Here is a 57,671-nt window from a genome sequence, read left to right as displayed (position 1 = left end):
CTACTCGTTGACTTAGAGGGTTCATCGGAAGAAGAACATTTTTTGGGATTTAGTGATTTTTCTCTTTCTTTGAATGGCAAAACTTATACACTCGCTTCGAATACAGGCAGCCTTATTGATGAAGAGAAAAATATTCATTCTGTCCTGTACACAATTCCTTTAGATGATTCCTCCTTGTCTGAAGAAATAACCATGGATTTGCAAATAAACGATTTGGTTTTATATTACTTTGATTCGGTTCAGGGTAATCCTCCTATAGAAGGAACAGCATCGTTTTCATGGAACACTACCCTTTCTGAAATGACTAAGTATTTAGAAAAATATGAAATGGAGCATTCTGTAAAAACAGATGACATGGAGTATCAAATTCATTCCTTGTGGACACATCCCATGATCAGCATGATCAATACCACCTTCTTAAACGAAAGCGGCGACTACCAACTGATTGAATTACGTGGTATGGATGATCGAGGCCGAACCATTACTTTTAACACTGGTAATCACCAAGTCACAGACGATCAATGGAGTATGAATTTTTACTTTCAAGAAAAATATTCAGACATTACTGCAAAAGAATTAAGCGAAGCAGATTCTATCACCCTGCAATTTTATTCCGCAGGTCATCCAGAGGGAACAGGCGCAACTTATTTACCCTATGGCGATCCTTTTACTGTCCACTTACGTTAAAGCAAAAAGCACGAACTACCTCACAAGTAATTCGTGCTTTCATCTTACAACACCGTAACATTTCCACCCTGACGTTGGGCATTCATGAGTTTTTCTCTGGTTCCTTCTGTCAGCTCGCTGATTGTTTGATTTGGTTCAAATGTGGAAACAGCTGCACTAATGGTTACTTTCCTTGGGATCGTAAAGAATGTGTCTGCTACTTCTTTCCGAATCGCTTCCGCTACTTCGAACGCTTCTTTCGCGCTCTTATCGTTCAGAATAACCATGAACACTGTTTCACGAGAACGGCCTGCAAGGTACTGCTCTCCTACTACTTTCTTAATGACGTGACCAATTTCTTTCAAAATCTCCTCACTAACAATCGTCCCGAATTCCGCTTCATAAGTTGTTTGGTTGTCTACTCGAAGCAAAATGACGGACAATGCTTGTTCGAAGTTCTTCGCTTTATTTACACTCTTCCCTAATTCAAATAGCATGACCGAACGAGTATATAAAGAAGTGAGGGAATCAATTTTCATTTTGCTCTTTAAGGTAAGATTATTTTCCTTTAATAGTTCACGTTCTCGCTCTTCTTCGGTTACGTCAAAAACAATGCCTTTCAAAAAGAGCGGCTTTCCCTCTTCACTTCGCTCGGTTACTTTCCCTCGGTCCTGATAGACCTTCCAAGAACCATCTTTGGCTTTAATGCGATATTTCACTTCCCACACAGGCAGTTCTCCGTACAAGTGCGCACGCATATGATCCATGACGCGATCGTAGTCATCCGGATGAACCTTATCTGTGAAGAATTCAAAGGGGACTCGTTCCGGCAACTCCTCTTCGGTGTAGCCCAACGCTCCTGCCTTCATCGGGTTGAAAATCACTTCATTCCTTCTAAAATCCCAAAACCACTGCCCGAGATTTCCGGACCAACTAAATTCTAACCGTTCCGTTTCATGAAATGTATCCAATAATTCCTTATTCAAGCGTTTTAAAGATTCAATTTCTTGAAGTAGTTCTTCCGTTGTTTGTCCGTCGCTTGTCATTCTGTTAAAAGTCCTTTCTCATAAAATGTTATTTCTTTTAGTTTAGCGGATTTAGCCCCCTGGGACAAGCGGTTAAAATCTGGGTACTTCTCATTGATTTGTTATAATCCAGATATGAAGCGCGTTCATTTAAGATAAGGGGGAGAAGATGATGAAAAAGAAATTTCGTTCATTTCTTTATGGTGCAGCAAGTGTTGCATTACTTACCGCTTGCTCTGGAGGAGATACAGCAGAATCAGGTTCGTCACAGACGGCTGAAGGTACAGATGACCAAACCCTGACTGTTTGGGCTTGGGATACGAACTTCAATATCCCCATTATGGAAAAAGCTGGTGAGTATTACATTAATGACGGTAATGAAGATGTGAAAGTGAACGTCATTGAAATGTCGAATGAAGATACCAAGCAAAAAATGGTTGCTGCTTTCACTTCAAACGTGTCGGAAGGCTTACCGGACATTGTACTGATGGACGATTATGACTTGCAGAACTATCTGAACAACTATGAAGGCAAATTTGCAGAATTATCCGAAACGATTGATTTCAGCAATTTCGCCGACTATAAAGTCGATAACGCAACGGTGAATGATGGCGTGTATGCTCTCCCCTTCGACTCTGGCGCAGCTGGGCTGTATTACCGGATTGATTACTTAAGTGAAGCTGGTTATTCAGAAGAAGACATGCAAGACTTGACGTGGTCCGAATTTGTGGACATTGGAAAAGACGTAAAAGAAAAAACAGGAAAATGGTTTTTAACTTTCATTCCAAGCAGAGGAACTCATTATATTCAAATGGCGATGCAGTCTGCTGGTCTTTGGTATTTCGATGAGAACGGTGATGTTTTCTTGAAAGACAATCCAGCTGTGCATGAAATGGTTGATATCTTAAAGGAAATTGACGAATACGACTTAGCGAATCCAGTAGATTACTATTCTCCAGAAGCAGTTGGTGCGATTACGAGCGGCGAGGTTGCCGCAGTGAACTCTGCTATTTGGTACTCCGCAACGATTCGTTCCGCAGAAGATCAAGCCGGAAAGTGGGCGTATACCAATATTCCGAAACTAGAAACGGTAGAGAACGCCACACACTACTCCAACTTAGGCGGCGCGAGCTGGGTAGTCCTAAATGACTCGCCAAACAAAGAGCTTGCAATTGATTTCTTGAACAGTGTCTACGCAGGCAATGAAGAGTTCTATCAAGATATTTTAGTGGAGAATGGAGCGGTTGGTACGTACTTGCCTTCTCAAACCGGGGAAGCGTATCAATATGAAGACCCATTCTTCAATGATGCTCAAATTTATAAAGATTTCTCCGGGTGGATTCCAGAAATTCCTGCTGTTGATTATGGAAATAATACGCAAGCAGTAGTCGATGCCTTACGTGCGAATATTCAAAGCTACTTTGACGGCAGCCTTACTCTCGATGAGATGCTGGAAGAAGCAGAGAATCAATACAAAACGCAGGTGGGTGAATAGTAAAGGAGGAGCCGAATGAGCAAAACGTACCGTACACCAGAAAAGTTGCGGAATCAGAAAGATGTCTGGCCATTTATAATTTTTTCCGTGGTACTCAGCACAGTCTTTCTGCTTTATCCCATTTTTTATTCCTTGTATTTGTCTCTCCACAGTATGCAAGGACTGAGTTCCGTTTTTGTCGGATTGGACAATTATGTTCGGATGTTCCAGGACGATGTATTCCGGAAAGCGTTACTGAATAACTTTACTTTTTTAGTCTTCCAAGTACCGATTATGGTGCTCTTGGGATTGCTCTTAGCTTTTCTAATCAACTCACCAAATTTGAAGGGCCGGACTTTTTTCAAGCTGGCCCTTTTTCTTCCTAGTGTCACTTCTTTGGTATCTTATGCGGTGTTATTCAAGATGATGTTCCAGATTGGCGGAATCGTCAATCAAGCTTTAATGGGGATCGGACTTATTCATGATCCGATTAATTGGTTGAACAACCCGTTCTGGGCAAAGGTGACAATCATCATCGCTCTGTGTTGGCGGTGGACGGGATACAATATGATTTTCTATCTGGCCGGACTTCAGAATATCTCTGAAGATACGCTTGAGGCCGCAGCTATTGATGGCGCGAATAGCATCCAGAAACTATTTAAGATTGTCATTCCACAACTGAAACCAGTGATCGTCTTTACGACCATCACTTCTACCATTGGAACCATTCAATTGTTTGACGAAGTAGTGAACTTAACTGCTGGCGGACCGGCGAACGAAACACTGACCGCTGCCCAGCTGATTTACAACCACTCCTTCCTCTATACGAGCAACTTTGGCTACTCGGCCACTCTATCATGGGCTCTCGTGATCATTATTGCCGTCCTATCCGTGATTCAGCTGAAGGTCTCAAACCGAGATTAAAGATAGAAAGGAGAACAAATGAAAAAGAAATTCTTATCTTTCCTTAAGTATACGTTTCTAATTTTTTGCTCTTTCATTTCCGTTTTTCCTTTCTATTGGATGATCGCAGGTGCTACAAATACATCCAATCAGATTGCAGAAGGAAAATTGACGTTCGGAAATCAACTCCTGATTAACTTACAAGCTTTGTTTGGTGCCTATGACATTCCTTTAATCATGTGGAATTCCTTGAAAATTGCGCTCATTACCGTGGTTTCGAGCTTACTGATTACTTCTCTGGCAGCGTTTGGCTTTGAGAAGTTTCGGACACGAACAAGTGAGAGTATCTATTCTCTGTTCCTCCTCTTCATGATGATTCCACTGGCTGCTTTAGTGATTCCCCTCTTCAAGATGATGGCGGGCTTGCAATTAGTGAACCAGCATTTGGCAGTCATCTTGCCAACGGTGAATAACTTGTTTTTGATTTTCTTTTTCCGTCAAAGCTTCAAATCATTCCCTAACGAGATACTCGATTCTTCTCGAATAGAGGGAGCGAATAACTACACCATTTTCTTCCGGATTGTATTTCCGATGATGCGGTCGACCTATGCAGCTGCCGCAATATATTCCTTCATGAACGCATGGAATAGTTACTTGATTCCTTTGATTTTCTTGCAGACAGAGGATAAATATACAATGACTCTGCTAATTTCTGGCCTTACTTCTGCCTCCTATGTAGCGAATTACGGAATGCAGATGATTGCCATTGTCATTGCGACAATCCCGACTTTAATTTTATTCCTGTTCATGCAAAAAGGATTTGTTAAAGGAATGACAGGTTCATTGAAAATATAAGTAAAATAGCCTCTGATATGACTACTGGTCGTATCAGAGGCTATTATTTCGTTCATCAGTCGCCATCCAGTTCAATCGAATTAGAAATATAATACTCCCATCCACGTTCTTCGGCGTATTCTTTTATTTTTCTAGACAGACGCTGATTCGTCGTGTATTCCAGCAAAAAAACGTCTTTCCCTTGTTCAGCCATTTCAGTAACATATTCTAAATAATACAGCCGCTCTTCTCGCTTCTGTTTACCAAACGTTTCCTCTTCAAAGTTGATGGAAGAAAAAATTGTTTCTTGATTCACACCTGTTAGAATCTCATCAACTTGTTGATTCTCTTCCAGATACATTTGAACGAATTCATTCCCGCCATTGATGATCACTGCTTTTTTATGCGTCATTAATTCTTTCAGTATGGTCTCCACGCCGGCATAGATTTCTGGATTGGGGAATTGTCCGTAAACATCTACATTGTCTACCCAGAATCCATCCATTCCCTTTTCTACTATTTCATTCGCTAAGGTGATTCCAATGAATTCCTGCCAGTTGCGGTTTTTCACGTCAATCCAATATTCTTCTTCCCAATTGCGGTAAGGTCCCAAGATGAGTTCTTCGTAGTCTTCATAATACGGACGGAAGGTCTCCAATGAGCCCAGATTCAAATACGCATATACTTCTGTACCTCTTTCTTTGATGGAAGCAACTTCTTCCTTTGACACATATTGTGGATCCAACACTACTTTCTTCTTGCCTTCTGTAGCTCTGACAGCATCGCTTCCTATCAAGCTCAAATAAGCGCCGTACCCAGAACTTGTTCTTACCTCTTCTTTATTCTCACACCCGCTCCATATCAACAAGGTGAAGAATAAACTGACGAACTTCCACAGACGCTTCATAGCAGAAACCACCGCTTCCTATTGGGGATCATTGATACCTTATTATAGCTGAAAAAAGACACTTCCTTACTAGAAGAAAGTGTCTTTTTTATTAAAATTATTCGGCTACACACTTTGCCAATGTTTCGCGAATGGATTCCACTACATCATATTCTTTGATTCCCAGTTCATCCATTGTGTCAGAAGGGTCGACATATAAATCTTCTGCTTGTAGTTGGCCAGTTAAGGCATAATGGATTCCATGTTCCAAACCTTGTTCTTCAGCATGACGGTCTACTTGTTCATAGTTTTCTCTTACTTGCTCAAACTCTAAGACGGGAATTTGAGTCGTTTCTGTTTGGCCTAATGCTTCTACCATCATTTTGTAAAATTCTTCGAACTTCATGTTTAATGCAGAAATCGCATAAGTCTTGCGGTGTGCTCCGTTTTCCATTGCACCAACTGCTGCTTCCGCAACTTGTTCTACCGTTACCATTGCTGTTCCACCTTTTAAGGAAGGGAAAACAGGACGTCCTTTAATCTGATCAGTAAACATTTTCCATAAAGGCATTCTTCCAGGCATCGTGCCAAAAATATAAGGTAAGCGCAAGCTCATGACATCCATAGAACCTTCGCCTTCCGCAAATGCCACTTGTTCTTGCAACAAGCGAGTATTTGGATAACCTTGTTTCTTCAAGTCATACTTGCCATCGAAGCGCTCTGCAAACTCAGAGAAATAAGATCCAAACACAACAAATTTCTTCACGCCAGCTTGTCTTGCTAAGCGAGCCAATCTTTGAGTAGGCAATACGTTTGCTTCATAGAAGAACTTCAATGCAGGTTTAGCAGGAATAATGCGTTCATCAGCTCCAGCTGCGTACATAAATCCAGTACAGTCCGAAAGCAATTCAATGATTTCTTCATCTGACAATTGATTAATATCACCAAATTGAATTTCTACGTTGCTTGGGAATAGTCCTTCAGCTGGCATCGGCGGCAAGGCCATAGTTTTCACGTCATAGCCACGATTCAATAATTCTTTTGTTGTGTAATACCCTAAAAACCCTGTTCCACCTAAGATAAATACTTTTGACATATCGATTCTCTCCTTTGTGCTTTTCACATATTCGTTTTTCTTGTTATCTTATTCACATATATAGTATAATGCATCTACATACTGAAAAATCATCATAATTCCGCTAAACTTTCACTTTTTACCAGATAAGGAGTTCGAATTTCATGTCAAAAAATTATCCCTATGTGGGCGGCCATTATTTTTCTGAGAACTTTCGCCCTCAAGATTTATGCTTAACTTATGAGTCACTCGTGAAGTCGGAGTCACGCTTGTTTCGAAATGAAGTTGAATTTATTTTTGTCGTTTCTGGAACTGGGAAAATAGAAATTAATGGGAGCCTGTTTCCTGTGAAAGCAGGCAATCTCATTCACCTTCTACCATACCATATCCACCGCTTTGTGATTGAAAAAGGACAGGCGTTGACTTTCTATCGCATGCGTTTTTCACTTGGTCTATTACTGCTTTCCTCGGTCAATGAGAAAAACTATTTATCACATTTTAAGGACCTAGATCAAGTTGTTTCCATTATGTCTCTTCCGAAACGGAAGATTCACCTCTTAACTGCTCTTTGCGAAGAAGTATTATATGAGAAGCAGCACGCCCACACATCCTTTGAAAATTTACACTTATCCTTGGTTTCATTTATTGCTTATTTTATGCAGACTATTTCTGGAACCAGCCAATCGGATCCCCCTTCAACGAAAAGTTGGCGCTGTCTAGAATATATTCACTTGCATCATCAAGATTCTCTAACGCTTGATACAGTAGCAAAGGCCCTCTCCCTACCAAAAGAAACGGTACAGGCTGAATTAAAAGAAGCGACGAACTTTTCCTTCAGTCAGTTGCTTAACCAAGTTCGGATTCGCAACGCGACCGCTCTCCTGCAGTTTCCCGACCTGACGATTCAGCAAATCGGGTCCATTTGCGGCTATCAGTCCAACGCAAACTTCTATAAACAGTTCAAAGAAATTCACAAACAAACTCCCCAAGCTTACCGCGACCAGTTGAATAGCGGGAATCAACTAATCGCCTATAGCGATGCTTGGGACGTTGCCATATTTATTCTCGAGAATTGCCTTTCGCCTTTAACTTTGGAGACCTTAGTTGCGCAAACCCGTTTCTCCGCCGACAAGATCAATGAACTGTTAAAAGAAAAATTCAAGATGACTTTCAAAGAATTATTGAACCTTTATCGAATTCAGATTGGCCGGATCCTGCTTCTGAATTTGCCTCTTAATGTAACCGAGGTCGCGCTAAAAGTTGGATTCTTAGATGCCAATACGTTTATTCGCAATTACAAAAAAGTCTTTCAAGTCACTCCTCATCAAGAAAAGATGCTGTCTCGTGAATAGACGGATGGTTCTCATGTGTATTATTTTGCTCAATCCGATATAATCAAAATAAAGGAGTTGAGCGTATGAAAAAGAAGAAACAAGAATATGAATTACTTGCGACTGAAATAATCGATTTGGTTGGCGGGGAAGAAAATATTAACCGCGTCATTCATTGTGTCACACGTCTACGCTTTTATTTGAAAGACGATACCGTACCTGACAAAGAAAAAATAGAACAAGTAGATGGCGTGATGGGTGTTGCTGTAGCTGGTGGACAATTCCAAGTTGTCGTTGGACAGGCAGTGGATGATATTTATGCCGAAGTGATGGCGCAATTGTCTCCTGCAACTGAGGAAGAACCAGAGTCCGCCAATGAAAATCTCTCCCTGCTTGGAAAAGTTAAACGAGCAATGAATCAGTTAATTGGTATTATTACAGGCGCGATGATGCCGATCATTAGTATCCTCGCAGCTTCTGGTATAATTAAAAGTTTACTCGCAGTTCTAACGACTACAGGTCTTGTCGCAGCAGAAGGCAGCATTTATTTAATGATTAATGCGATGGCAGATGCAGTCTTTTATTTCTTGCCTGTTCTGATTGGGTTCAATGCAGCGAAACGAATCGATGGGAATCCCATATTGACCGCTGTTATTGGTGGTGTCATTATTCACCCTACTGTCATTGAAGCAGCAAATAACGGATTGAATATTTTAAGTCTCGGTTCATTTGATTTTCCTTTTGTATCTTATACCTATTCGATTTTCCCGATGATTTTAGCAGCCTGGCTCGTTAAAAAGCTGGAACGTTGGCTTAAAACGTGGGTCTCCATGTATATTCAAGCCATTTTTATTCCAATTGTCGTAATTGGCGTTGTTTCTGCGGTTACGTTTATGCTGACGGGTCCTGTTATTACTTGGTTTTCCCAAGGGCTGGCGGCTGGTCTTCAAACGCTCTTGAGTTGGAATGCGCCCATCTTTGGTGCCATTATCGATGGCTTCTACCAAATTCTCGTTATTTTCGGGCTCCACTGGGGAATCATTCCCATTTATGTCAACGACTTTGCTACACTTGGGTATAGTTATCTCTCTGCAATTGTCAGCATGCCGATTGTGGCACAAGGCGGTGCAGCTCTCGCTGTAGCGGTTAAATCACGGAAGCCCAAAGTGAAAGAGCTCGGTTATGCCGGCGCGATTTCTGCTTTTTGCGGCATTACGGAACCTGCCATTTACGGGATTAACTTGCGCTTCCGCAAACCATTTATTTGTGCCAGCATTGCCAGCGCAATTGGTGGATTCCTGACAGGTGTTTTCCGGATTAATATGTGGAGCATCATCGGTTCAATTATCGGATTGCCTTCCTACATTGATCCAGTAAATGGAATCACATCCAATTTCTGGTATGCGGTACTCGTAACCGTTGTAACGCTAGCTCTCTCCTTTGGCCTCACCTATGTCTGGGGTTATAACGATGCCATGGAAATGCAGGAAAAACGTGAAAAACCGAAGAATCCTGCAAAAGCCCATCTTCTTTCAAAATAAAAGAAGGTTCTCACGATCCTCTCGTTAGGATAGTGAGAACCTTTTTTCCTTTTGGAGCTAATCGTTGCGATAAAATGACGTTTGGCTCGGCTATCGCAACGATAACGGCTTTATCGTTGTGATAGATTGAAGTTTGGGCTTACTATCGCAACGATAACCGTTTTATCGTTGTGATATCGTAACGGTTTGGCTTGCTATCGCAACGATAAACTTTTAAGCCTTAAAATTATAGAGCGGTTTTAAGATTTGAACGTCTTCCATTGTTTCTTTCGTGCGTTCCAGAATCTCTTCCAATGGTTTATAGGCAAAAGGTGCTTCATCAAGGGTTGCCTTTCGTACAGAAGTAGAATAGATTCCTTTCATTGCTTGTTGAAATTCATTCAACTTCAACTGCTTCCTTGCTTGCGTTCTAGATAGTAATCGCCCGGCTCCATGCGGTGCAGAATCGTTCCAATCTGGATTCCCTTTGCCCCGAGCCAAGATGCTGCCATCCCGCATATTGATTGGAATGAGAATTTCTTCTCCTTTTTGCGCGGAAATGGCACCCTTTCGAATGATGCGTTGCTTCAAATCCAAATAATTGTGCACAACGTCAAAGGTCCGAACAGGCTGCCAACCCATTGCCTGCGTAATTTCCATCATCATCGCCTTCCGGTTAAGATGAGCATATCGCTGGGTAAGAGCCATATCAAACAAGTACTGCTTCATGTCATCCCCCTCTAAATAAGCAAACTCAGGATCAATTGGATGACCCTCCACTGTTTTATTTCCCTTACTTTGCCAGTAACGAATTGCTTTTTGTTGGTGGAACTTTGCAACTTGCTGTCCTAAGGAACGTGAGCCCGAATGGATAATGAGGAACAAGTTGCCTGATTCATCTTCGTTTAGTTCGATAAAATGATTCCCGCCGCCCAGAGATCCGAGAGAACGTCTGATACGATCCAGATTTTCTAAAGGAACATAAAGGGAATCTAAATCAATCGAGCGAATAAACCCATGTGGCTGATTACGAATGCCTGTCCCACTCGGTACATGTTTCTTTATTGCCGCATCCAGTCTCTCCAGTTCTCGGCGCTCCACCCGCAAATTCCCTAATTCAGCCACAAACATTCCACAACCAATATCAACCCCGACTACATCGGGGACAATTTTATCGGTAAAGGTCATCGTTGTTCCTACTACCGCTCCTTTACCAATATGCGTGTCCGGCATAATGCGAATCGTACTCCCGTTAGCATATGGATGGTCAACGAGGCGTCTCACTTGGTTCAGCGTTTCTTCGTCGATATTCGTCGTGAAAATTTTTGCTTCCGCATACTTTCCTTTCAAAATTTGTTCGTCACTTTTCATAGGTGTCCCTCCCTCTCATTCCTATCATAGCGGATTGTGTCCTCCCTCATCAAACTTCTGTTACAATGAGCTTAACAAAAGGAGGTAGGAGTCATATGATTGATGTAAAAGATAGAAGTTACTTGGAACGTTGTTTGGAGCTTGCTCAAACCGCTCTGGACAAAGGAGACGAGCCATTTGGTTCAGTGTTAGTTTCTGCTTCTGGTGAAATTCTATTCGAAGATCACAATCACGTCTCAGGTGGAGACCACACCCAGCACCCAGAATTTGCGATTGCTCGTTGGGCGGCCAACCACATGTCGCCTGAAGAACGAAAAGAAGCAACCGTCTATACATCCGGAGAGCATTGCCCGATGTGTGCTGCCGCTCATGGATGGGTAGGCTTAGGTCGAATCGTCTATGCGAGTTCATCGAGTCAATTGAACGAGTGGCAAAAAGAAATGGGACGCCCACCTTCACCTGTAAAAAGCTTGCCTATTGAAGCAATTATTCAGGATGCAAATGTGGATGGACCTGTTCCTGAATTAGCAGAATTAATACGTGAAATGCATATGAAGTTGCATCAAAGTTAATTAACACATGTGTTTGATACGTATTTTAAAATTAACTTAAAGGCAGCACCTGCAAGTTTCCGACTATAATTCGGAAATTTTGCAGGTGCTGTTTTTTTATTTACTATAGTTCCATCCATGTTCTTCATGATAGATCATTTGTTTCGACATTCCGCCGTCCACTAAAAATTCTTGTCCAGTGATAAAACCAGATTTCTTCTCGTCTAAGAGAAAGGCTACCATCTCGACAATATCCGTTGGGTGCCCAACTCGACCAACCAAATGTTGGGAGTGGTCACTTCCAGACAGTTCGACAGCTTGCCTTGGCGTTTGAAAGTCACTCGTTTCAATCCATCCAGGACTAATTGTATTCACCCGAGCCTTTGTACGCAAACTGTTCGCCATGGCATGAGTGAGGGAAAGTAACGCCCCTTTTGAACTGCTATAACTTTCATTGTCCTCCATACTTTGTCGATTTCTAGTAGAAGACATCAATATAATGCTGCAAGGATCGGAAAAGTAAGGTTCCAATTGTTGGGTTAAATAATAAGCTGTTCCAACATTCACCTGTAACACTTCCATAAATTCTTCGTAGGTTGCCTTTGATACTAACCCGCCATGATTAATGGCTGCGTTGTGAATCAAGCCGTCAATTTGACTGGTGTGTTCCGTTATAAAGTTTACGAAAGCTTCTAGCGTGGCTTTGTCTGCCAAATTGCCGTAAAAGAAATGAAGATGAGGAGAAGAAAGGCGTTTTTCCAACGCTTCCCCTGCTTCTTGATCTCGGTCGATGACGTAAAGTTCTACTTTGTCTACAAAGCTTTCTACCAGTGCGCGACCAATTCCGTTTGCTCCACCGGTTAAGATGATTTTCTTCATTTTATGTTCTCCTTCTACTAGGAATAATCTGCAGCAAATCTTCAATTGGTTTGTATTCCTTTGTATTCTCTAACTCCTCTTTGATAACTTCACCGTCTTCTTGAAACAATTTATATGCTTTCGCTTGTGGTTGAGATTTGTGGATCAGATAGGAAGGACCCTTCACTTCAATCGCACAATTATTTTCGATAGCAATTCCTACTTCACCATAATCCAGTATTTTTTGGTTAAAGTCTTCTTCTCGATTATCTTCGTTGTAATGAGGACAGTGCATGGCATCGATCAACTCAAGTGCTTCTATTCTGACATAATTCCATGTTCCTTCTGCATCAAAACTTTCCGTATCACTATGCCCGCTCTTGAACCAACAAATAGATCCGGCGCTTAAGCCACTCAGGGTCTTTCCTTTTTCGTACGCTTCCTTCAATGACTGGTCTACTCCATATTGCTCCCAAATTTGAAGCATTTTTCTAGTATTTCCTCCGCCAACATAGACGAGATCGGCGGCCATAATTTGCTCCCTTGCTTCTGCGGGGCTTGTTTTCCCCTCTACTAATAAAAGGACATCTGTCTCACATCCGAGAAGCTCCCCGTAAACATGCTTGAACGAATCAATATATCCTTGTGGTTCACCACTCGCAGTGGGTATGAACAGAGCTTTCGGGTTTTCCTTTCCAACTGACTTCACTATTTTTTTATCAATATCCAATGTCTCTAATTGACTGATTTCTCCTCCGCCAATCGCAAAAATACTCCCCATGCTCTAACCGACCTCTCTATTCTTTATTTGTCCGAAATAAAGTTCTCAAACACAAGTTCTTTTACAAGTACCGCACTCATACCAGCCGGACCACTACCAATAATTACACAATCGTATCGCATATCCATTCTTCTTCCTAGTTGCTGTATCATTATTTTATGGCAACTGAAATATTTTCGCCACTATATGCATGGATAGACAAAAAAACACCTCCCATTTATTGGAAAGTGTCTGGTCCTTCAATTTATTTATTATAAATCTTTGGGCCTTTACGCATGTTCTTCAAATCGTTCTTTGGTGTGTCGACTTGCTTTGACTTGCCGCCACCTTGTTTGTTCTTAATAAGCTTTAACATTTTTTCTTTTGGATTCACTGTTTACACCGCCTTGGATGAGGCTTGAAGATGGAACGATTCGATCCCTGCCCACATGATAATCAGTAAATCATACAGGAAAACGCCTCAGTTAACAAATACTTTTTCAAATTAGAAAAAAATACTTCTAAAGGCTGATTAAATTTAACAAATAGTGTATTATCTTATTAGTACACTAATAAGAAAGAAGGTTTTCCCATGCAAACAACTATTTCAGGTCTTATTTTGTTACCTATTTTCGCTCTTACTCTATTTTATGTTATGCGGTATAAAGTCAGTAAAAGTCTTTCTCCTGTTCAAAAAATAACGGTTGTTTCATTTGTTGTTTATTGCTTTGCCGTACTGTATTTAACCTTTTTTCCTTTCCAAATCCAAACAGGAATTTATGCCAACCAAACACCTTGGAAGAGCCGAATTAACTTTGATCCTGTTTTAGATCTCTCTGCCCTGCCGAATCTTCTGATGCTTGCTCCATTGTCGGTGTATTACTACTTGATGAGAAAAAATTCGTCTTTGTTAAAAGCCATCAGACTTGGCTTCTTAGTTAGCTTCAGCATTGAATTTTTACAATTTTTAACGAATTACTTCTTGGGCGGCTGGCGTGGAGCCGACGTTGCTGACCTTGTTATCAATACCTTAGGAGCAGCATTTGGATATTTAATTGTCAGTGGTACCTTTCACACTGCTAAGGAAACTTCTTGGATGCATCAGTTTAAGTTATATTAATTAGCAACCAAGCAGCATTGCGGTAGCAGTGTTGTTTTTTCTAAAAGAACCTTCAAAAAAGCTCCGCTTCTTGATGAAATCAATCTTCTTAATTTAACAACCAGCTGAATTCTACTGGTTGAATTAAGAAGTACATCTCATCAAGAAACGGGGCTGTATTTTTGCTTTTTTGTTAGCACATGTCCTTGTACTCTAGCTATACATCTTCGTATGTCATTGTTCTAAAATCGTTCCTATCGTTTCTCTTAATTTCAGACAACGATTTTTGTACAATAACCTAAAATAATATCCTCTCAAAAAATGGATGACATTCGATTTTTTCCAGAAGAAGTTTAAACTGTATCCTTCTTTCTCCAATACTTCATTAAGTTCGTCAAAAATCTTCCATATCCAGTTCTCCATATCATTTTCCGATACGCCTTTTTCTTGAAGGGCTTCTACTGCAAAAAGCAGTCTTTCCTCTTCCTCATCCATAAAAGGGTGTCCTGTTTTGAATAAGCATCCTTGAATTGTTTCTAAACATTCAAAAGACAACGTGGGATCAAAACTCGGATGGCGGATGGCTGCAGTTAATAAATCCGCTCCATGCGCTATGCTGTGTGCCCACCCTTTTCCAACAACATGGCCACGAATATCCTCTTCGAGCTTCAAATAATTCATACTAGAGATCGTAGTCTTCTTCAAAATATCCTCTGATAAAAATTGTTTTTCCTGATCTTTATCCAAGACCAGCACCATGACCAGCGAGCTGAAAGAACGAGTAAATACGGAGTCGCTCTCTTTTTGACCGATATTCATGAACAAGTTTCTAAGGCAAACCTCCAGGATGTGTTCCATTTGTTCGTTTGTTACATAATCCTCGCAAATAAGTTTTCCAAAGGTCTGATAAATGAGCGTATCCCTGAGTTCTGAATCAGTGGAACCTATATTACCCAGCATTTTTTCAATCAGAACATTTATATCACTATCAGGTAAAGATGCTTCTAAATTTCTCAGTTCATTTTTTAATGTCATTATTATCCGCCTTATTTAACTTTGTTTGTTCGCTCTAGCAACACTACCGCCTCGACGTGGCTCGAGTTGATGGCATTGATGTCATATTACTTTGCCCGTCTGTGGAAACATATCAGCAGCATTTTTGGAACTATCGGTAGACGGGAACATATCCAGCGGTTTTTGACCATTTTAAGAAATTTCGGTATGAGAGAACCTATCAATGGAATTCTCAACACCAGCCTTTTAGAGATTAAGGGAAGACTCTATAGACTTCTTCATATTATTAACGAGTTCAGTCACCTCAGAATCCATTCCTTTCCACTTATCAATATACACTCCTAGATAAGCCTTTCTTGCTTTGTCAAGTAAAATGGCATGCTCATAAGGTAATTGAGGTATTGCCCATTCAGCTGCCAGATCTTTTGATCTGATTTCACCAGTAGATGCTGTCACCCACATTCTGGCTAAAGTTAAAATCACATTGCGTTCGTCACCTTTAATGCTAGTTATCAACCCGGGCAACGATTCTTTAATTGCTTTTCGAATATCTGTCATTGGCACAGGCTCAATTACTTCTGTTGCCTTTGGTCCCAAAAGGTTAATACTATTTTTTCTTAGTTGTGCTAAAAGTATTGCTAAATCCGGATCATAAGTCGACTCAGGAATTTCTCCCTTTTCAAACTGCTCTCTTAGCCACTCGCCATACATAAATTCATATTTGGGGGGGAAATGCCAAGGGACAATATCCTTTTGATTTATGACCGTAACTTCAAGAGGCCTCATATCTTTTATGTTTCCTATTTTCCCAGATATAAGCATTAACCTATTTGTAAGATTCCTTCGAGTTTTTTCAGATAAACTTTGATTTGTTATTACCAAAATATCTACATCGCTATTCATACGTAAACCACCCATTACTGCCGAACCATACAAATACACCCCAATTAACATATTATCAAGTAGTTCCGCTATAGTTTTTAATGCTTGAATTGCTTCTTTCGGAATTTTTTTGTTACTTAAATCTATACTCAACTTCGATCTCCTTTCGTCTGAAAACTGTTTTTTAACGCCTCTTAAAATTTATAAAAAAAAGAGTAAACATCTTTCGTTGTATTGTAAATTAACGCCATCCAAAATTTTGATTCAAGATTTTCTTTCGGTTTATTATATGTTTGAGCCAATATAAGCTACAAAACTGCTGTCTATCCATTTTTGAGTAACCTCATTTATATCAATCCCAATAGTAGCCAACCCAATAATGCTGCAATCCAATTTCTCTAACAAAGCTATTAAAGCCTTCATTTGAGAACCTGTCTCTATCCAATCATCTACAATCAAAACTCTTTTGTTCCTCACAATAGAACTCTTAGATATTTCAAAGCTTTTATCTTGACCTGAATAGTCGGTAAAATGTGTCGAAATAATCTCTTCTTTTGCGTATGGCAGCTTATCACCTTTTCTTACTCCAATAAACCCCACTCCAAGTTCTTTGGCTATGGCAGTGCCTAGTATCCATCCAATTGCTTCTGGGGCAGCCACATAATCTACTTTATTTTGAAAATCCAATGATAGTACTTTTACAATTTTATCAAAAACGGTTTTATGTGTAAAAATAGTTAGTAAATCATATTTTCCAATTGAGTTACGAGGTAATATACCTCTAATTTCATTTATAACATCAGTACTTTCCATACATTTACACCCCTTGCTTATGGTTAATAATCTTTGCTAATCTTTAAAAATAGTCATTTTCAACATATTTTTTATACATGTCCTCGGTATATCTTGTTATGTTCTTACCATACTCTGGATAATCAAACCCCAGTAGTTCTGCTACCTCTTTGGACACTTCCCTGAACAATTGGTGGCATATAAATAATGACTTCCAAATATTTTCATAGGAATCCATGCGATATGTAGATAATAATCTATTCCATAGATCTTCATCAATGTATTTGTTAATATACTTATAATTCTTCCCAACACTTAATGAAAATTCTGTCTTTATCCCAACCTTCCACGACATCATCCTAAGTAGTTCAAACCGTAGAATCTGGTTCAGATGATCGATTGCAAACAGTATCTCTTTGCGGCACAATCCTTTAATAACATAAGGTGTTACATTCCAAAATTCATTGCAGCAATCATCATACTCCCTTGCGCTTGGCTTTCTTACATGATAATCTATATCAGTCGGAACTATGTCCCTTTTAATTCTACAATCTTTATCAATTAGAACCTTTATTAATTTATCGCCCTTTAGGTAATTATCTAACTCTTCCAAGGGCAATAAGGTAAGATCAATTTTATTGTAATCATCAAATAGCATAAGATAGGAAAATCCCTTTTCTTCAGGTGGGAATAATTCCATATCCTCCGGCTTTTGCATCATTATTATATTCCCAAATTGATTAAGCCAGTCATCATTAGATATAAACGGTTCTATATCACTTACAAAATATGTAATATCATAATCCTGAAATTCATCTTTAGGTATATTAATATTTGCGCGTGACCCCTCAAGGGTCACAATTCGAATACGTTCATCCTGTTCTGCTAAAGAAAGTACTAAATCCATCATTTCTTTTTCTGATCTCATTTACATACTCCTCGTTTATTTTTTCTATATTATTACATCTTCTTTTTTGCCGATACAATCAGCATCATTGGGCGTCGCATTTCATCCGCCATCCCCGGAATATCCATCATGTTCTCTGGCGGCTGTGGCTCCACAATCTGATTTATTATAAAACTATTTGAAAGCAGTGTATTTAGATATGTGGTCAGTGTTCTATGATATTTTGTAACCTTTTCTTCCAAAAACATAGCTGTCCGTTTGCCCTCATAATAATAATTATCCACCGGAAAATGCAGTATTTCTCCTTTTTCGTTATAATGCCAGTCTTGTGTTCCATAGGCAGTAAAAACAGGATGTTCAACCGTAAAAACTAGCTTACCACCAGACTTCAGTATTCTATATATCTTTTTTACTAAAATCTCATAATCTGCTACATAGTGAAACGCAAGTGAACTTAATATTACATCAAAACTCTCCTCTGGGAATTCCACATCTTCTATAGCACAGCATTTATATTCAACCTGTGGAAAATGTGTTTTTTCTTTGGCTACCTCGAGCATTTTATGAGAAATATCAACACCTACAACAGAAGACGCTCCGTGTTCCATCGCATAAATACAGTGCCATCCATAGCCGCATCCTAAATCAAGCACACGCTTATCTTTAAAATCCGGCAGCAGCTTTCTCAATGTTTCCCATTCTCCTGCACCGGCTAGTCCCTGCTGTGAGCGACTCATTTGACTGTATTTTTGAAAAAATATATTATCATCATATTTGTTTTCTTTCATCTGAATTCCCCCTCGTTTAAAAAGTTATTTATCTCCGTTGCAATTTTTTTCACTTCTTTATAAAGCTTCTCGGTCATATCGTAGCATTCAAAAAGTGAAAGACCGAGTACTTCAAAAATATGATTTACCCTTTCGGCATATTTTTTAGGTTTATATTCAAAAGTTTCAAGCAGTTTTATAGCTTTCTTTTCGTTAATGCAATAAGCATTATTGCATGCAAATAGTACTTGATTTAAGCATGAAATAATACGAAAAACATGGCCTGCAATATAATATTTATCCTCTGCTCCCACATTTGCTTTTACAAACATTAAAGAGAACTCTGCTTCAAATAAAAAAAAGTTTATCAAGCTCTTCTTTAGAGCACCAGGGTAAATTTCCGCCTGATTTTTTAATTCGCATAAGCTTTCATTTTTAGCATATTGTATCTTGCTGATCGCCAATTCTCCACGATACATAGCACTTATATAACCATGGGGATGCCCAGTCTGATAATTGGCAGTAACAATTCCTTGCTCCGTATCTTTGATTATTTGTTCCACCCGTTTTATATCACGTAAAATCAAGTCAACATGATACCCGTTTATAACTAACCATCCGCCGCCATTAATCCAATCACCCCACGCTCCGGGAGGTACAACAAGGTCGTTTCTATTCTCATCATCCAATTCTGTAGCAATTTGATTAATCGCTGTCAGGTCAAATGATTCTGAATTGTAATAGATTCCGATATCTATATCAGAATCCTCTGTATGGGTGCCTCTTGCACGTGAGCCCCCTAATACAATGCCTCCTATGCAAGGCAAAGAAGATAATTTCTCTGTTACTATTTGAATTACATTATCTACCATACGAACACACCCCTTTTATCGATTAAAGACAAAATACTTGTCTCCTCTCTTTTTCTTTCCGTAGTTCTTCGGGAAGTAATCCTTCCCGAGCTGCCAAACATACTGGTCGATTTGCTTCAGGCTAAATTTATCCAAGCCATAGAAGGCACGGAAATCAATCAGTATACCTTTGAATTTAACATAGTCTTTCAAATCACCATCTTGGAAATCTGAGAAGCTATCACGATTTCTAAAATAGCGAAGTACCTCATCGACGTAGCTGTCATAAATCGGATAATCGAGTGGATTGTGATGGCTACAATACTTTGTGGCAAAGGAGTAAAAATTCTTCTCTGTATCACCGATAGGTACATACTGGATATCTCCAACAAGAGTAACATCACCAGCCTTAAGCCTCGCATCAATATCCAAAGCGCATATGTGCTTAGCTACTGGATAGATTGAGAAAATATTCGTACTATAAAAATCATTAAGCGTTGATGCCTTCAAAAGAACATCGATTATGTCTGTATTCTTCGGGCATAGCTCAAAGAACAGTTTATTAAGTGCATCCTCTTGTAAATGATAATTTTCAAGTCCATCCCACTTTGTAAGATAAAACTCAACTTGCTCAACCGTTGGAGAAGGGATGACAATATCTTTTTTTGTTCTTCGTAAATTTGTTTTTTTTTCTGTTTTTACTTGATTGGTTTCAGATTGCTCCCAAGTACTATCAGAATTTATATACAAACGAAACTTTCTTAGGTGAGACAAATAGCCACTTACCAGAGCATTAACATTACCTGACGAGTGTTCAGAAAGAGTTTTCAATAATCTTGACCTAGCTTCACTCTCAAAATCATTAGATAAGACCGTATCCCAGAAAAGGGTTTTACTATCCTTTCTCCATAAATAGAAGGTATCTACGGAAGCAGTATTTATGGTTGCTTTTGAAATGTTCAAACTATGTAAATGCTGCTTATATAAAACACGTAACTCATCATATGGCATTTCTTTTAATTTGCTTATATCCACTAGTTAACCTCCTTACTCTATGTTTTGTAATCTTTCAAGCCACTTCAATATGTAGCCACTTTTAAAGAAATCTAGTAATGCACCATCACAGAAACGCTCAGCTCTTACTGCACCCATAAGAAGCGCAAGCACACACTGTGCATTTAAGCTTGAAACGTCAGCATCTTTCATAGAGTCGGTTCCCCATTCAAGACCATTTTCTTTGAGAATATCCCCATAGCGGGTAAGCTCCATATCTTTATTGCTTTCTTCAAAGGTATAAACATCGTCAATAAAGTTGCTCACCATTTCGGAATACCGCACACAAGGCATCTGTATTGGATGTTCTGGTGTTCCATCGTTTTCTTTATCAATAACCCATTCTCCAAAACTGTCTGTCTGAATCATAGGTATGTATTTTGTCAAAATATCGAATTTACTCATCCTAATCCTCCTCAGTAACATCAATGCCAAATAGTCTCTGGAACTTATCAAAGTTATAAGGGTAAGAGTTATCGCCATCAAATCTTACTGGCTTATGGCCATTACTATATTCAAATTCCAACTCCCACTGTGTTCCATCAAGTACCATGTATCCGAAACGTTTAGTTGTATAATGTCTTCGCCACTCACCGATATGAAGTTCCTTAAGTGCCCCAATGAAAGTATCCTTTATAAAGGGCTCTTTATTATCATCCAACAATACAAGTGGTTCTACATCTTCCCATAACTTTGTATAGGCTTTCAATTCTTCGGATAGCTCTACAATATAGGTGCTATAACCGCCAAAGTAACCACCAATGTTAAAGGTGATCTTGCAGATAGCATTTATGTTCGCATCAAAATCGGCTGCCTTTTCTTCAGACTTTGATAAAGTATAAGTTCCGCCAGCCTCACCATAGGCTTGCTTGGCTTTATCCAAATATTTACGGCTCCAATGAAGGCGGGTATCTTCACTTGGATGCATAACAGTTTTAGTGTCATTATACGGGTTTTCCATAGAATTTTTGAGCTGACCTATTTCTTGCTTAAGTCCTCGGATGGCGGTCATTATTTCTTCTTTTGTTTTTCCTTTGAGATACTCTTCATAGTAACTTTCCGGACTAATCATCATATTAGACTGCCTCCTTTATTCGTTAGATATTTTTATTTCATCACCATCAGGCAATATAAAAGCCTGCTCAAACTTGACACCTAGCACATCAGCAATGGCTTTCAACTCATCTAAGGTTACCGTTTCGCGTTTCAATTTCTTATTGAAATTCTGAGGAGTCTGGCCAATACGTCTAGCAAGTTCGGAAACACTTATATTCATTTGCTCACACAGTTCTTTAATCATTTCTGCCGTAGTCACACAGCACCTCCAAGTTTACGCTAAGAATATTATAAACCATTTGGTTGATAAACACAATAGTTATTAAAATATTATTATAATCAGCAAGCAAAAGAAAAACCACAACTCTACTGTAGAGTCATGGGCTATTTACTTCTGGTTTTCATATTTCAATTTCAATACCAGATTTAAAGGATATGACGAAGTGTTCTTCATAGACTGTAACGCTCTGGATTATCTTCCTTACAAGCTTATCATCGTACTCTAAGGTACGGAATTTGTTCTTGCGGATTGATAGAATTGATAGATTTACGATTTTTAGCAAAATGGTCGTATGTGGGAACACGTCGACTTATCGGTACGTTCGTGGGAACATATCCACCAATCGTATCGTTTACGAAAAGGGCACTCTTAATAAGAGCGCCCTTTTCGTAAACATTGATGTAATTAATAGTCTTTTTTCTTTACTGGAATCCAAATTTCGCTTCTATACTTAGGATTCCCAGTGTCTGGACTCTCACTCCATAAAATTTCAGGACCTTCAACCGCCTCGTATCCTGATGATGGAAACCACTCTGAATATATCCTACCCCACACATTTTGAAGTGTTTCCGGGAATGGTCCAATCGATTCAAATACAGCCCAAGTACTAGCATCAATTTTTAATACATCAAATTCTGCTGTTTCATCACTTGAAGTTGCTACACCGATGTAATGATCTAGTTCTCCTCTTTCTTCCATTCTCCCTTCCGAGAAATTAGTGGAAGCACTAATAATACCTGTTGGTTCTACATTTGAAATTGCTTTTAATTGTTTAATAACATCCGTGGTTAAAAGTTCAGTCATTTTTGCAATCTCTGGATTGACACCTTTAAAAATAATTGGAACTCTCTTCTTAAATCCTACTAACTTAAAGGGTCCTTTCTCAACAATACGATAGTTCATTTCGCATCCTCCTTTAATTGATAATTGAAAGGACATTCGAGGATAAGCTTTTAATTGTGTATTCTCACTCCTTGCCTCAGAAGGGAGAATGCCATGCAGGGAATGAAAAGCACGGGAAAATGAATCAGCCGAATTATAGCCATATTTGACGGCTACATCAATTATTCTCAAATCCCTATCTTTCAGATCAAGTGCAGCCAACGTCAGTCTTCTTCTCCGAATATATTCTGATAAACTTATGCCTGCTAAAAAAGAAAACATCCGCTTGAAATGATACTCTGAACAATAAGCGATTTTAGATACTTCACTATAATCAATTTCCTCTGTTAACTGCTCTTCAATATATGCCAATGCATTATTCATACTTCTTAAAGAATCCATCAAACAACCTCCTTTCATCATCAATATTATCAAAGGATGCATTTACCCATCCGACAATCTGTGCACAATGTAGTCGACTCACCTTATTCGGGAAACCCTTTAGTTTACATTTGTTTATTCATTAATTGCTCTAACCCTGCTTCGGATGTTAACATTTCAAGATTATTAAATATTTCCTCTTCGCTCCAATTCCACCATTGAAGCTTTAGCAAGAATTCAATCTTTTTGTCACTAAAGCGTTTTTTGATAAACTTAGCTGGATTCCCACCATATATTGAATAGGGTTCAACACTTTTTACTACTGTTGAGTTAGCAGCAATAATCGCACCATCTCCAATTTTAACACCTGGCATTATGGTTACATTTTGACCTATCCACACATCATTGCCAATCACTGTGTCACCCTTAAAAGGAAGTTGTTCTATTGTAGGAGTCACTTTTTCCCATCCACAGCCAAAGATATTAAAGGGATAGGTTGTAATTCCATCCATTCTATGATTTGCACCATTCATGATAAACTTAACACCCGCTGCAATTGCACAGAACTTGCCTATAATGAGTTTATCTCCAAGAAATTCGTAGTGGTGCTCTATATTATCATAAAATTTCTCAGGAGATTTATTATCGTCGCTGTAATAAGTGTATTCACCAATCTCAACATTTGGTCTTTTAGGTAGATTACTTATATAGCAAACCGTCTTTATATTTTCATTCGGATAAAGCTTTTTCTTATCTGGCCCCGTCATTAAATATGGGCTCCTTTCAGGTATTCAACCTCATTTACTAGTCTTTGAAGAATCTCTATTCCTTTTCTTGTACAATCTACATTAGTTGATATTAAGGAAATAACCTTATCGACCCTTTCCTTGTAATCGCTTGGCTTGATCTTAAAATCCTCGATCATCTTAACAGCCTTTTTTTCATTTATACAATATTCTTTATTTACTGCAAATAAGACTTGATTAAGGGAAGATATGCTTCGAAAGCAATGCCCGCAAACATAGGATACATCGTCTTTATCTATATTGTTCTCAGCAAACATTAAAGAGAAACCTGCCTCAAACATAAAAAATTCAGTTAATCCTTTCTTCAAAGCGGAGTGATCTAAACTACTTAGCGCTTAGATAAAATCCATAATCTTTTTCTCTGCCCTACTTACGATCTGTCAAATAAGAAAAGCAAAATAATTATCGGACTAAGTTTAATTTCTTATCTTTGATTTCATAAATCACATTAGCCACATTATCAAGTAGCCGTTTGTCATGGGTGATAAACACTATAGTTCCAGCATACTCCTTCATTAATCTTTCCAAAGCCTCTAAGCTTGGTATGTCAAGGAAGTTGCTGGGTTCATCCATTAGTAAGATGTTATATCTACCCATAAGCATTTTAGCTAGCAATAATTTCATGATTTCACCACCACTTAAAACAACTAAGCTTTTTCCTATGTCGTTTTGTTTAATTCCCATTGATGCTAACACAGAACGAATTTCCGAAACATTGTAATCACAATCCTCCTGCATGAATTCCAAGACTTTTTGATTACTGTTGTATTTGTAACCATTTTGTGCAAAGTATCCTATTTTGGCCTTAGGTGAAATAGAAATTCCATCTTCATGATTTAAGATCATTTGGATTAAGGTTGTTTTTCCTGTTCCATTACCTCCAGTTAGCGCTACTTTTGCTCCTAGAGGAATTTGAAAAGATGCATTTTTAAACAGTGCCTTATCCCCAAAGATTTTATTAATTTCCGTACCGACTATAGGGTATGGATTATGAAGCTCCAATGCTTTACTTTGCCTGAAACGAATTCTGCGAATGTCTTCCGGAGCTTCTACATTTCCTAAGGCTGCAATCCTGTGCTCTAGGGATTTAGCGGCATTATGCAACTTTTTCCCCTTACTTCCTATTGATTTTTGATGAGCTAAACGCCCTACGCCTTCAGTACTTTTTTTCTTTGAAGAACCTTTTGCCTTCTGTTCTATTTTACGAGCCTGTTTTCGCTTTTCCTCCGCAGCCCTTTCCAATCGGGCACGTTCTGCAATAAATTGTTCGTATTGTGCACCTTGGCTCTTGCGTTCTTCCTCTTTCTGACGAAGATAATCAGAATAGTTTCCCCAATACTCGTTGATTTTGCCATCTTTCAGTTCCCATATTTTATCTACTATTTCATCAAGAAAATAGCGGTCATGGCTAATAACTAACAATGCACCTGTAAAATATTTTAGCTGTCCAATTAGAAAATCAATTCCTTCACGATCTAAATGACTGGTAGGTTCATCCGCTAAAATACCATGCATCTGTGCTGATAAAGCCTGTGCTATTTTAAGTCTTGTTTCTTCACCATCGCTCATAGTCTGTATATCTAATTGCTCAACACCGAGCTTACCTACAAGCGCAAAATCTTTTTCCTCCTGCAAACTTACCTCGTTCAACTGAGGAATATAGGCAAGTTCACCTGGACGATTAATTTTACATCCTGCTGGGGTTAGTTCCCCTAAAAGCACCTTGAGTAAAGTGCTTTTCCCTACGCCATTTGCTCCTACTAAACCAATACGGTCATAATCATATATTTCTAATTCATCTATATCCAAAACATCTCGCCCTGTGAATTCCACACGAATGTCTTTTGCTTTTAATATTAATTCCATAACATTTCCTCCTGTCTATAATCGCATGCTTTCATTTGCTTGTACGCAGGGAAAACCCTGCGATTTTAGCAGGAAGAATTACATGAAAATAAGATACATAAGTATCCCTCCATTATTATTTTATTTTAAATCTAATTCTCTAATCTCTGTTATCATTGGACAAACTATAGCAATGCCAATAATTAAAATACCTGATAGTAAAAACCAATGATTTACACCAACTCTATCAGCAAAGAATCCAGAAAGAATTAATCCAATTGGCATAGCAAATGACATCATACTTCCGGTCAGAGAAAATACACGTCCTAAATATTCAGGCTTAATCTTCTCCTGAAAAAGAGCTGTTTGCACACCGCTATAAAATGGCACTGAAAGCCCCATTACTGCACAGCAAGCTACAAATATAACAAATCTACTTGGAGGAAGTAATCCTGAAACAGCTAAACTGGCTCCCATTATAAAGAATGAACCTGTTATTAGTAATATACGCTTTTCAAATTTCCCCAATCTTCCTAATAGTAGACCGCCTACTAGCATTCCAGATGCAAAAGCGATTTCGGTAATGGAAATATGCACAGGTGTTCCATTAAAGTATTCCATACTAATTAAAGGAAATAGTGCATTAATTGGCATATACACAAGCGTATATAGCGTTCCTAAGAGTAATAAGGCAAATAAGCCTTTGTTTTGTCTCAATGCGACAATTCCTTCTTTCATTTCTCTTAAGAAATTTGGTTTCAAACGTTGTACTTGATCACCCAGCTTAGGAATACTTACACTTGCTACCGTAATAGATGCAATCACAGCGCCCAATACATCGATCGCAATAATTGCATTTAATTTCCAAGCGGAATATAACAATGCTGCCGCCGCCGGACTAATAATATAGCTTATCGACTGCACAGACTGACTATAACCTGCACATTTCGTAAGCTGTTCTTCTGGTACTAAAAGCGGCGTAACCGCATTGAGTGCCGGAGAATGAAAAGCCGTTCCAATGCTACGGATAAACAATACTACCATAACGATCCATACAGATAACTCCGTATACAACGCAACAATAGCGAGTACTGCGCCAGCTGTTGCTATAATTAAATCAGCCCCAATCATTATCTTCTTCCTATCATGACGATCAACTAATACACCAATGGCTGGTCCAAAGACCGCATAGGGTAAAAACCCTACTAGTGAAGTCATAGACAAGACCATTGCAGATCCTGTTTTTTCTGTAAGGTAAAAAATTATCGCCATTTGTAGGATCGCACTAGTGATTAACGATACCGCCTGCCCTGCCCATATAGTATAAAACTTAAGTTTCCAATTTATATATTTTTCCATTTCTATTATCTCCTGCATATTATTTTGCTTAAATTTCTATTTTAAATAGTATTCTAGGCAATAAAAAATGCAGGCCAAAATCCACAATGTGGCTTTTGGTCTGCATACATACAATCTGGAAACATTCATATTAAAGACATCGTTAAATAAAGGTATAGTTAAATAACCTACATCCTCACCTTAACTAATGAATGCTCAATATCGTATAAATAAGCACAACAAAAAAGCCTATCATTGGGATAGATTCTGCCTTTTTTATTGCCAGCTTATTTTAAACGTATTGATGCTGTCATAGTTTCGGTTCCTCCTACATCTTTATTTATATCAAGCTGTAGAATAACACAACAAAACGATATGTTCAATACAAAAATAATCAATTGCATCTCATACTTCCATTTCGAAACCTGATTTGAAGGCTATGACGAAGTGGTATATTGGTAATTTTGCTTCTAAACCCAATATATCTTTTTTATATACTGACCCAAAAACTGTTCCACTTTCCTGATTTATCATCTCTTTAATATTGTGTTTCATCAGATAAAACAGATGGTTATTATTCTGTTCACCTTTCAGTCTCATTGCGCAAACCCCTCTACCGAGGCTTATTTTTGTCTGGGAAATATTTAAATCACCAACAGGGAGCTCTAACGCTCATAATTACATCGTTTGTGTTTGCTTTTTTTTATTTTCTGTGTAATAAGTATCAAAGTATGGATATTTATCTCCAAATGTTCTGTTGCCTTGCAGAAACGGTAAGCCTTCTCCTGTTTGGTTGTAAAGTTCTGATTTTGGAGATTGGCCCATTTCAATATCATTAATTTCTTCTAATTTCACTTCACTCCACTCCCTAAAACTCATACCTAATACCCCCAAGATTCTTTCTGATCTCATCTTCAAGGTGTCGTGATTTAGCAAAGAGTTCAGCCAGCTCAGCTGTCATATTCTCCATCTTTTCATCGAATGGAATTACATTATCTTCTACAACTTCTATTCCTACATATCTTCCTGGGGTTAGGACATATTCATGCTCTCTGATTTCTTCAATTTTGGCCGACTTACAGAAACCCTTGACAATAATCCTATCCACTCACTATATTTTTGTCAGCAATCCTATCAACTCACAAGCCCAAAAGTTAATCTATCCACTCAATCTTACGCTTTTCTATTCTTGGATAATTTCCCTCAAATAAAAAACCGTGATTATCCTTCCGGCTTAGAGCCAGATCTCAAATCACGGAAAGTGCTTATTTACTAACCTTTTACACTCTTACTTCTCAACCCTGGACATCAATACTACACACTCAACATGTATGGTGGTTAACGTATTAATTGATAATAGTATGTTGGAAGTGTGGTTTGGATGGTAATTAGATTACATGCTCAGATGCCAAAATTGCATAGACGTAACTATCCGTCCATTCGCCTTTACTCCAATAATCTTGGATAAAGTGTGCCTCTTGTCGCATACCTACTCTTTGACATAATTTCGCTGAGGCAAAATTTCTTGCATCTAGCACCGCCTGGATACGATGAACATTATGTTCTGAAAATAAATAGCCAATCACTCTCGTTACCGCTTCACTTGCATATCCACGTCCAGAATACTTAGGATTAAAAACATAGCCAATTTCTACCGTTTCTTTCATATCGGTGTACCAAACAGAAATATCCCCGATAACTTTCTCCTCTAACACACAAGCTATGTTCAACAACTTCGCTTCAGAAAGCTCATTATTATTTATTTTCTCATTTAATAACTCAGTAGAAGTACTATCATCCCATGGCTCATGTAACAAGTATTTACAAACCTCTTCATCTTGATAAAAATCTAATAGATCTCTTAAATCTTGTGATTTAAAAGTTCTCAAGGTCATTCTTTCTGTTGTTAAATTCATGCTTTTTCTCCTCCATATCGACTAGACAGAACCTTACAAGAAATTACTTCTTCTGGTAAGTCATCTGCACAAAGTTTTCTTGTTATCACTCAAATTTTATTGAAAAGTGCCTTCAAAGTAAATATTTATATACGACACATGACACAAATTTTCTTTAAAATAATACTAAAGAGGGACAAAGGCTATGCATAATCACTGCATAGCTCCATGTCTCTCCTATTTTTCGTTAAGATTAATGTTTAACTAATTCTTCAATCAATCTTTCAAAAAGATTATATCCAGCTCATATTAGTATTAGTAGAGCTTTTCAAATATACATCACTCTTTTCATCAATATGTCTTAAAAATTGCTCATTGTGCAATCCGCCTGAATTTATGTTTGTCTACATATCAATAGTCTAGCCAACATTAGGAATAAAACTTAAGAATCATAATCTATAAATTTAATTAAACAATTGATAACTCTCAAATATACTATCAAATTGTTCCAATGTGACCTGACTAAAATCATTAATCTTTACATTTTGTTTAACTCTTCGAATTTGGTTTTTAGTAAATAATTTTCGATAATCTTTATTCACCCAGCTATACACAAAATCCTCATAGATTTGTCTATCTCTTGATGTCATATAATTATTGAGTCTTTTCATTCTAATTAGTGAAGAGTCAACACTAGGTCTAGGATGAAATATTGTTCTCGGAATATTTTTTACGATTGATATTTCTAAATCTTTTCTAAGGATTAATGCCAAAGCTCGATTCATATCTAATAATCTTTTTGCAAAGCCTTCTTCTACAATTAAAAAACTGTCGCTTGCCGAGGTTTCGTAAGCAATCTTTTTTACAAGATCGGTACTGATGTTGTAAGGTATATTTCCAAATATTTTATAATCCTTGTCATGAGGGAAATTATAGGACAAAACATTCTCATTAATAATGTTAAGATTATTTTGATTTCCAACTCTTTTTCTAGTTGCCTCACACATCTTTGTATCAATTTCAATGGCAGTTACTTCCTTACAAATTTTGCATAATTCTTTTGTAAAATGTCCTTTACCAGATCCTATCTCATATAATAAATCATTCTGTGAGATATTAGTTAAGGATAATATGCCTTCAATGTCTTCTTTAGCAGTTATAAAATTTTGTGTGTATTTAATTTGTTGTCTTTTCATTATAAGCCCTTTCTATTGCTAACCGGGGGTTATTCTTTAGATAAATTGGTTTTAAATTATATGGTGCTTCTGGGATATGAACGAAAATGACATTTGTGCCATCCTCTAGATTTATAATTCGAACATCTTCATCTTCAATAATATTTGCGCTAACTTTTTGAGTGTTATTAAGCAAGTTAAACAAATCATCTCTTAGTTTATAAGGATCATCTACTCCAGTCACTTCATTATTTTTCTCATCCACTCCAAATACCACAAGACCACCATCAGTATTGGCGAAAGCAGAATAAGTATCCCAGAATGAGTCTGGAACATTATTTTTTGCTTTTTTTAGTTCAACGTTCTTTCCCTCGGTTAACTCTAATAATTTTTCTTTATCCATCTATATACCTCTATTTTTTCTATTTTAGCACGATTCACGCACGATTATTTTCTAAAAAGAGCCCTTTGTAAAGGGATTCTTTATTTATTTCTTGATTTTTTTGCACGATTCACGCACGATTCACGCACGATTTATTCATAATTATTCGCTTTATTCTCCTAATCTATCAAAAAAAAACTACCTTACGTGCGAAATAATTCTTCTAATAATTTTGCGAGTTTTAGGTTTCGAACCTATTATAGCAAAAAGAGAGACATAAAACTATGCAGCATCACTGCATAGCCCAATGTCTCTCTTATTTGTCAATATTAATTATGTCCCTAGTCTTCAACTCGACTTCAATACATTCATCCTTAATGACCACTCCCTCGACCAATCGATTCGTCAAACCCTCACCATACTCCTCCAGACGAGTGTGCTGAGTTTTCAAAAAAGCTTTGATGTCTGACCAGCGTCTCCGCTTCTCTTCATTGGTTGCATTCTCAATTAAAAGTTGCTGTTTCCTTTCTCGAAGTTTAAATATTCGCTCTGCTATGCGTTCATAGTCTTCTTTCTGATTTGCAAATTGATATAATTGCTTTTGTAAATCGTGTAACTGATTATCAACATCTTCCGCTGTTTCATCGTATTTGTTATTAAGAACTTGGGTAATATTTTTCTCCAAAACTTTCAAGTAGTTACCTTTATCTCCTATGAACTCATTAATCGCCTCTAATACTGCTTCATGAAGGAGATCTTCCTTAACCGTTCTCGCCTGACATTGCGTATGGTCAGTAAGGCGAGTCACACACCGCCAGACAGTCGCTTTACTTCCTCGACTGTTCCATTTTACTCGTCTAAAAATATCCCCACAGTGTTCACAAATCACTTTGCCTGATAAGGCATACTTCCCTTGGTACACTCGCTTCTGTTTTCGTTTGCCTGAATATAAGTTACTTCTTCTAGCCTTTTCTTGTTGAGCCAAATGAAAGGTTTCTTTGGAAACAATCGGCTCATGGTTGTCTTCGATATAATACTGTGGGACTGTCCCGTCATTTTCCACCCGCGTTTTGGTGAGGAAGTCCACAGTATAGGTTTTTTGAAGTAAGGCATCTCCCATATATTTTTCATTGCTAATAATGCGGTTAATACTATCTCCCGACCATTTTAGTTTGCCGGATCCCGTTGGGATTTTGTCGTTCATCAAGCCTCGTGCAATTCGTCCCGTCCCTTTCCCCTCAAGGTATTCTTTAAAGATGCGCCTGACCACCTTTGCCTGTTCCTGATTAATGATTAACGTACCTTCATCATCGGAATCATAGCCTAAGAACCGGGTTGTATTAAATTTCACCTGGCCTTGTTGATATCGATATTGTAATCCTAACTTGATGTTTTTACTCATAGATTCACTTTCTTGCTGAGCAAGAGATGCCATGATGGTAATCAGAACTTCCCCTTTTGAATCCAAAGTGTTAATGTTTTCTTTCTCAAAGTACACTGCTACATTCTTTGCTTTTAGCTGTCTAATATATTTTAGACAATCCAAGGTATTTCTAGCAAATCTTGAAATTGATTTTGTGATGATTAAATCAATATTTCCTGTCAAACACTCATTTATCATCCGGTTAAATTCGCGCCGGTTCTTAGTATTAGTCCCTGAAATACCTTCATCCGCATAAATATCAACTAATCGCCAGTCAGGATTTTTGTTAATATAATTCGTATAGTGACTAACCTGGGTCTCGAAACTTCCAGTTTGTTCTTCACTTTCTGTAGATACTCGACAGTAAGCAGCGACTCTCAATTTTGGATGTTCTTTATCTAATGCACCCTCTTGTAATTTTTTACGAGCTGGAATTACCATAACTCTTTTATCTTTCATACTTCCACCTCTATGCTTTCATACAGCACTGATGCCTTTCGTAGGGGGTCTCGTGGTAATTTGGCTTTTTCCTTCCATTGAAACTTAGTAGAGATAGACATTTTAAGGGGCTTACACTCAAAGTTTCGTCCTAGCTTATTTTTTCGCCTCTCACGTTCCATTTGAACTTTTTCAAATAGTTCTATTGAAACAATTGCCGGATAAAAATCGGTCCCCATATATATTGGATTTGCCAGAACCCTACCAATAAATCCATGGGTTTTATTGAGGCCCGCTTCTTCACCCACTTTAACCAAAGACTTTCCAGTTAAGTATATTTCAAATAAGTCCCTAATTATTCTCGCTTCGTTTTCATCGACTGTTATTTCACCATGTTTTATCTGATATCCGTAATAGGTTTTCATTGGCTACTCCTTTCCGTAAATCTTAAACCACATTTTAGATAAAAATGAAAGGTTTCTCGATTCTCTACTTTTACCCTTTCTAAGAATTCACTTAATACACTATCCTCATGCTCATTAAATGGATTCCTTCGTTTCAAAAATTGATTCAGTTTCTTTAATTCTTGAAATCGAATTAATTTATTTTCATCTTCCTCAAGAACAGTTCGTTTTTCGTTCAACAGATTCTTCTTTTCTTGTTCAATTCGGTTCAAGTACTGATGATAAAATTCAACATCTATCAACCCACTACTCTTGAGTTCCGTAAGTGTTTGGATGTTATTCTGACAATCCATAATTTTTTCCTCTACAAGATTCAATCGGTTTTGAGTGACAAAAGATGTTTCACTAAAAGCGTCAATCGTTTCTTCAATAAGTTCTTCTCTAGCAAATATTAGCTTGTTTATCATGGTCATGAATGCCGCTTGAATGTCAGTTTCTTTTATAAATTTCATCGGGCATTGTTCCTTGTTACTGATATGCGTAGGACAGCACCAAGCTATGTAATTGCTTTGATTAGTGGAATAGTGAATTCTCCTTTTATAATTACTTCCACAATGACCGCATATTATTTTCTTCGTCAAGGGGTAGACAGTATTGCCTCGACTTACTTTGGTTTCACTTCGATTACTGAGTAAATCCTTAACTTTTTCAAAGTCTTCTCTTGAAATAATAGCCTCATGATTATCTGGAATGTATAACATATCAACGTCACCGTCGTTAACATGACGCTGAAATTCCGAGTCAGTGTATGTTTTTTGATACAAAAAATCTCCAACATAACGTTCATTTGTCAAAATATACAGAATCGTACTTTCTCGCCATATCTCTTTCCTAGGCGGAGTTATATTTTTAGAGTTGAGCTTATTGGCAATGCGATAAGTCCCTTCCCCAGCCAGATAGCTTTCGAAAATATCTTGGATAATCCTTGCTTCCTTTTCATCTATTTCTAGATTATTATTTATAACTTTATAACCATATGGTGCACTAATGTGTCGATAGGAATTATTCTCAACGCGCTTTCTCAATGCCCACTTGATATTTTCGGATATTGTTCGTGATTCATTCTCCGCTAAGATACTCATTGAGGATAGTAATAATTCACCATCCATCTGTTGTGTATTCAAGTTTTCTTTATCGAAATGAATAGCTATTTTTAACGCACTTAATTCTCTGACTACGGTTAAACATTCCAAGATGTTTCTTGAAAATCTTGAAATGGATTTTATCAACACAAGGTCAATCTTTAATTGCTTGCAATCATCAATTAGAGATTGTAGACCTGGCCGTTTCTCCATATTCGTTCCGGTAATACCATCATCCGAATAGATCCCTACTTTATCCCATTCTGGATGAGAATCAATGAGTTGATCATAATGCGCCACTTGACTTTCTAAAGAACCTAATTGTTCTTCGCTATCCGTTGACACTCTACAGTAAGCTGCTACACGAGTTCGATTATTATTTAACGGTTGCTGCACCGCTTCTATTTTTGTTACTTTCTTCATAATCTCACCTCCTTCGGCAGTCACATATTACCTCTCAAACCTTATACTATCAACGTTTTAGGCCAGTAAATCCTTTAAGTATGGATTGAATTTTTCTAAGTTTAATTGATGTATTTCCGCCTTTTCCTCCTCGGTGATTAGACCGACTTCCTTTAATTCATTTAAGGCTTGTTCAGACAGAAAATAATCTATTTCACCATAAAATTGTGATGTTGTTATTTTGTCTTTCATCGTTCTCCTCCTTATTGCTTTATCGCCAAAATAGAGGTGAGTTCTTTTGTAAGTTAGTCTCCCTCTTACTATTAGCCAGGAGAATGAATGAATTCGGACGGTCTAAAAAATTTAGGCAAAAAAATAGACCTACCAGCACAGAATGCTAGTAGGTCATCTTATTATTTCTCTTTCATGGTTACTAAATATATTACGCCATCTACTTCGACTTCACCTTCTCCTTTTCTTGGTTGAGGCTGCTCACCACCTGCTGCTTGTTCAGAAGACAATGTAATTAGGTCTTTATCATTTTTTAACTTCTCATTTACTGCTTTTTGTATCAGTTCTGGATCATGCCCCAGTGAACGAATGCTTTGAATTCTCTCTTGACCGTTGCCATGCTTTCCGGAAATAATTTCACCAACTAACTGCTCCTTTGTAATGGGTTGGATTTGACGGTTCACTTCTTTTTGAACTTTTACCGCATCATAGCCGGCTTGTTCTAATCGTTGTGTCCGAGCATTTCCATTTCCCCATTTTCCTTGAATCACTTCACGTGCTACTTCTTGAATAGGAAGTCCTCTGTTGGATGTCACAAAACCATAACGCGCTCTTGCATAGCCCTGAATGGTACTAGAATACTTATGATAGCTTCTTCTGGCTACTTGCGAAACACCATTAATAATCGCATTCCCCTCTATTGTATTGATGTTATTTCCAGATACCGATTCTACCAGCCCAATGTGTTGTGCCCAGCCTGTTCGTAGATGATCCCATCTAAAAATAACGATATCACCTGGCAAAGGTAAGTATGTGTTCTCAGAAGATTTAAGTTGATACCAGATCCCTTTTTGTTTAAAGATATTTTTATGACGTTCGACCCCACACTCCCGCCCAATTAAGTCTGTTGCCCCTGCTTCATCGGATATAACAGTTATAAAGGCATCACACCAATCATCGGTATATTTTACAGGATAGCCCACTGGTAATGGCTTCACCTGATTATAACGGTCAATTAAATTTTTATGGTTAGTTGATTGTTTAGTCATACCAAGGTATTTTTTTGCTACTTGTATTATATTATTTGCACTTACAGGCATCTGCATTCCTCCTTCATCTAATATATCCAACGCCCCTGAATTTGCTGCGTTAATTGCTTTTCTTCTAGCAATCATTAGTTTTAAGTAATTCTTATAGCCAATCGCTGCATAATCATATTTTGCACCGCCCACCTTAAATAGACCTTTAACAGCTACTTCAAACTCTCTTTGACCACTCACGTTATAAATTCCTCCAGGACGTAATAAGTAGGTCCAATCATCAACAAAGTCCTCTAACGAATGATATCGATAATAATACCCCCCTTCTCTATCCGGTCGCTTACTTCCTTTGGTCACAGTAATCCCTGAAGGTCTCACTACAACATCTAAACTTTCTTCATTAAAAGGCATACTCATACCCGATAAGTTATTATTTTGAATCGCAACCGGACTCTTGCCCCACATACTTTCAACATGTAGTTGTGTAATTAATAAGGAAGGTAATATTAAGTAAGTTTTTGATTTGTCTAATATAAGCTGAATAACCTCTAACGCGAAGGTAGCACCTTGATAATTTAATTCCATAATTCCTCCTAACTTTCCGAATCTTTATCTTCAGACTGATTAATTTGTTTGAGCGCTTCTTTGATTTTGGCAGGAACTGGCAACCCTATTTGAATCGCATTTTCCAATATTGACAATCCTTCATTTGAGGCATAAAAACTGATTATTGTTGTTCTCAACACTGCGGACTCTCCTCCAAAAATATGAACATCTAATAAGTTAGCTAGACTTACAATGACGAAAATCATAAATTTCTTGGTAATACCTTTACGCCCTACTCGACTCGACAATTCATGATCATGGTAGGCTCTTAATAAACCAGTCACATAATCCGATAGAACCAAAGCAACAAGAAATGTCAGTAGACCGTCTATTGGCCCCAGATACCATCCCAAAATGCCGCCAACAATTGCGCTTGTATTATTTACTACATTTGAATTTAATAGTGTTTTCAATCGTCTTCACCCACCTCTCAAAGATGCACGTAATTCCATAAATCGATTGCGATAGCGGATATTATCGATAAAGGTAATGTTATAAACATTGTCTCTAAACGTTATCGCAGTATCTTCAGAAATGTCGTCTCGATACCGGATTGTAAATTTTAATTCCTTTTCTAATGATAATCCTAAAGCTGAATAATACTCATCACCATGAAGATTTGATACATGAGCCCATGCGGATCCAAATTCAACATACTCTTTCCCATATGGCGTCCCATATTCATCCACTAATGTGCGTTCCTCTGCAAAACTCATTCTTTGGTTTAAATCATTGATCGTAATATTCATTAAAAAACCTCATTTCGATAAGGAAACAGAATCGCCCTCATTAACTGAATCATGGATTTAAAATCTGCAGTTTCTCGATTTTCATATAAATAGGCTACCCCATAAAGGATAGCCATGATAATATCTGCTGGGACTTCATCATATTCTGTCAATGAGTGTCTTAATGTATTTTCTACAGTTTGCTGGGAGGATTGAATGAGTTGAGTAATCAGACTATCTTCAACTTCATTCTCTACCCTTAAAAATAGCTTTGCTTCTTCTAAACTAACTACCATTACATTCACCTACTAACTATTATGCTCCTGCTTTTTGTTTTAATAACTTAACAGCTTCTGGTAAGATCAGCTTTCCGTCCACTCTTTGTGACCCTAAAAAACCAACCTGACCTGTCGTCGCATATAATTCATTTAATCGTTTAAAGCTGCGTCCTTCTCGATCCGCAATCCAGTAGTAACTGAAATCACCAAAAATCACAGTGGTTGCTCCAGCTGCAATTTCCGGAACATAAGGAGAGGTTAGGACAGGACAGTTTAAAATTTTATCTGGTGTACCGGCCACTAAAGATGGCTGCCAGATATATTGGCCATTAGTATCCTTTAGCTGACGAATGGCTTTGACCGTTTGGTCATTCATAATGAATACTGAATTTTTACGGTAAGGCTCTTTAACGGAATAATATAAATCAATAAGATTATCGAAAGTGATTGCCTTATCAGAAGTAGTAGTAATTCCTACCTCCACAGAATTATCAGAAAGTAGCCCTAATGGTTTTCCAACCCCATCCCCTACTAAGAAGGCCTCTTCTTCCTTAGATCCTAATCGGCGAGCAAACTCACGCGCAATATAACTTGGTAAATTAAACGCAGAATCGTTTAATAATTCCTCTGATACTTTTACTAAAGTCCCCAATTTATGAGCTCCTAATAAAACTTGATTGAAACTCAAATCACTCTCAACATAGGACCCTTCTTCATCCATCCAAGAAGCATCTCCTTTTGAAGCGACCACTGGAATTTTTCGTTCACCGCTACTCGTTTGAATGACTTTCGCAATGCGGCGGAAGATATTTTCTGACTCTAATCCTTCTATTAATTGTCGTTCAAATTCATCTGGGACTAAATACCCACCTTCTGAATCCGTTCCAACCTGCAGTGCATTCTGTATAACACCGCTATTCTTACCGCGCATTACATTCCAAAATGCTTGTTCATATTCTGGGCTAGCTTTCCCTGACGCAATTTCTTTTGTACTCTGCGGTGATGTGACAATACCTTGTGAAGTAGCTTGGTTCATCACTTTATCCATTTCTAGTTGTTTTTCTAAACGTTCAATTTCATGACCTAAAGAAATAACTTCTTCCTCCATCGCTTCATAGCGCTGCGTATCTTCTGCTGATAAGACATCTGACACTTTATAGCAATCATCTAAAAAATCCTTGGTTTGATCCCAAGCTTTAGCACGTTTTTGTCTTAATTCTTGTAATTTATTCATTAAATTTTCCTCCTAATATTTCAATCGCTCTAAGCGATCATAAAATGATTGAATCGGTGTGTATTTAGTTTCTAACTTCGCGACAAATTCAAGAGCTAATTGCTTCGTTGAAAAAGAATAATTTGATAACGCAAGCTCTTTATCACCTTGATAAATCACATCGCAGAAGCCGAGTTCTTTGGCTTTATTCGCATTCATCCAAGTTTCAGCATCCATCATCTTAGACAATTCTTCTCTTGATAAATCAGTTTTTAGTTCATAGGCATTAATAATTGATTCTTTCACTTCCTCTAACATAACAATCGCTCGACTCATTTCTTTACTGCTTCCCATCACCGCTGTTAATGGATTATGAATCATCATGAGAGAGGTTGGTGCCATCTCCACAGTTGTTCCGGCCATTGCAATCACACTGGCAGCAGAAGCAGCAAGCCCGTCTACTCGAACTGTTACCTCATTGGGATAATTCATTAACATCGTATAAATTTGACTGGCTGCAATACAGTCACCTCCCGGAGAATTCAACCAAATAATAATAGGCCCATCTCCTTCATCTAATTGATTTTTAAATAGTTGAGGTGTGACCTCATCGTCTAACCAGGAATTCTCAGCAATGACTCCATCCATTACCAGCTCCCTTACACTTTCATTATTTGTCTTCTTCCAATTCCAAAATACGGTCATCTGCATCTATCCTCTCTTTATAAAAAGCCCCCGCTTGATCCAGTGGAAGCATGTTGCCATTCACTAAATATTGATTGCCACCCTCTTTATCACTGATATGGTTCATGTCTTCTAACTCTCGAATGTCATTTGCTGAAAGCCAACCGTTTTGACGTCCTACAGCATAACCATTCATTCGCGTCTCATAATCACCTCGTAAAAGTCCACTTACATTAAACTTTACAAAGTAGGTATCTTTCTCATCTTTAAAAAACAGTGATTGGTGAATTGCTTGTTCAATACGAACGAGCCAAGGATTTAGTGTGTATTTCACAAATTCCATGGATTGTTGCTCGATATTATTGAAGCTAGAGCGGTCTAAATCTCCAATCATATGTGGCGGCACTCGAAATATTCGCGCAATTTCATTCAACTGAAATTTTCTTGTTTCTAAAAACTGGGCTTGATCAGGTGGAATCGTTAATTGATGGAATTTCATCCCCTCCTCCAACACCGCGACTCGATGAACATTCCCTTTAGAAAATTGTGATTGCCACGTTTCTCTTAACCGTTCCGGATCCTTGACAATCCCTGGATGCTGTAAAACGCCTCCGGGTGTTGCACCATTCGCGAAAAACCTAGCCCCATAATCTTCTGTAGCCAACGCCATACCAATCGCGTTTTTAGCCATCGCAATGGGGCTGTACCCCATCAGCCCATCAAAGCCCAAACCCGGAATATGAAGCACTTCTGATCTAGTTAGTGATATCTTTTCTTCTCTACCTGAGCCATCAGAGGTTTTGGTGTAAACATAAATCAATTCATTATTCTTCGCTCTTTGAACTTCTACTTGATTAGGCATCAATGGGTACATTCCTAACACATCACCTCTACCGTTGCGAATCACTTGAGCATAGGCATTTCCGTATAGGAGCAGATGTGACATCATCGTTTCTCTGAAAGTAAAACTCGTCATTTCTTCATTGGGCTCATCATGTAATAGAAAGTAGAGAGGGTGCTCTCGTGCTTTAACTTTGCTGCCATTGTCTTCATAACGATATAAATGCAAAGGTAAGCTCGCAACAGACTCGGACAGAATACGAACGCAGGCATACACTCCTGTTGACTGCATGGCCGTCCTTTCATTAACTTGTTGGCCAGAAGGGGTTGAGCCAAATAAAAAAGATAAGCGACTATTTGTAAAATTGGTCGGCTTATCTCTCGATCGAAATAACATTTTTAATTGTTCAAACATTTTCAATTTATCACCTCATTTATAACAGTAAAATACCTCGGTCTTCATACACCGAACCATGTTTCCCAGCATTTCGAATGGCTCGATCTAATGCCATAATCGTTGCGACTATCCCATCAATTTTTTCAGATGATTTTTCCTTATCTGGTTTAATATTTCCAGCTGGATCTTTCTTAATAAAGATGTTATCCGCCATCCAATGTAAAACTGGATGACCACCATGAGCAATTTTTTCTTCAAGAACCAGTTTCATTAATTCTTTGGTCGGAGGACTCATGTCTTTAAATCCTTGCCCAAATGGAACCACAGTAAAACCCATTCCCTCCAAGTTTTGCGACATTTGAATTGCTCCCCAACGGTCAAAGGCTATTTCCTGAATATTAAATTGCGTTCCGAGTTCTTCTATAAACTTTTCAATATACCCATAATGAACGACATTACCTTCAGTCGTTAATAAATCTCCACTATGTATCCATTGATCATAATGTACATGGTCTCGACTTACTCTAAGTGCCACATTATCTTCCGGCATCCAAAAGTAAGGTAGCACTGCATATTTATCTTCTTCATCTTCTGGAGGAAAGACTAGGACAAATGCCGATAAGTCTGTCGTAGAAGATAAATCTAATCCGCCATAACATACCTTGCCTCTCAGGCGCTCAGGGTCTACTGGAAAATCACAGGCGGACCATTTATCCATTGGCATCCACCGCACCGCTTGTTTCACCCATTGGTTCAATCTAAGCTGTCTAAATGAATTTTCCTCCGCCGGATTCTGTCTGGCACTTTCAAAGGCTGCTTCGACTTTTTCCATAGCTACAGTAATATCTAAGGAGGGATTCGCTTTTTTCCAAACCTCTGGATCGGTCCAATCCTCATCTTCCTTCGCTCCATAAATGACTGGATAAAAAGTAGGATCCGTTTTGCGACCTTCTATAATATCCTCCGCTTTTTGATGAACCTCATAACCAATGCTTTGAGTATCGTTACCTGCTGTTGTAATTAAAAAATATAAAGGCTGTGTCCTCGCGTCCCCAGAACCTTTCGTCATAACATCAAATAATTTACGATTAGGTTGTGTATGGAGTTCATCAAAAATAACCCCACTAATATTAAACCCATGTTTCGAGTAGGCTTCTGCCGATAAAACTTGGTAAAAACTATTAGTGGGATGAAAAATGATTCTTTTTTGTGAGGCAAGAATTTTTACGCGTTTATTTAAGGCAGGACACATCCGCACCATATCAGCGGCCACTTCAAAAACAATTGAAGCTTGTTGTCTGTCTGCTGCACAACCGTATACTTCGGCTCGTTCTTCCCCATCCCCACAAGTGAGTAATAGCGCTAACGCTGCTGCAAGTTCTGACTTCCCTTGTTTCTTAGGAATCTCAACATAGGCGGTATTAAATTGCCGATACCCATTGGGCTTGATGGTGCCGAACAAATCTCTGATGATTTGTTCTTGCCAATCAATCAATTCAAATGGTTTGCCTGCCCATTGACCTTTGGTGTGCGTTAAACATTCAATAAAATCTACTGCGTAATCCGCTTTTTCTTTATCATATACTGATGTCTTTTCCTTGAATTGTGTAGGTACATACTTTTTAAGTTTTCTCAATCGTCTCCCTCCCAAAAAAAACCAGAAAACTCTTTAAGAGTCCTCTGGTTTTAGAAATTATTGAGCCATATTACAATGTCGACAATAATAGGCTGTTCTATCTCTCATATTATGACAATATTTACACTCGATTTCATCCAACTCACCGGTCGATAGAAGCGTCCTATGATAACATTTTTGACAGTACACTGTATCACCTTCATCACAAAGCCAATCTTGATCATCATTACCACAATTTGCACAATTCATATTAACCTCCTAGAAATATATGATTTTTTATTATAAATATATTATATCTTGTATAAAAATAGAAGTTAATATATATTCTTAACTTTATCCTTTTGATATAGTACGTTTAATGAAGAACCGTTATCCCAAGAAACCATAATGGAACCAATATCATCGACTCCTACAACGGTTCCTAATGTGCCCACAGGAGGAGCTTGAACATCATCCATTTGAACTAATTCAATCCGACTGCCAAGAGGGTATCGTTTTTTGATAATTTCTAAAATTCGCTTATCCATTTTGGACCTCCTTTGGGAACCTAAAAGCACTATTTCCGGATAACTCTTTAAGTAAGATATTTCTTACGTCTTTGTAGTCCGGTCCTATCATCCCAATTGCCAGTAAAAATGTCCTAAAAGTATATTTGTCATTATCCGTTTGCGTTTCTTTTGCTGAAATAAATTTCCGTTCTTTTACGTACTGAATGGTTTTCTCAATGAATATGACTGTGGCTTGTATGACTTCTTGATCCGGTTGTTCATCGAACCAAGGAAATTCTAAATGATCACTTTTCACTTCAAAACAAACCCTGTCAGCATTTAAGGCTTTTTCAATTAGCACCCTTTTGGCAGTTAATAGATTTTCTAATTTGCCCAATTCACCGGCTTCAATTAACGGCACTGAAACAGCAAAGCCAGTTTCATTTTCTTGATTTATCACTCTAAATCCGGCTTCAAGAATCACTTGATGGACTTTTTCATTTAAACCAACGACTGTCGCATCGCGTTCAACCTTTATTTCCCCAATTTGATAAGCATATGTGGGTGTGCCAAGATACTTTATCGCCTCACCAGTTGCCTTTGATATGACTTCGCAAAGTTCTTTACGTTTACGACTTTCTAATTCATACATTATTTGCATGATTTCCCCCTCCTTTTCTTCATGTACATATATCACTCTAAACGGAGTAAAAGTCCAGTCATATCAGTGATTAAATAGCATTTATTACACATGATAAGATATACTATAAATAAAGGAGCTGATTTTATGCAATGGTTAACAACTTTCAATACCTGGTTTATCAATAGCAAAGATTCGATTACTTTATGGATTGCAATCATTGGATTTTTCTTGTCAATTTGGAACTTAATCTCAAAATGGTTAGATAACCGGACTCATTTAACCGTTGAAGTTAAAAACACCTATCGGATAAAATCAAACGTTCTTTTTCTAGAATTAGCTATTACCAATCATTCCAGAAAACAAACTGTACTCCAACGAACTAAAATTTCTATTCAAAACGAATATTTTGGTGTTTTACATGACGCTCGTCAGATTATGACAACCCAAGAAGTAGCAAAAGGATTTAAAGAAGCTACATATATTACTGCCTTTCCACTAACAATTCCACCGCTAGGTTGTGATCGATTTTGGGTAAGATATGACTTTGAAAATGAAATACCAGAATTGCTTGACGAAACGCAGGCTAATATTTCTTTAGTTTGTTTTGGTAAAGAGAAGCTTCATCCTGTCTCCTTACCTAAACGTTTAACTCTTGAGGAATTATTCAGAAATACTTGATAATACATCTGAATAGGTAAAATCTTTTCCTTTACGTTTTAAGCTTACACCTTTATCACTTCCAACTTGTTCAATATACCGTTTGATAATCACATCGCAGTATTTCTCATCTAGTTCAATTGTATAACAAACTCGATCCGTTTGTTCACATGCTATAAGCGTTGACCCGGATCCTCCAAAGGGGTCCAGTACAATCCCATTGGTTAAAGAAGAGTTTAAAATAGGGTACGCAATTAAGGGCACTGGTTTCATCGTTGGGTGGTCGCCATTTTTCTTCGGTTTATCAAACTCCCAAATAGTTGATTCCTTTCGTCCGGTATACCATAGATGCTTCCCTTTCTTCTTCCACCCAAATAGAATCGGTTCGTGTTGCCATTGATAAGGAGAGCGACCTAAGACCAGAGATTGTTTTTTCCAGATACAAGTGCCTGACAGATAAAACCCTGCCTCTTTAAAAGCTTTCCTAAAATTAAGACCTTCCGTATCAGCATGGAAGACATAGATCGATCCATCATCTGCTAGAACATCGTGAGAATGTTGAAATACGTCTAATAAAAACCGATAAAAGTCTTCATCGCTTTGGTTGTCATTTTGAATTTTCCCCGCTTTTCCTTCATAGTTCACGTTATAGGGTGGGTCCGTCACAACCAGATTTGTTTGACGGTCCCCCATTAACGATTCAAAAGTAGAGGCTTGGGTACTATCACCGCAGATTAAGCGGTGTCGGCCCAATTGCCAGATATCCCCTTGCTGCGTTATGGCGGGTTCACCAAGTACTTCATCCATATCAAAATCATCATCATGTATCCCCTCTTTTAAATCATCTTTAAATAAATCATCTAATTCATCCGGGTCAAATCCTGTTAATGATACATCAAAGTCTGTTGCTTCTAGGTCCGATATTAAAATGACGAGTTTGTCTTTATCCCAATCACCGCTAATTTTATTTAAGGCAACATTGAGTGCTTTCTCCTTGTCTTCATCTAAGTCGACAAGGACGCAATCGATCGTTTCATACCCTAAATCTTCTAATACCTTGAGTCGCTGATGCCCACCTACTACCCGTTCCGTTCTTTGATTCCAAATAATTGGATCAACGTAACCGAATGTTTCTAACGAACGTTTCAATTTTTCATATTCTGCATCACCTGGCTGTAAATTTTTTCGCGGATTATACTCAGCAGGAGTTAATTCTTTAAGAGATAACTTCCTCATCTCCATTGATAATCCCCTCCTTCGTTAATTTCTTATGAGCTGTTTGCTCCCAGGTAAACCGACTCGAATTAAAGTGGCCATAACAAGCTGTGCGCTGATATTTAACATGCCTTAAATTTAAATAGTCGATAATTCCCTTCGGACTTAAATCGTATGATAGTAAAATAATCTCTTTTAGTTTGTCGTCCGATAATTTACCGGTTCCAAACGTATTTACTGAAATGGCAACTGGCTGTGCTTTGCCTATCGCATAGGATATGCCGATTTCACATTTTTCTGCTAAGTTCTCATCAATCACTTGTCTTGCGATATGTCTTGCCATATAAGCACCCGACCGATCAACTTTTGTGGGATCTTTTCCTGAAAAGGCTCCTCCACCATGAGCACCTAAACCACCATATGTATCCACCATAATTTTACGACCCGTTAGTCCAGTATCTGCGTCAGGCCCTCCAATAACAAACCGACCAGACGGATTAATTAATATCAATGTATCTTCATCCAGTAAATCCTGACGGACAACTGGTAGAATAACACGAGATTTAACTTCTTGTTTTAATTGGTCGATATTTTTATCCTCATCATGTTGAATCGAAATGATAATCGCAGCAATCCTTTTCGGCTTTCCATCATTGTATTCTACACTGACCTGGGACTTGCCGTCTGAGTGGATTCCTTCAATCGTTCCTAACCATCTTGCTGAATCTAATCGTTGACATAATTGATGGGCATAAGATAATGGCATAGGTAAGCGGTCATAGGTTTCATTCGTCGCATAACCATAGACTGTCCCTTGGTCTCCGGCACCCAGCTCGTCATATTGACTTCCTTCTCGAACTTCCAGAGCTAAATCTACACCATCTCGAATGTCTTTACTTTGTTTTTGAATATGCATATGGATTTTGAACTTTCTCGCGTCATACCCACATGACTCCAATACCCGCCTAATAACTTGGCGGATTCCTATTTTTGTATTACATGTTATTTCTCCAGCTATAAATACATGACCTTTCGTAATCATTACTTCACAGGCTACTCGCGATTGATTATCCAGCGATAGTGCTTCATCTAAAATGGCATCCGATATTTGATCACATAGTTTATCAGGGTGTCCCTCACAAACACTTTCTGCTGTTTTAATTATTGTCATTGTCTATCCTCCAATTAAGATTTTTTCCTAAGTAGTTTTTCCATCAAATCATCTTTAGGTATCGGCCCATCATAGGACACACTCGCATTCTCTCGGACAATTTGATAAATCTGATACCACAGTGTATTAATTTGTTTCATGTAGTCTTTCGACATAGAAACATAGGGAGAGGCAATGGCATTCCCCGTCGTAGGATGCTTCGCTAGAAAACCAAATTCTGAAATAGCTTGTTCGCACTGGATCCATCTGGAAACTGTCATCGCATACTGTTCAATGAGTTGCTGATTCACAAGGGCTTCGCATTCATGTATTTTGAGCCAATTCCACATCTCCTTATAAATTTCTTCCACATAAAACTTTTCACCATTTTTTTGTTCTTGTTTTAAATAATCATTAATGGGTGGCATATCGGTCGCTTCCAAACCTGCTGGTGTGGGTAGAATATAAGTATCCTTCAACCGGTCATCATTTATCTTGTCCACTAAAGCATTCTTCTTTCGTCCTGCACCAATACGTGCGCCACCGCGCCTAGTACCATCTTTTGCCAACCACCTTTCACCTCATCTCAATTAGCCCCACTGTCAGGCAAATAGGAAGGGGGTAATACCCTGTTTGAATTCAAAAAAATTTACGCGAGGGTCCCCGCCCGCTGAACGCCTTAGCTTCAGAGAGATTCGACCTCCCCCTCCCCTTATATATTTCCACCATATTGACGTCACTAAAACCTATTTCTAGTATTTATACTCAACACCCTTTGGAAATCGATCCCCATCTAATATCGATTGCTTGGAGTGGCAAGGTTTGCATAATGTTTGAAGGTTAGTAAAGTCATTCGTTCCTCCTCGTCCCAGCGGTAAGATGTGATGCACTTCCTGACCAGCAGTCAGTCTTCCCTCTGCTTGACACTGCTCACACAAAGGATTCTGATGCAGATACAATTGTCGTATCCTTCGCCACTGTCTTCCATAGCGTTTGTTACTTTCAGGGTCTCTCTGATATCGATTGTAAGTTTGATGGCTTTCCTTTCGATGCGCCTCACAGTACCGTCCATCTACTAACTCTGGACACCCTGGATAAGAACAAGGTTTCTTGGGTTGTCTTGGCACAGTCTTTCACCTCCACATAGAAAAAGCCCATACAAGTTTTCAGCTTGCATAGGCTCGTGTCTTATCTTTTTTTCCTAGCTTAACATTAACAAAAGAGTTAACTGACATTCAATGACATTTACTGCTAAGATTTAAATTGTTTAGTCACATCATCTAATCCTTTATTATGTAACCGATAGATATGGCGGATATTATAATTTAAGTCGATAGCAATTTGTTCAAAAGGGAGAAAGCATAGATAACGTTTCTCTAGTACCATTTGTTCTTCTGAATCTTTTACTAACTTTATCCTCACCATGATATCTCGTTTCAAGTCCACTAGCTTATCTATATCGATATTGATTTCTTCTTGGAGGCTCATTATTTTGATAACGGTTTCTTCTAAGCTAGACTGCTTGGAATGAGGATACTTTGGCATGTCTGATAAAGTAGACGTTGCTTTAGTCGCTAAAAGTCTTAATTGGTCGACTTGTTCTAGTTTTGAATTAATACGTTGATCTAAGTAAAAAGCTTGTTGTAAATATTCTTTAGCATTCAATCTAACTTACCTCCAATTCCGCTTTGACAGCTTCCATTAATTGATTTTGAAATTTATCTTTTAACCTTAATGCTTTCATAACATCCTCATCAATCGTATCCTCAGTGATAATGTGATGGACTACAACTGACTCCTTTTGTCCTTGCCGATAGAGCCGCGCGTTGGTTTGTTGGTAAAGTTCTAAGGACCAAGTTAATGAAAACCAAACTAAAGTAGAGCCTCCTGCTTGTAAGTTTAAACCATGACCAGCACTAGCTGGATGAATCAAAGCGATTGGGATTAATCCTTTATTCCAATCTTGAAAGTCTTGTTGCGTCTTTAATACCTTCACATCAAATCGTTGGGTGATACGAGTTAAGTCATGTTTGAACCAATAGACTACCAAAAGTGGTTTTCCATTCGCAGCCTCGACAAGATCTTCTAGGGCATCTAACTTACGGTCATGAAGCCAGACACTCTCTTTTTGCTCATCGTAAACGGATCCACTGGCCATTTGGAGTAACTTATTGGAAAGACTGGCGGCATTAATCGCATCAATTTCTTTGTCTTTTACTTCCACAATCATTTCTTTTCGCATCTCGTCATAAACTTTGCGTTCCTTATCTGATAGCCTAACAACTACTTCATTGGTTATAAAGTTTGGCATATCTAAATAGTCCTCTGCCTTCATAGAAACTGTAATGTCTTCAATTTGATTGTAGATTGCTTCTTCTGCTTCAGGCTTAGGTTTATAAGAATAAATGACCATGCCATTCCGTTGATTGGGGTCAAAGTAACGCTGGCGGTAGTGAGTGATAAACCGTCCAAGACGCTCTCCCTTATCTAAGATTCGAAATTGTGCCCATAAATCCATTAAACCATTACTCGATGGCGTCCCAGTTAATCCGACAATTCGTTCGATAAAAGGTCTAACTTTTAGCAATGATTTAAAACGTTTTGCGGCATGTGACTTAAAACTAGAGAGTTCATCAATGATGACCATATCAAAATCAAATTGATAACCACTCTTTTCGATCAACCATGTGACATTCTCACGATTAATGATATATATTTCGACCTCTTGTTTAAGGGCTGACTGTCTTTCTATTTGATTACCAACTACGACAGAATAACGAAGATCCTGTAGATGGTTCCACTTTTCTATTTCATTGGGCCAAGTATCTCTTGCTACCCTCAACGGAGCTATCACCAAGACTTTCTTTACTTCAAAAGAGTCGTACATCAAATTCTTAATTGCTGTCAAAGTAATGACTGTCTTTCCAAGTCCCATATCTAAAAACAGAGCCGCGACAGGATGAGTATCAATGTATTCAATCATCTGTTGTTGATAACCATGTGGTTTAAACTCCATCACGAATCACCTCCTCAAGTATTCTTGATATATCTTCTGTGCTATCTAATACAAAACATTTAAAATCTAAGGATTGAAGTTGGTTAATCCGTTTCTGTTGAAGTTTACGTGGTTTATGACCGGGTGCTTTCACTTCAACAAAAGCCAGCTTGCCTCCTGGAAGCAATACCATTCGGTCAGGAATCCCAGTTAAACTTGGACTCGTCCACTTTAAACACCATCCTCCAAGACATCTGACTGCTCTAATTAATTGCTGTTCAATTTCCTTCTCTCTCATGTTACCCCCTCAAAAGTTTGATAAATCAATAAAGTGACGGTGAGTGATGGCTGTATCTATTCTTATTTATATATAATTTAAATTTTTGCTCTATATAAAATAGGTATAGAAATAGCCGTCACTGGGTGTCACTTTCCCTTTGAATCAAGCTTTATAAAAATTCACTTTGTAATTTCAGCCCATGGATGAAAGAACCACGATTGGTCTTCTTCCGTTCAAATCCCGCTGAGGCAAGAGCTGTATAAAAATCAGTCGTGCTTCTAGGGAATTCTCCAGAACGGTGACAATAGGCTCTATATTCCTCGTAGACTCTTCCTGATTTTTCTATGAGCCCTTCTTTAACATCACAGCAATCCATTATGAAATGATGGAACCAGTCATTCGTTTCCTTATAAAAAGCAACCGCATCTTTTACCTTTTGAGGCTGCGAAATTTTATAATCTTCAGCAATGACCTTCTGTGCCCCTTCAACTACCCAAGCTAAGATAGCTTCGCCGGCTTCTTGATAAAGAAAATCCGCGTAGTTTTTAATATCACTGTTTCCTTCAATCTTTGCCTCAAAGGGAATAACAATTAATCGTCGCCATGTTCCTTCATCCAAGGCACCTACTTTTGGAAGGTGATTGGTGTAAAGGACCAATGTATGACTCGGCGTATAAGAAAAGGGATCCTTAAACTTTTTCTCCGCGAAAATCTCATCAGTGGAGCATAACTTTTTGACAACCGACGTGTTGAGTCGCATCCCTTCTTGAAGTTCTGCAGAGATTAAGAGACGTTTTCCTTTTGCTTCTGCCAATTCGTATTTCACATTACCTTGTTGCTTCATCGTCAATGAATCCGCCGATAGATTCCCAGAGTAGCTACCTAGAACTTTGGCAATCACATTCCAAAAGGTAGACTTCCCGTTGCGGCCATCTCCATAGGCAATGATAAGGGCTTCCACGTATACCTTTCCTATCGCAGCAAGTCCGACAATTTTCTGAACGTAATCAATCAATTCTTGGTCCTCTTGGAAAAAAGTATTTAAAGCATCCAACCAATGTTTCTTTCCTTTGTCCGATACGTCCACTAAGGTTTGTTTGGTAATGAGGTCTTCTGGCCGATGCGCTAATATCTCTCCTGTTTTTAAATCAATCGTATAAGAAGGTGTATTAAGTAAAAACTCACCCTGGTCTAATTCACCTTGTTCAATTTCTACCAAATGACGTACCACATTTAATGCAGATTGAATGTATCGATTATCACGTCGTCTGAGCACAAAATCTTCATATGCTAAAGCATCTTCGAGATTTCGCATGACAACAGCTTGGTCTTTCGTCATGGCTTCTTGAGCTTTTTTCTTACTCATGGAAGTAAGTAACTGCATTCCCCCATTATTTTCCAGAAGCTGTCTGTATTCGTTGATTTTATTTCCTGCTTCTTCAAGTTGTTTATTCGTCAATTCTTTTACAACCCCAACAGCTTGAGACTTTGACTCGTCCCAATAACTCCCGTTATATACTAGAAAGTCCGTTGAAGGAGAATAGCAAAGCTGATGAGAAAAGTGTTCTGCCAATACAGAAGCTTGACCCACATCTGAATAGTCAGTGGGTTTATATTGATAGGTCACATTAAATTGGTCCGGCGGAATGTAATTAGGATCCTGAGACACGCGCTCTCCAAAATTCAATGCAGACTGCCAAATCTTATTCAATTCTTCTTCCGATAAAGGTGGCGAACAATCTAATGCTTTTTGATTAAACTGCTCTCGTGCTTCCTTAGTATTTCCTAAGCGAATTAAAAGTCGTCCAGCATAATGGCTCATCGTACTATTCCGAGACCCTTCTGGTATTAAAGACTGTTCATGATTCCATGTCTCAAATGAAGGCACTTGACGGATAAAGCTGCAGACCTTTTGATTGCCGGCGCAGTGGACTATTTCAGGATTGGCCACCCCAAATATCATACGCGCGCTATCTAAAGCATTGCGATCAAAGTAGGGAAAGTAATCGACAATTGATTCTTTTAACTGTTTATAATCTTGCGCATCATAAACTTCCTCAATCGGAAAATACACATGAAAGCGAGGTCGAGCTGATAAGCTGCCTTTACTCTTTTGATGGTTTCGACTCGCTACTAAATAACACGTCACATCTTGGAAGTAGGTAGTAAAGTCACTCATCTCAATCCAATCCTCTGAGTTATCAGAGTGATCATTATCTAAATCTAGTACAACAACATTTGACACCTTAAAATTCCCTACCGAACGATAGTTATTTTCATAGTCAGCAGCAACGTGATCATACGCTGCTGCTTGTTCTAATTTTTCTTTTGAATCGACACTGACTTGATGTGGAAATATGGTAGCTCGATGATTTCCAATCGTGTCTGAACAATATAAATCCATCTTTTCCCTCCTGTTAATCTTTTTGATAAAAGTGACATTCAAAACCATCGGCTCCAAGTTCTAAACCTTGAGCCCATTCTGGCTGTTTACTCATGATGGTTGATATTTCTTCAACACTTGATTGGCCTTCTGGAACTTCCAAGACAATCTCATCATGAACATGCATAACGACGCGATAGTCTTTGAGTCGGTACATAGCTTCAGCTAAAATATCTCTTGCAATACCTTGTACAATATTCTCAACAAACTTAGCTCCATAGGATTCTACTTCTTGCCAGTTATTTCCGGTCCCTATTCCCTCATAAACAACAGATTCTCCGCCGAAGCGATTTGATCCGATGCGAGGTTTGCAGTAAGCTAACCGACGTCCGGAGGGCAACTCAATAAATAAAATTCCTGATTCATAGGTAAAACGAAGTCCATGCGTTTCAGTGAGCATTCGTCCTTTCACTGTTTCTTTCGTACAGCGATCCACTGACCACCAGAAGTCTACAATATTAGGACTTGCATGACGCCAAGCATCTACGAGTGGTTTTAGGTCTCCTTCCTCTATCCCCATCTCAATGGCTCCCATGGCTTTAAGTGCGCCGACAGAACCCCCATAACCGAGAGCGAGTTCAGCAATTTTCCCTTTTTGGCGGAGATAGCTATTCACTCCATGCTTTTCAACGGGAACACCAAACATCTGGGAAGCAGACTCACAGTAAATATCCTTCCCTGCTTTAAAAGCTTCTTGTCGCCATTGTTCCTTGGATAACCATGCTAAGATTCGTGCTTCGATGGAAGAAAAGTCATCTACGATAAATCGATGACCCTTCTTGGGAATAAAAGCTGTTCGGATCAATTCCGATAAGGTATTAGATACTGAACCAAATAATAATTCCAAACTTTTGGTATCTTTCATTTTTACTAAATTACGAGCTTCCTTTAGATTAGTTAGGTAGTTACGCGGGAGATTTTGTACTTGAATCAGGCGGCCAGCATAACGCCCGGTTCGATTGGCTCCGTAAAACTGGATAAGTCCTCGTGCTCTGGAATCCAATCCCGTCACTGATAGCATCGCATCATATTTCTTCACACTCGACTTCGAAAGTTCTTGCCGCAGTTCGAGCACTTGCTTGTTCTTTCCTTTCGAAGTTTCCAAAGCTTCTTTCACTGCTTTTTTCGCCATAGATTCGATGGGACATTCTTGTTGATTGAGCCATTCTTTTAATTGAAGCGGTGAGTTTGGATTTTCTAAACCCGTTAAATCTTTAGCTTCTTGAAGATGATGCTCTCTGGTTTGTCTGCCGCAATAAATTGCCCCTTCTACCAAATCCATTTCCACCTCAATCCCTAAATCATTGATTTTCTGGTCTTGGTGATAGTAGTTCCACTCTTCACTTGACACAGGAAATTTAGACAGACGATGTTGAATTGCTAATTCTACTTCAATATCTCTTAGGTTATATTCTTTGAAAGATTTCCAATCTTGTAGGGAATGATCAGGCAGATTCCTTGCTCGGTAGTCATTCGCTTTGGTTGGTTTACAAGGTGTGCAAAAGTATCGAATCAGCCGCTTACCTTCCTGCATCTTTTTACATTCTAGCCCTAGCACCTCGCCAACTTTCTCTAATGACAGAGGTAAACCTAGAGAAGCGGACCACACCATAGAGCAATACCATCCACTTGGATCCAAATATTGTCCCGGTGGATATCCCAAAAATTGGCTTAAACAAACGCGTTCAAAGTTGGCATTAAAAGCCCATTTTTCAATGGTTTCATCTTCCAAACTTTTCAATACCTCATCAGGTAATTTTTCTCCCAAAGCGATATCTACCACTTGAGCGGGACCACTATCAATTGAATAAGCAAAGAGGAGGACTTCAAAGTCCCCACTCTCGGCATATTTATACACTCCTGCTTTAGATAAATTAACTGATGAGAAAGTTTCTATATCAATACTTATTGTCCTCATTTTTCATCCTCTTTACTTCTTGCTCATATTGATTCCATCGTCTAAGGATTGAGATCATAAGGTCCGTTCCAAGATCTAAAATAATGTTTAACCAAATTACGACGATAATGATCCAAACAATTAACTCTCCCATTACTCCCCCTCCTAAGCTAAGAAATCATCCGTTGCATCAGAAAGTGGTTTAAAATCTGAACTCGCAGAGGATCCACCACCTAGAGGTTCTCCGTCACGAATTTTCTGGATATTTCCTAGACCGCAAGCTACTCCTCGGTTCCCATTCACGTTATAAGCATAAAAATTGATAGACACTCGCGCATAAACGCCAGAATAAACTTCTGAACGGTCTAAAATGGGATTGACATACTCATCGACAATCTGTGGGGCTCTTACAGCATTGGCATTTACAAAGTAGGCATCTTGGTACTCTGTATCTTCTTTCTCAATATCCCCATCACGTAACGGCAATTTTAAAGCTGCTTTATTAGGCTTCTTCCCTCCAAACTTTCCAATTCCCTGTTCAATCGCGGCATCAATGGCTCGTTCAATAGCCTCAATAGTTTTCGTATCTGACTTCGGAATAATTAATGACGCGGAGTATTTTTCTTTTCCACCATTCATGGCAGCACGTGGCTCCCAGACATTGGCATAACTTAATCTCACTTCACCTGTAACGACTTTCGTTGAATTCATATTTGACATAATTCTTTCTCCTTTTTTATTTAAAATCTTCTTTAACATCGTGTCTGACAATAGCTGGACGTCCATCACTATCTGGGACTAACTGTATTTTGCCTGCTGAGCGCATTATCAAATCACCAAATATTTCATTAAATTTCTTGTTACCGATTTGCTTCTCTAATTTTGTTAGAGCCTTTAATTTCACTTCATGAATATCTTTAATGTCTTCTTCATTTGCACGTTGTTCCACTAAATCTACATCCATATATTTTCGAGTGGTTCGGCCTTCTACCAATTTAAAGCCAGACCATTCTTTGTTATGATCAGTTGCTTGTTGGTAGGCATAGGCCTTCACATCCTCAGCCCATCGCACGAGGTCATCTAACTGAGGTAATATCGCTTCAATCTCCTCATCTGACAGCAAATGCGCTTCTTTTAATTCATGCTTTTTGAGTTCAAGGTGGTGATTCGCTCTGTCTTTAGACACTGCTCTAATCTTGGTATGCTTTAACCACTCGCCAGGATTCAATTCACCTTCACCTTGATAAGCAAGTTCGGCTTTCTCCTTCAAATCACCGTTTGCCCATTCTAGGAGCGCATCTAAATCAATGACCCATGTCGCGATATTTCCGATACGAGGTTGATAGATAGAAAGATGGATTGTTTCAATATCATAAATCGCTTCAAATATCGAAAAAGCTCCAAGTGCGTATAGTTTCATTTGTGGGTTGTCTTCCACCGGGACATAGGTCTTTCCATACTTAAAATCTACAACTTTAAGGGTTGCCCCCGATGCGAGAATACAGTCTGCGGTTCCGAATCCTTCTGGAACATAAGTTGAAAAATCAACTCTTTGTTCAATTAAAACAAGCGGACTTTCTAATTCAGACATTTGTTCATGAATAAAACTGACGTAATCATCAGTGTAGGCTTCCATTTCATCAGAGTGATAAACAGAGGCCGGACGATTATTTTCAATACCTAATGACTTTTTCAATTTAAATTCAGCTAGTTCATGGGCAGCGGTTCCTTCTTCGGCATATACATTGGAGTCATCCACCCCCATGTCTTCGACAGCAATTTGTTCGAGTCTTGAAATGGGTGGGTGCTCTAACCACTTATGGGCACTGGAAGCTGATAAGAGAGCATGCTTCTTATTCGTCATGACTTAATGCCTCCGCTTCATGCCATAGGATGAAATAAGCTGATGGGTCTAATTCGCTTAACTTATTGGACCCCATTTTTTTAATGAGCAATCGGATTTCATCCGAGAACCCTTCTTGTGCTTTCTTTGCTAAATGTTTTTGTATTGCCTCAAAACTGATTGGCTGGACCGATTCTTGTTCATCAGGAATCGAGTATTCATCTAATGTCATCTGATTAGGATCCTCACTAACAAATGCTTGGTAAAAGTGTTCCCAATCTTCGTAAAACGATTGAATATTATCGTTGATGGCTTGTAACTGTTTCATCTGACTCATCTAAGATTTCCTCCTCTTTAATTTCGACTGATGTAATTTCATCGCCGGGTACTAGAATAGTGATATTCTGTTCTGCGCCAAACAACTTTTGACATAAACGCTGACTAAGTCGAGCTTTTCTTATGCGGACCATCTCTTGCTGACGCTTTGGCTTGGTTTTAATGGTTAGAGTTTGTCTCATCCAGGTTCCTCCTTTCGAAGGGCTTTTGATTTTTTCCCCTTCACTATTAGCCACCAGGGGGACCTAATTCGGACGGTCTTGTAAATATTTTTTTAATTTAGTTTTTGCTCGGTTGACTGCTTTACGAATGGCGGATTCATCTTTACCTTCTTCTCGTGCGATGCTGGAGTAACTTTCCCCATCAATTAGGCATCTTTTTATCAAATATATCTGCCGGTCAGATAAGATACTCGATAACTCGTTCATCCATATTTTGCTTAATACCTGGGACTCCACATCAATATTCGATTCAATAACTCTTTTTTGTAATTTACGATTTTTATAATCCTCACGACTTATATCTTCATAAGACCTATGTCGATCACTTCTAGATTGTTTCCTATCATTCAGCTTTTCCTCATAATAAAAATCTAGAAGTTCTGTTTTCCAATCAGCCTGATAATTCGAATCAGTCATTGCAATGATTAATTCCTGGTCATCTGGGAAGTCCTCAATTATCAACTCAATTTCTTTGCCACTCTTTCCTACATATTTCACTTTTAACGGTTTATACTGTTTCACTGTTTTGCTCCCTCTTGCCTAGAGAGCATCAAGAGCAAGAGAACAGCAAAAAGGCCTGTGACCAACAAAGTACACAGACCTACTCCTGCCATAAAATGAGCGCATTAAGGTAAGGGTACTTTTATCTACTAAAATCTAAGTACCAAACTTAGATCTTGAGTAGATTTTGTATCCTCTTGCCCTTAATGCATATCAGGCAGTATGATATTTAATATGAAATAAATTATCTATTTCTATTTTCATTATCACAGGAAGCTCACATTATGACCCGGCATTAATCGTGCCGATTTAAACACAAAAAAACTGCTTTAATCAACGGTTTTCATTCCGTTGATTAAAGCAGTTTTTATTAAATCCAATTCTAATAGCATTTCAAGCGGCAGTTCTCATTCCGCATTTTCAAAATAATGTTTATCTGTTCTACCTAAAACATTAAAATTTTGTGAATATAGTATTTTATTACATGCATGTAAGCCTAAATTGGAGTGACTAAATAATAAAGTTTGATACATTACGTCTCGAGGAGTAGACCTTAACTCGTACCCAGCTAATCTCAGTATTTTAAAACTAATATGGGGAGGTAAACTCATACCTAGACAGAATTGCATTATAACATCAAGAGAATGCTCTATATCATCTTGATTTTTCAATTGTCTTAATTTTCGGTCACTCAAATCACATAATTCCGCGACTTCCTCTACCGTATAATCATATAATTTGATAATATAACTAATCGCCTCAGGTAAATTATTTGGTATGTTTTTTAACAGTTCGTACAGATTGTGTGTTTTGCAAGACATTCCTACACAATATTGCAAAGAAAAAGTACACACCTTTGCGCCTGAAATTTTTCTCTGATT

General features: G+C 38.3%; 64 protein-coding genes and 2 pseudogenes (1 of these 66 running past the window's edge). 9 read left to right on the top strand and 57 right to left on the bottom strand.

Annotation, left to right across the window (positions count from 1 at the left end; translation table 11 throughout):
- A protein-coding gene (locus PVE40_RS01110) for a hypothetical protein (protein ID WP_274730019.1) crosses the window boundary here: on the top strand, positions 1-687 show its 3' portion. 372 nt of this gene lie to the left of the window's left edge; 687 of the gene's 1,059 nt are visible here — the last part of the coding sequence; the start codon falls outside the window, past its left edge; it ends in the stop codon at positions 685-687.
- Positions 688-731: 44 nt separating this feature from the next.
- Here PVE40_RS01110 and PVE40_RS01105 read toward each other — a convergent pair whose 3' ends face one another.
- Positions 732-1,712: a sensor domain-containing diguanylate cyclase gene (locus tag PVE40_RS01105; RefSeq protein ID WP_274730018.1), complete on the bottom strand. Its 981-nt coding sequence runs from the start codon at positions 1,710-1,712 to the stop codon at positions 732-734.
- Positions 1,713-1,863: 151 nt separating this feature from the next.
- Between PVE40_RS01105 and PVE40_RS01100 the strand changes: the two genes are divergently transcribed.
- Genes PVE40_RS01100 through PVE40_RS01090 form a run of 3 tightly spaced genes read left to right on the top strand, consistent with a single transcriptional unit; the run spans position 1,864 to position 4,923 of the window.
- The gene (locus PVE40_RS01100; RefSeq protein ID WP_274730017.1) at positions 1,864-3,186 is read left to right on the top strand and encodes an ABC transporter substrate-binding protein; all 1,323 of its coding nucleotides are present in this window, start codon (positions 1,864-1,866) and stop codon (positions 3,184-3,186) included.
- A gap of 15 nt (positions 3,187-3,201) precedes the next feature.
- Positions 3,202-4,089, top strand: a complete 888-nt coding sequence (locus tag PVE40_RS01095; protein ID WP_274730016.1) for a carbohydrate ABC transporter permease — start codon at positions 3,202-3,204, stop codon at positions 4,087-4,089.
- An 18-nt stretch (positions 4,090-4,107) separates the two neighbouring features.
- Entirely contained in the window at positions 4,108-4,923 is an 816-nt protein-coding gene (locus tag PVE40_RS01090; RefSeq protein ID WP_274730015.1) for a carbohydrate ABC transporter permease, read from the top strand.
- A 55-nt stretch (positions 4,924-4,978) separates the two neighbouring features.
- Here PVE40_RS01090 and PVE40_RS01085 read toward each other — a convergent pair whose 3' ends face one another.
- A complete protein-coding gene (locus PVE40_RS01085) occupies positions 4,979-5,809 on the bottom strand; it encodes an endo alpha-1,4 polygalactosaminidase (protein ID WP_274730014.1) in 831 nt (276 codons plus the stop codon).
- A gap of 97 nt (positions 5,810-5,906) precedes the next feature.
- Positions 5,907-6,884 (bottom strand): NAD-dependent epimerase/dehydratase family protein, encoded by a 978-nt coding sequence (locus PVE40_RS01080; RefSeq protein ID WP_274730013.1) that lies wholly within the window; start codon positions 6,882-6,884, stop codon positions 5,907-5,909.
- A gap of 143 nt (positions 6,885-7,027) precedes the next feature.
- Between PVE40_RS01080 and PVE40_RS01075 the strand changes: the two genes are divergently transcribed.
- Complete coding sequence (locus PVE40_RS01075) at positions 7,028-8,215, top strand: AraC family transcriptional regulator (RefSeq protein WP_274730012.1); 1,188 nt, start codon at positions 7,028-7,030, stop codon at positions 8,213-8,215.
- A gap of 65 nt (positions 8,216-8,280) precedes the next feature.
- The gene (locus PVE40_RS01070; RefSeq protein ID WP_274730011.1) at positions 8,281-9,735 is read left to right on the top strand and encodes a PTS transporter subunit EIIC; all 1,455 of its coding nucleotides are present in this window, start codon (positions 8,281-8,283) and stop codon (positions 9,733-9,735) included.
- A 213-nt stretch (positions 9,736-9,948) separates the two neighbouring features.
- Here the strand turns inward: PVE40_RS01070 and PVE40_RS01065 are convergent, their stop codons facing one another.
- Entirely contained in the window at positions 9,949-11,085 is a 1,137-nt protein-coding gene (locus tag PVE40_RS01065; RefSeq protein ID WP_274730010.1) for an RtcB family protein, read from the bottom strand.
- Between the two features lie 95 nt (positions 11,086-11,180).
- Between PVE40_RS01065 and PVE40_RS01060 the strand changes: the two genes are divergently transcribed.
- Positions 11,181-11,657 (top strand): nucleoside deaminase, encoded by a 477-nt coding sequence (locus tag PVE40_RS01060; protein WP_274730009.1) that lies wholly within the window; start codon positions 11,181-11,183, stop codon positions 11,655-11,657.
- A gap of 96 nt (positions 11,658-11,753) precedes the next feature.
- On the opposite strand, the gene PVE40_RS01055 is transcribed toward PVE40_RS01060, so the two are convergent.
- From PVE40_RS01055 to PVE40_RS01045, 3 genes are all read right to left on the bottom strand, one after another.
- Entirely contained in the window at positions 11,754-12,515 is a 762-nt protein-coding gene (locus PVE40_RS01055; protein WP_274730008.1) for an SDR family oxidoreductase, read from the bottom strand.
- A 1-nt stretch (position 12,516) separates the two neighbouring features.
- A complete protein-coding gene (locus PVE40_RS01050; RefSeq protein WP_274730007.1) occupies positions 12,517-13,275 on the bottom strand; it encodes a peptidase E in 759 nt (252 codons plus the stop codon).
- A 244-nt stretch (positions 13,276-13,519) separates the two neighbouring features.
- Positions 13,520-13,648, bottom strand: coding sequence for a hypothetical protein (locus PVE40_RS01045; RefSeq protein ID WP_274730006.1), 129 nt, complete (start codon positions 13,646-13,648; stop codon positions 13,520-13,522).
- Between the two features lie 198 nt (positions 13,649-13,846).
- Between PVE40_RS01045 and PVE40_RS01040 the strand changes: the two genes are divergently transcribed.
- Positions 13,847-14,374: a VanZ family protein gene (locus PVE40_RS01040; RefSeq protein WP_258150085.1), complete on the top strand. Its 528-nt coding sequence runs from the start codon at positions 13,847-13,849 to the stop codon at positions 14,372-14,374.
- Positions 14,375-14,587: 213 nt separating this feature from the next.
- Here PVE40_RS01040 and PVE40_RS01035 read toward each other — a convergent pair whose 3' ends face one another.
- The 35 genes and pseudogenes from PVE40_RS01035 to PVE40_RS00865 form a co-directional block, all read right to left on the bottom strand.
- Positions 14,588-15,388, bottom strand: coding sequence for a DUF2785 domain-containing protein (locus PVE40_RS01035; RefSeq protein WP_274730005.1), 801 nt, complete (start codon positions 15,386-15,388; stop codon positions 14,588-14,590).
- A gap of 225 nt (positions 15,389-15,613) precedes the next feature.
- Complete coding sequence (gene ant(9), locus PVE40_RS01030; protein WP_014638242.1) at positions 15,614-16,402, bottom strand: aminoglycoside nucleotidyltransferase ANT(9); 789 nt, start codon at positions 16,400-16,402, stop codon at positions 15,614-15,616.
- A 132-nt stretch (positions 16,403-16,534) separates the two neighbouring features.
- Positions 16,535-17,062: a phosphoribosyltransferase family protein gene (locus tag PVE40_RS01025; protein ID WP_002294507.1), complete on the bottom strand. Its 528-nt coding sequence runs from the start codon at positions 17,060-17,062 to the stop codon at positions 16,535-16,537.
- A 43-nt stretch (positions 17,063-17,105) separates the two neighbouring features.
- Complete coding sequence (locus tag PVE40_RS01020; RefSeq protein WP_002294505.1) at positions 17,106-17,969, bottom strand: aminoglycoside nucleotidyltransferase ANT(6)-Ia; 864 nt, start codon at positions 17,967-17,969, stop codon at positions 17,106-17,108.
- A gap of 32 nt (positions 17,970-18,001) precedes the next feature.
- The gene (locus tag PVE40_RS01015; protein WP_086307095.1) at positions 18,002-18,736 is read right to left on the bottom strand and encodes a class I SAM-dependent methyltransferase; all 735 of its coding nucleotides are present in this window, start codon (positions 18,734-18,736) and stop codon (positions 18,002-18,004) included.
- Positions 18,717-19,587 (bottom strand): annotated as a pseudogene (locus PVE40_RS01010) (nucleotidyltransferase domain-containing protein). The gene PVE40_RS01015 and the pseudogene PVE40_RS01010 overlap by 20 nt, the downstream one beginning before the upstream one ends.
- A gap of 15 nt (positions 19,588-19,602) precedes the next feature.
- Positions 19,603-20,601 carry a hypothetical protein gene (locus PVE40_RS01005; protein WP_274730004.1) on the bottom strand — a complete coding sequence of 333 codons (999 nt, stop codon included), beginning with the start codon at positions 20,599-20,601 and terminating at the stop codon, positions 19,603-19,605.
- Between the two features lie 12 nt (positions 20,602-20,613).
- Positions 20,614-21,024 carry a DUF6508 domain-containing protein gene (locus PVE40_RS01000; protein ID WP_129930618.1) on the bottom strand — a complete coding sequence of 137 codons (411 nt, stop codon included), beginning with the start codon at positions 21,022-21,024 and terminating at the stop codon, positions 20,614-20,616.
- 1 nt (position 21,025) lies between these two features.
- Positions 21,026-21,694 carry a hypothetical protein gene (locus PVE40_RS00995; protein WP_274730003.1) on the bottom strand — a complete coding sequence of 223 codons (669 nt, stop codon included), beginning with the start codon at positions 21,692-21,694 and terminating at the stop codon, positions 21,026-21,028.
- Positions 21,695-21,709: 15 nt separating this feature from the next.
- The gene (locus PVE40_RS00990; RefSeq protein WP_274730002.1) at positions 21,710-21,934 is read right to left on the bottom strand and encodes a helix-turn-helix domain-containing protein; all 225 of its coding nucleotides are present in this window, start codon (positions 21,932-21,934) and stop codon (positions 21,710-21,712) included.
- 142 nt (positions 21,935-22,076) lie between these two features.
- A pseudogene (locus PVE40_RS00985) lies at positions 22,077-22,163 on the bottom strand (site-specific recombinase); the annotation flags it as partial.
- 197 nt (positions 22,164-22,360) lie between these two features.
- Positions 22,361-23,239 (bottom strand): AraC family transcriptional regulator, encoded by an 879-nt coding sequence (locus PVE40_RS00980; protein WP_274730001.1) that lies wholly within the window; start codon positions 23,237-23,239, stop codon positions 22,361-22,363.
- 104 nt (positions 23,240-23,343) lie between these two features.
- Positions 23,344-23,985, bottom strand: a complete 642-nt coding sequence (locus PVE40_RS00975) for a Vat family streptogramin A O-acetyltransferase (RefSeq protein WP_274730000.1) — start codon at positions 23,983-23,985, stop codon at positions 23,344-23,346.
- Complete coding sequence (locus tag PVE40_RS00970; protein ID WP_274729999.1) at positions 23,985-24,332, bottom strand: hypothetical protein; 348 nt, start codon at positions 24,330-24,332, stop codon at positions 23,985-23,987. Before PVE40_RS00970 ends, PVE40_RS00975 begins: the two co-directional genes overlap by 1 nt.
- A 94-nt stretch (positions 24,333-24,426) precedes the next feature.
- The gene (msr(D), locus tag PVE40_RS00965; protein ID WP_274729998.1) at positions 24,427-25,890 is read right to left on the bottom strand and encodes an ABC-F type ribosomal protection protein Msr(D); all 1,464 of its coding nucleotides are present in this window, start codon (positions 25,888-25,890) and stop codon (positions 24,427-24,429) included.
- Positions 25,891-26,010: 120 nt separating this feature from the next.
- Positions 26,011-27,228 carry a macrolide efflux MFS transporter Mef(A) gene (gene mef(A) / locus PVE40_RS00960; protein ID WP_274729997.1) on the bottom strand — a complete coding sequence of 406 codons (1,218 nt, stop codon included), beginning with the start codon at positions 27,226-27,228 and terminating at the stop codon, positions 26,011-26,013.
- A 657-nt stretch (positions 27,229-27,885) separates the two neighbouring features.
- Positions 27,886-28,062 carry a restriction endonuclease subunit S domain-containing protein gene (locus tag PVE40_RS00955; RefSeq protein WP_274729996.1) on the bottom strand — a complete coding sequence of 59 codons (177 nt, stop codon included), beginning with the start codon at positions 28,060-28,062 and terminating at the stop codon, positions 27,886-27,888.
- Positions 28,063-28,075: 13 nt separating this feature from the next.
- Entirely contained in the window at positions 28,076-28,315 is a 240-nt protein-coding gene (locus PVE40_RS00950) for an N-6 DNA methylase (RefSeq protein ID WP_274729995.1), read from the bottom strand.
- 280 nt (positions 28,316-28,595) lie between these two features.
- Positions 28,596-29,123 (bottom strand): GNAT family N-acetyltransferase, encoded by a 528-nt coding sequence (locus PVE40_RS00945; RefSeq protein ID WP_006702270.1) that lies wholly within the window; start codon positions 29,121-29,123, stop codon positions 28,596-28,598.
- Between the two features lie 443 nt (positions 29,124-29,566).
- A complete protein-coding gene (erm, locus tag PVE40_RS00940) occupies positions 29,567-30,298 on the bottom strand; it encodes a 23S ribosomal RNA methyltransferase Erm (protein WP_218930248.1) in 732 nt (243 codons plus the stop codon).
- Complete coding sequence (locus PVE40_RS00935; RefSeq protein WP_274729994.1) at positions 30,279-30,680, bottom strand: AlbA family DNA-binding domain-containing protein; 402 nt, start codon at positions 30,678-30,680, stop codon at positions 30,279-30,281. The genes erm and PVE40_RS00935 overlap by 20 nt, the downstream gene beginning before the upstream one ends.
- A 295-nt stretch (positions 30,681-30,975) precedes the next feature.
- Positions 30,976-32,541: a recombinase family protein gene (locus tag PVE40_RS00930; protein WP_274729993.1), complete on the bottom strand. Its 1,566-nt coding sequence runs from the start codon at positions 32,539-32,541 to the stop codon at positions 30,976-30,978.
- Entirely contained in the window at positions 32,538-32,945 is a 408-nt protein-coding gene (locus PVE40_RS00925) for a recombinase family protein (RefSeq protein WP_218930249.1), read from the bottom strand. The genes PVE40_RS00930 and PVE40_RS00925 overlap by 4 nt, the downstream gene beginning before the upstream one ends.
- A complete protein-coding gene (locus PVE40_RS00920; RefSeq protein ID WP_274729992.1) occupies positions 32,942-34,489 on the bottom strand; it encodes a recombinase family protein in 1,548 nt (515 codons plus the stop codon). The genes PVE40_RS00925 and PVE40_RS00920 overlap by 4 nt, the downstream gene beginning before the upstream one ends.
- Positions 34,490-34,546: 57 nt before the next feature.
- Entirely contained in the window at positions 34,547-34,720 is a 174-nt protein-coding gene (locus PVE40_RS00915; protein ID WP_274729991.1) for an SHOCT domain-containing protein, read from the bottom strand.
- 161 nt (positions 34,721-34,881) lie between these two features.
- Positions 34,882-36,324, bottom strand: a complete 1,443-nt coding sequence (locus PVE40_RS00910; RefSeq protein WP_274729990.1) for a glucosaminidase domain-containing protein — start codon at positions 36,322-36,324, stop codon at positions 34,882-34,884.
- Between the two features lie 8 nt (positions 36,325-36,332).
- On the bottom strand, positions 36,333-36,758 hold the full coding sequence (locus tag PVE40_RS00905) for a phage holin family protein (protein WP_274729989.1): 426 nt from the start codon (positions 36,756-36,758) through the stop codon (positions 36,333-36,335).
- A 6-nt stretch (positions 36,759-36,764) separates the two neighbouring features.
- Positions 36,765-37,094 carry a phage head closure protein gene (locus PVE40_RS00900; RefSeq protein WP_274729988.1) on the bottom strand — a complete coding sequence of 110 codons (330 nt, stop codon included), beginning with the start codon at positions 37,092-37,094 and terminating at the stop codon, positions 36,765-36,767.
- Positions 37,094-37,369, bottom strand: coding sequence for a head-tail connector protein (locus PVE40_RS00895; RefSeq protein WP_197115141.1), 276 nt, complete (start codon positions 37,367-37,369; stop codon positions 37,094-37,096). Before PVE40_RS00895 ends, PVE40_RS00900 begins: the two co-directional genes overlap by 1 nt.
- A gap of 19 nt (positions 37,370-37,388) precedes the next feature.
- A complete protein-coding gene (locus PVE40_RS00890) occupies positions 37,389-38,585 on the bottom strand; it encodes a phage major capsid protein (protein ID WP_197115142.1) in 1,197 nt (398 codons plus the stop codon).
- Positions 38,586-38,597: 12 nt separating this feature from the next.
- Complete coding sequence (locus PVE40_RS00885; protein WP_062467890.1) at positions 38,598-39,269, bottom strand: head maturation protease, ClpP-related; 672 nt, start codon at positions 39,267-39,269, stop codon at positions 38,598-38,600.
- Complete coding sequence (locus PVE40_RS00880) at positions 39,235-40,503, bottom strand: phage portal protein (RefSeq protein ID WP_274730039.1); 1,269 nt, start codon at positions 40,501-40,503, stop codon at positions 39,235-39,237. Before PVE40_RS00880 ends, PVE40_RS00885 begins: the two co-directional genes overlap by 35 nt.
- A 19-nt stretch (positions 40,504-40,522) precedes the next feature.
- Complete coding sequence (locus tag PVE40_RS00875; RefSeq protein ID WP_218930255.1) at positions 40,523-42,121, bottom strand: terminase large subunit; 1,599 nt, start codon at positions 42,119-42,121, stop codon at positions 40,523-40,525.
- Between the two features lie 314 nt (positions 42,122-42,435).
- Positions 42,436-42,648, bottom strand: coding sequence for a DUF4314 domain-containing protein (locus PVE40_RS00870; protein ID WP_218930256.1), 213 nt, complete (start codon positions 42,646-42,648; stop codon positions 42,436-42,438).
- On the bottom strand, positions 42,641-43,270 hold the full coding sequence (locus tag PVE40_RS00865) for a hypothetical protein (RefSeq protein ID WP_218930257.1): 630 nt from the start codon (positions 43,268-43,270) through the stop codon (positions 42,641-42,643). Before PVE40_RS00865 ends, PVE40_RS00870 begins: the two co-directional genes overlap by 8 nt.
- A gap of 126 nt (positions 43,271-43,396) precedes the next feature.
- Here PVE40_RS00865 and PVE40_RS00860 point away from each other — a divergent pair, with 126 nt between their 5' ends.
- Entirely contained in the window at positions 43,397-43,930 is a 534-nt protein-coding gene (locus tag PVE40_RS00860; protein WP_218930258.1) for a hypothetical protein, read from the top strand.
- Here PVE40_RS00860 and PVE40_RS00855 read toward each other — a convergent pair.
- The 15 genes from PVE40_RS00855 to PVE40_RS00785 all read right to left on the bottom strand — a co-directional run.
- On the bottom strand, positions 43,913-45,151 hold the full coding sequence (locus PVE40_RS00855; RefSeq protein ID WP_218930259.1) for a site-specific DNA-methyltransferase: 1,239 nt from the start codon (positions 45,149-45,151) through the stop codon (positions 43,913-43,915). The two genes, PVE40_RS00860 and PVE40_RS00855, sit on opposite strands and share 18 nt — an antisense overlap.
- Positions 45,126-46,295: a methionine adenosyltransferase gene (metK, locus tag PVE40_RS00850; protein ID WP_235956225.1), complete on the bottom strand. Its 1,170-nt coding sequence runs from the start codon at positions 46,293-46,295 to the stop codon at positions 45,126-45,128. The genes PVE40_RS00855 and metK overlap by 26 nt, the downstream gene beginning before the upstream one ends.
- Positions 46,296-46,309: 14 nt before the next feature.
- Complete coding sequence (locus tag PVE40_RS00845; RefSeq protein ID WP_274729987.1) at positions 46,310-46,843, bottom strand: P27 family phage terminase small subunit; 534 nt, start codon at positions 46,841-46,843, stop codon at positions 46,310-46,312.
- Between the two features lie 183 nt (positions 46,844-47,026).
- Positions 47,027-47,401, bottom strand: a complete 375-nt coding sequence (locus PVE40_RS00840; RefSeq protein ID WP_062467881.1) for an HNH endonuclease — start codon at positions 47,399-47,401, stop codon at positions 47,027-47,029.
- A gap of 124 nt (positions 47,402-47,525) precedes the next feature.
- Positions 47,526-47,939 (bottom strand): hypothetical protein, encoded by a 414-nt coding sequence (locus tag PVE40_RS00835; protein ID WP_218930261.1) that lies wholly within the window; start codon positions 47,937-47,939, stop codon positions 47,526-47,528.
- Between the two features lies 1 nt (position 47,940).
- The gene (locus PVE40_RS00830; protein WP_274729986.1) at positions 47,941-49,290 is read right to left on the bottom strand and encodes a DEAD/DEAH box helicase; all 1,350 of its coding nucleotides are present in this window, start codon (positions 49,288-49,290) and stop codon (positions 47,941-47,943) included.
- Positions 49,280-49,567 (bottom strand): VRR-NUC domain-containing protein, encoded by a 288-nt coding sequence (locus tag PVE40_RS00825; protein ID WP_218930263.1) that lies wholly within the window; start codon positions 49,565-49,567, stop codon positions 49,280-49,282. The genes PVE40_RS00830 and PVE40_RS00825 overlap by 11 nt, the downstream gene beginning before the upstream one ends.
- A gap of 151 nt (positions 49,568-49,718) precedes the next feature.
- Positions 49,719-51,953 (bottom strand): phage/plasmid primase, P4 family, encoded by a 2,235-nt coding sequence (locus PVE40_RS00820; protein ID WP_274729985.1) that lies wholly within the window; start codon positions 51,951-51,953, stop codon positions 49,719-49,721.
- A gap of 13 nt (positions 51,954-51,966) precedes the next feature.
- On the bottom strand, positions 51,967-53,910 hold the full coding sequence (locus PVE40_RS00815; RefSeq protein WP_274729984.1) for a DNA polymerase: 1,944 nt from the start codon (positions 53,908-53,910) through the stop codon (positions 51,967-51,969).
- A 144-nt stretch (positions 53,911-54,054) separates the two neighbouring features.
- The gene (locus PVE40_RS00810; RefSeq protein ID WP_218930266.1) at positions 54,055-54,609 is read right to left on the bottom strand and encodes a DUF2815 family protein; all 555 of its coding nucleotides are present in this window, start codon (positions 54,607-54,609) and stop codon (positions 54,055-54,057) included.
- A 16-nt stretch (positions 54,610-54,625) separates the two neighbouring features.
- Positions 54,626-55,753 (bottom strand): DUF2800 domain-containing protein, encoded by a 1,128-nt coding sequence (locus PVE40_RS00805; protein WP_218930267.1) that lies wholly within the window; start codon positions 55,751-55,753, stop codon positions 54,626-54,628.
- Positions 55,743-56,069, bottom strand: a complete 327-nt coding sequence (locus tag PVE40_RS00800) for a hypothetical protein (protein ID WP_218930268.1) — start codon at positions 56,067-56,069, stop codon at positions 55,743-55,745. The genes PVE40_RS00805 and PVE40_RS00800 overlap by 11 nt, the downstream gene beginning before the upstream one ends.
- The gene (locus tag PVE40_RS00795; RefSeq protein ID WP_218930269.1) at positions 56,032-56,250 is read right to left on the bottom strand and encodes a hypothetical protein; all 219 of its coding nucleotides are present in this window, start codon (positions 56,248-56,250) and stop codon (positions 56,032-56,034) included. Before PVE40_RS00795 ends, PVE40_RS00800 begins: the two co-directional genes overlap by 38 nt.
- Positions 56,251-56,313: 63 nt before the next feature.
- Positions 56,314-56,811 (bottom strand): RNA polymerase sigma factor, encoded by a 498-nt coding sequence (locus tag PVE40_RS00790; RefSeq protein WP_274729983.1) that lies wholly within the window; start codon positions 56,809-56,811, stop codon positions 56,314-56,316.
- A gap of 386 nt (positions 56,812-57,197) precedes the next feature.
- The coding region (locus PVE40_RS00785; protein WP_274729982.1) for a hypothetical protein at positions 57,198-57,671 on the bottom strand (474 nt) is incomplete at its 5' end.

The organism is Jeotgalibaca caeni, assembly GCF_028863945.1.
Taxonomy (GTDB): domain Bacteria; phylum Bacillota; class Bacilli; order Lactobacillales; family Aerococcaceae; genus Jeotgalibaca; species Jeotgalibaca caeni.
This window is presented reverse-complemented; position numbering and strand designations above follow the sequence as displayed.

Bases quoted from the DNA above. Each gene is read 5' to 3' on its own strand.
- PVE40_RS01105 (WP_274730018.1), bottom strand. From the start codon at position 1,712: ATGACAAGCGACGGACAAACAACGGAAGAACTACTTCAAGAAATTGAA.
- PVE40_RS01100 (WP_274730017.1), top strand. From the start codon at position 1,864: ATGAAAAAGAAATTTCGTTCATTTCTTTATGGTGCAGCAAGTGTTGCA.
- PVE40_RS01095 (WP_274730016.1), top strand. From the start codon at position 3,202: ATGAGCAAAACGTACCGTACACCAGAAAAGTTGCGGAATCAGAAAGAT.
- PVE40_RS01090 (WP_274730015.1), top strand. From the start codon at position 4,108: ATGAAAAAGAAATTCTTATCTTTCCTTAAGTATACGTTTCTAATTTTT.
- PVE40_RS01085 (WP_274730014.1), bottom strand. From the start codon at position 5,809: ATGAAGCGTCTGTGGAAGTTCGTCAGTTTATTCTTCACCTTGTTGATA.
- PVE40_RS01080 (WP_274730013.1), bottom strand. From the start codon at position 6,884: ATGTCAAAAGTATTTATCTTAGGTGGAACAGGGTTTTTAGGGTATTAC.
- PVE40_RS01075 (WP_274730012.1), top strand. From the start codon at position 7,028: ATGTCAAAAAATTATCCCTATGTGGGCGGCCATTATTTTTCTGAGAAC.
- PVE40_RS01070 (WP_274730011.1), top strand. From the start codon at position 8,281: ATGAAAAAGAAGAAACAAGAATATGAATTACTTGCGACTGAAATAATC.
- PVE40_RS01065 (WP_274730010.1), bottom strand. From the start codon at position 11,085: ATGAAAAGTGACGAACAAATTTTGAAAGGAAAGTATGCGGAAGCAAAA.
- PVE40_RS01060 (WP_274730009.1), top strand. From the start codon at position 11,181: ATGATTGATGTAAAAGATAGAAGTTACTTGGAACGTTGTTTGGAGCTT.
- PVE40_RS01055 (WP_274730008.1), bottom strand. From the start codon at position 12,515: ATGAAGAAAATCATCTTAACCGGTGGAGCAAACGGAATTGGTCGCGCA.
- PVE40_RS01050 (WP_274730007.1), bottom strand. From the start codon at position 13,275: ATGGGGAGTATTTTTGCGATTGGCGGAGGAGAAATCAGTCAATTAGAG.
- PVE40_RS01040 (WP_258150085.1), top strand. From the start codon at position 13,847: ATGCAAACAACTATTTCAGGTCTTATTTTGTTACCTATTTTCGCTCTT.
- PVE40_RS01035 (WP_274730005.1), bottom strand. From the start codon at position 15,388: ATGACATTAAAAAATGAACTGAGAAATTTAGAAGCATCTTTACCTGAT.
- PVE40_RS01025 (WP_002294507.1), bottom strand. From the start codon at position 17,062: ATGGAAAGTACTGATGTTATAAATGAAATTAGAGGTATATTACCTCGT.
- PVE40_RS01020 (WP_002294505.1), bottom strand. From the start codon at position 17,969: ATGAGATCAGAAAAAGAAATGATGGATTTAGTACTTTCTTTAGCAGAA.
- PVE40_RS01015 (WP_086307095.1), bottom strand. From the start codon at position 18,736: ATGAAAGAAAACAAATATGATGATAATATATTTTTTCAAAAATACAGT.
- PVE40_RS01000 (WP_129930618.1), bottom strand. From the start codon at position 21,024: ATGAGTAAATTCGATATTTTGACAAAATACATACCTATGATTCAGACA.
- PVE40_RS00995 (WP_274730003.1), bottom strand. From the start codon at position 21,694: ATGATGATTAGTCCGGAAAGTTACTATGAAGAGTATCTCAAAGGAAAA.
- PVE40_RS00980 (WP_274730001.1), bottom strand. From the start codon at position 23,239: ATGGATTCTTTAAGAAGTATGAATAATGCATTGGCATATATTGAAGAG.
- PVE40_RS00975 (WP_274730000.1), bottom strand. From the start codon at position 23,985: ATGACGGGGCCAGATAAGAAAAAGCTTTATCCGAATGAAAATATAAAG.
- PVE40_RS00945 (WP_006702270.1), bottom strand. From the start codon at position 29,123: ATGAATTTAACAACAGAAAGAATGACCTTGAGAACTTTTAAATCACAA.
- erm (WP_218930248.1), bottom strand. From the start codon at position 30,298: ATGAAAAGACAACAAATTAAATACACACAAAATTTTATAACTGCTAAA.
- PVE40_RS00935 (WP_274729994.1), bottom strand. From the start codon at position 30,680: ATGGATAAAGAAAAATTATTAGAGTTAACCGAGGGAAAGAACGTTGAA.
- PVE40_RS00930 (WP_274729993.1), bottom strand. From the start codon at position 32,541: ATGAAAGATAAAAGAGTTATGGTAATTCCAGCTCGTAAAAAATTACAA.
- PVE40_RS00925 (WP_218930249.1), bottom strand. From the start codon at position 32,945: ATGAAAACCTATTACGGATATCAGATAAAACATGGTGAAATAACAGTC.
- PVE40_RS00920 (WP_274729992.1), bottom strand. From the start codon at position 34,489: ATGAAGAAAGTAACAAAAATAGAAGCGGTGCAGCAACCGTTAAATAAT.
- PVE40_RS00915 (WP_274729991.1), bottom strand. From the start codon at position 34,720: ATGAAAGACAAAATAACAACATCACAATTTTATGGTGAAATAGATTAT.
- PVE40_RS00910 (WP_274729990.1), bottom strand. From the start codon at position 36,324: ATGGAATTAAATTATCAAGGTGCTACCTTCGCGTTAGAGGTTATTCAG.
- PVE40_RS00900 (WP_274729988.1), bottom strand. From the start codon at position 37,094: ATGAATATTACGATCAATGATTTAAACCAAAGAATGAGTTTTGCAGAG.
- PVE40_RS00895 (WP_197115141.1), bottom strand. From the start codon at position 37,369: ATGGTAGTTAGTTTAGAAGAAGCAAAGCTATTTTTAAGGGTAGAGAAT.
- PVE40_RS00890 (WP_197115142.1), bottom strand. From the start codon at position 38,585: ATGAATAAATTACAAGAATTAAGACAAAAACGTGCTAAAGCTTGGGAT.
- PVE40_RS00885 (WP_062467890.1), bottom strand. From the start codon at position 39,269: ATGACCGTATTTTGGAATTGGAAGAAGACAAATAATGAAAGTGTAAGG.
- PVE40_RS00880 (WP_274730039.1), bottom strand. From the start codon at position 40,503: ATGTTTGAACAATTAAAAATGTTATTTCGATCGAGAGATAAGCCGACC.
- PVE40_RS00870 (WP_218930256.1), bottom strand. From the start codon at position 42,648: ATGGATAAGCGAATTTTAGAAATTATCAAAAAACGATACCCTCTTGGC.
- PVE40_RS00865 (WP_218930257.1), bottom strand. From the start codon at position 43,270: ATGCAAATAATGTATGAATTAGAAAGTCGTAAACGTAAAGAACTTTGC.
- PVE40_RS00860 (WP_218930258.1), top strand. From the start codon at position 43,397: ATGCAATGGTTAACAACTTTCAATACCTGGTTTATCAATAGCAAAGAT.
- PVE40_RS00855 (WP_218930259.1), bottom strand. From the start codon at position 45,151: ATGGAGATGAGGAAGTTATCTCTTAAAGAATTAACTCCTGCTGAGTAT.
- metK (WP_235956225.1), bottom strand. From the start codon at position 46,295: ATGACAATAATTAAAACAGCAGAAAGTGTTTGTGAGGGACACCCTGAT.
- PVE40_RS00830 (WP_274729986.1), bottom strand. From the start codon at position 49,290: ATGGAGTTTAAACCACATGGTTATCAACAACAGATGATTGAATACATT.
- PVE40_RS00825 (WP_218930263.1), bottom strand. From the start codon at position 49,567: ATGAGAGAGAAGGAAATTGAACAGCAATTAATTAGAGCAGTCAGATGT.
- PVE40_RS00820 (WP_274729985.1), bottom strand. From the start codon at position 51,953: ATGGATTTATATTGTTCAGACACGATTGGAAATCATCGAGCTACCATA.
- PVE40_RS00815 (WP_274729984.1), bottom strand. From the start codon at position 53,910: ATGAGGACAATAAGTATTGATATAGAAACTTTCTCATCAGTTAATTTA.
- PVE40_RS00810 (WP_218930266.1), bottom strand. From the start codon at position 54,609: ATGTCAAATATGAATTCAACGAAAGTCGTTACAGGTGAAGTGAGATTA.
- PVE40_RS00805 (WP_218930267.1), bottom strand. From the start codon at position 55,753: ATGACGAATAAGAAGCATGCTCTCTTATCAGCTTCCAGTGCCCATAAG.
- PVE40_RS00800 (WP_218930268.1), bottom strand. From the start codon at position 56,069: ATGAGTCAGATGAAACAGTTACAAGCCATCAACGATAATATTCAATCG.
- PVE40_RS00795 (WP_218930269.1), bottom strand. From the start codon at position 56,250: ATGAGACAAACTCTAACCATTAAAACCAAGCCAAAGCGTCAGCAAGAG.